The organism is Nostoc sp., assembly GCF_036917395.1.
Taxonomy (GTDB): domain Bacteria; phylum Cyanobacteriota; class Cyanobacteriia; order Cyanobacteriales; family Nostocaceae; genus Nostoc.
The window spans coordinates 1-57,671 of sequence record NZ_JBALDI010000067.1 but is presented as its reverse complement, the minus strand read 5'-3'; the positions used below and the strand labels follow the sequence as shown (position 1 = coordinate 57,671).

Annotated in this window: 53 protein-coding genes and 2 pseudogenes; 34 read left to right on the top strand and 21 right to left on the bottom strand. The window is 41.7% G+C overall.

Translation table 11 applies throughout. From position 1 onward, the window contains the following. The first annotated feature begins 35 nt into the window (after positions 1–35). The 3 genes from V7K46_RS22690 to V7K46_RS22680 all read left to right on the top strand — a co-directional run bounded on the left by V7K46_RS22690 (position 36) and on the right by V7K46_RS22680 (position 1,518). On the top strand, positions 36–371 hold the full coding sequence (locus tag V7K46_RS22690) for a hypothetical protein (RefSeq protein WP_335117043.1): 336 nt from the start codon (positions 36–38) through the stop codon (positions 369–371). 245 nt (positions 372–616) lie between these two features. Continuing rightward, positions 617–967: a YtxH domain-containing protein gene (locus V7K46_RS22685; protein ID WP_273762171.1), complete on the top strand. Its 351-nt coding sequence runs from the start codon at positions 617–619 to the stop codon at positions 965–967. Between the two features lie 11 nt (positions 968–978). Further along, a complete protein-coding gene (locus V7K46_RS22680) occupies positions 979–1,518 on the top strand; it encodes a DUF948 domain-containing protein (RefSeq protein ID WP_335117041.1) in 540 nt (179 codons plus the stop codon). Positions 1,519–1,796: 278 nt separating this feature from the next. Here V7K46_RS22680 and V7K46_RS22675 read toward each other — a convergent pair whose 3' ends face one another. The 3 genes from V7K46_RS22675 to V7K46_RS22665 form a co-directional block, all read right to left on the bottom strand. Continuing rightward, on the bottom strand, positions 1,797–4,817 hold the full coding sequence (locus V7K46_RS22675) for an eCIS core domain-containing protein (RefSeq protein ID WP_335117039.1): 3,021 nt from the start codon (positions 4,815–4,817) through the stop codon (positions 1,797–1,799). Positions 4,818–5,185: 368 nt separating this feature from the next. Continuing rightward, on the bottom strand, positions 5,186–6,211 hold the full coding sequence (locus V7K46_RS22670; protein ID WP_335117037.1) for an ATP-binding protein: 1,026 nt from the start codon (positions 6,209–6,211) through the stop codon (positions 5,186–5,188). Positions 6,212–6,361: 150 nt separating this feature from the next. Beyond that, on the bottom strand, positions 6,362–7,276 hold the full coding sequence (locus V7K46_RS22665) for a hypothetical protein (protein WP_335117035.1): 915 nt from the start codon (positions 7,274–7,276) through the stop codon (positions 6,362–6,364). A gap of 1,115 nt (positions 7,277–8,391) precedes the next feature. Here V7K46_RS22665 and V7K46_RS22660 point away from each other — a divergent pair. The 3 genes from V7K46_RS22660 to V7K46_RS22650 all read left to right on the top strand — a co-directional run bounded on the left by V7K46_RS22660 (position 8,392) and on the right by V7K46_RS22650 (position 11,447). Continuing rightward, positions 8,392–9,201 (top strand): TPM domain-containing protein, encoded by an 810-nt coding sequence (locus V7K46_RS22660; protein ID WP_335117033.1) that lies wholly within the window; start codon positions 8,392–8,394, stop codon positions 9,199–9,201. 103 nt (positions 9,202–9,304) lie between these two features. Further along, positions 9,305–9,934 (top strand): precorrin-8X methylmutase, encoded by a 630-nt coding sequence (locus V7K46_RS22655; protein ID WP_273762167.1) that lies wholly within the window; start codon positions 9,305–9,307, stop codon positions 9,932–9,934. 100 nt (positions 9,935–10,034) lie between these two features. After that, entirely contained in the window at positions 10,035–11,447 is a 1,413-nt protein-coding gene (locus V7K46_RS22650; protein WP_335117031.1) for a right-handed parallel beta-helix repeat-containing protein, read from the top strand. 208 nt (positions 11,448–11,655) lie between these two features. Here the strand turns inward: V7K46_RS22650 and V7K46_RS22645 are convergent, their stop codons facing one another. From V7K46_RS22645 to V7K46_RS32155, 3 genes and pseudogenes are all read right to left on the bottom strand, one after another. Next, entirely contained in the window at positions 11,656–12,342 is a 687-nt protein-coding gene (locus tag V7K46_RS22645; RefSeq protein WP_335117029.1) for a phosphate ABC transporter permease, read from the bottom strand. Positions 12,343–12,381: 39 nt separating this feature from the next. Beyond that, positions 12,382–13,218, bottom strand: a complete 837-nt coding sequence (gene dapB / locus V7K46_RS22640) for a 4-hydroxy-tetrahydrodipicolinate reductase (RefSeq protein ID WP_335117027.1) — start codon at positions 13,216–13,218, stop codon at positions 12,382–12,384. An 808-nt stretch (positions 13,219–14,026) separates the two neighbouring features. Then, a pseudogene (locus V7K46_RS32155) lies at positions 14,027–14,098 on the bottom strand (IS200/IS605 family transposase); the annotation flags it as partial. 346 nt (positions 14,099–14,444) lie between these two features. On the opposite strand from V7K46_RS32155, the gene psbP reads away from it, so the two are divergent. The 7 genes from psbP (at position 14,445) to V7K46_RS22605 (ending at position 21,488) form a co-directional block, all read left to right on the top strand. After that, a complete protein-coding gene (psbP, locus tag V7K46_RS22635) occupies positions 14,445–14,990 on the top strand; it encodes a photosystem II reaction center PsbP (protein WP_334958049.1) in 546 nt (181 codons plus the stop codon). Positions 14,991–15,088: 98 nt separating this feature from the next. Continuing rightward, positions 15,089–15,682, top strand: a complete 594-nt coding sequence (locus V7K46_RS22630) for a Maf family protein (protein WP_335117025.1) — start codon at positions 15,089–15,091, stop codon at positions 15,680–15,682. After that, positions 15,660–15,893: a hypothetical protein gene (locus tag V7K46_RS22625; RefSeq protein WP_335117023.1), complete on the top strand. Its 234-nt coding sequence runs from the start codon at positions 15,660–15,662 to the stop codon at positions 15,891–15,893. The genes V7K46_RS22630 and V7K46_RS22625 overlap by 23 nt, the downstream gene beginning before the upstream one ends. A gap of 3 nt (positions 15,894–15,896) precedes the next feature. Beyond that, positions 15,897–16,634: a phycocyanobilin:ferredoxin oxidoreductase gene (locus tag V7K46_RS22620; protein WP_334793554.1), complete on the top strand. Its 738-nt coding sequence runs from the start codon at positions 15,897–15,899 to the stop codon at positions 16,632–16,634. A gap of 1,015 nt (positions 16,635–17,649) precedes the next feature. After that, entirely contained in the window at positions 17,650–19,089 is a 1,440-nt protein-coding gene (locus tag V7K46_RS22615) for an HlyD family efflux transporter periplasmic adaptor subunit (protein WP_335117021.1), read from the top strand. Positions 19,090–19,500: 411 nt separating this feature from the next. After that, positions 19,501–20,655 carry an ABC transporter permease DevC gene (gene devC / locus V7K46_RS22610; RefSeq protein WP_335117019.1) on the top strand — a complete coding sequence of 385 codons (1,155 nt, stop codon included), beginning with the start codon at positions 19,501–19,503 and terminating at the stop codon, positions 20,653–20,655. Positions 20,656–20,777: 122 nt separating this feature from the next. Then, complete coding sequence (locus V7K46_RS22605) at positions 20,778–21,488, top strand: DevA family ABC transporter ATP-binding protein (RefSeq protein WP_335117017.1); 711 nt, start codon at positions 20,778–20,780, stop codon at positions 21,486–21,488. Positions 21,489–21,628: 140 nt separating this feature from the next. Here the strand turns inward: V7K46_RS22605 and V7K46_RS22600 are convergent, their stop codons facing one another. Continuing rightward, on the bottom strand, positions 21,629–22,450 hold the full coding sequence (locus tag V7K46_RS22600) for a hypothetical protein (protein WP_335117015.1): 822 nt from the start codon (positions 22,448–22,450) through the stop codon (positions 21,629–21,631). Positions 22,451–22,555: 105 nt separating this feature from the next. Between V7K46_RS22600 and V7K46_RS22595 the strand changes: the two genes are divergently transcribed. The 8 genes from V7K46_RS22595 (at position 22,556) to V7K46_RS22560 (ending at position 34,230) form a co-directional block, all read left to right on the top strand. Beyond that, on the top strand, positions 22,556–23,353 hold the full coding sequence (locus tag V7K46_RS22595; RefSeq protein ID WP_335117013.1) for an HAD family hydrolase: 798 nt from the start codon (positions 22,556–22,558) through the stop codon (positions 23,351–23,353). 50 nt (positions 23,354–23,403) lie between these two features. Next, entirely contained in the window at positions 23,404–24,207 is an 804-nt protein-coding gene (locus tag V7K46_RS22590) for a Uma2 family endonuclease (protein ID WP_335117011.1), read from the top strand. Positions 24,208–25,268: 1,061 nt separating this feature from the next. After that, on the top strand, positions 25,269–26,063 hold the full coding sequence (rpsB, locus tag V7K46_RS22585; RefSeq protein WP_298910407.1) for a 30S ribosomal protein S2: 795 nt from the start codon (positions 25,269–25,271) through the stop codon (positions 26,061–26,063). A gap of 223 nt (positions 26,064–26,286) precedes the next feature. Then, positions 26,287–27,231 (top strand): translation elongation factor Ts, encoded by a 945-nt coding sequence (gene tsf / locus V7K46_RS22580; RefSeq protein WP_335117009.1) that lies wholly within the window; start codon positions 26,287–26,289, stop codon positions 27,229–27,231. Positions 27,232–27,509: 278 nt separating this feature from the next. Continuing rightward, positions 27,510–28,367: a hypothetical protein gene (locus V7K46_RS22575; RefSeq protein ID WP_335117006.1), complete on the top strand. Its 858-nt coding sequence runs from the start codon at positions 27,510–27,512 to the stop codon at positions 28,365–28,367. 84 nt (positions 28,368–28,451) lie between these two features. Next, positions 28,452–30,938 (top strand): ATP-dependent DNA helicase RecG, encoded by a 2,487-nt coding sequence (gene recG, locus V7K46_RS22570; protein ID WP_335117004.1) that lies wholly within the window; start codon positions 28,452–28,454, stop codon positions 30,936–30,938. 71 nt (positions 30,939–31,009) lie between these two features. After that, a complete protein-coding gene (locus V7K46_RS22565) occupies positions 31,010–31,447 on the top strand; it encodes a hypothetical protein (protein ID WP_335117002.1) in 438 nt (145 codons plus the stop codon). After that, complete coding sequence (locus tag V7K46_RS22560; protein ID WP_335117001.1) at positions 31,444–34,230, top strand: ParA family protein; 2,787 nt, start codon at positions 31,444–31,446, stop codon at positions 34,228–34,230. The genes V7K46_RS22565 and V7K46_RS22560 overlap by 4 nt, the downstream gene beginning before the upstream one ends. Positions 34,231–34,279: 49 nt before the next feature. On the opposite strand, the gene V7K46_RS22555 is transcribed toward V7K46_RS22560, so the two are convergent. After that, positions 34,280–35,233: a glycosyltransferase family 2 protein gene (locus V7K46_RS22555; RefSeq protein ID WP_442939866.1), complete on the bottom strand. Its 954-nt coding sequence runs from the start codon at positions 35,231–35,233 to the stop codon at positions 34,280–34,282. 527 nt (positions 35,234–35,760) lie between these two features. Here V7K46_RS22555 and V7K46_RS22550 point away from each other — a divergent pair. From V7K46_RS22550 to V7K46_RS22530, 5 genes are all read left to right on the top strand, one after another. After that, the gene (locus V7K46_RS22550; RefSeq protein WP_335116997.1) at positions 35,761–36,741 is read left to right on the top strand and encodes a cation diffusion facilitator family transporter; all 981 of its coding nucleotides are present in this window, start codon (positions 35,761–35,763) and stop codon (positions 36,739–36,741) included. Positions 36,742–36,896: 155 nt separating this feature from the next. Further along, a complete protein-coding gene (locus V7K46_RS22545) occupies positions 36,897–37,133 on the top strand; it encodes a hypothetical protein (RefSeq protein WP_335116995.1) in 237 nt (78 codons plus the stop codon). Positions 37,134–37,440: 307 nt separating this feature from the next. After that, positions 37,441–39,390, top strand: coding sequence for an alkaline phosphatase (locus V7K46_RS22540; RefSeq protein ID WP_335116993.1), 1,950 nt, complete (start codon positions 37,441–37,443; stop codon positions 39,388–39,390). Positions 39,391–39,617: 227 nt separating this feature from the next. Beyond that, a complete protein-coding gene (locus tag V7K46_RS22535; RefSeq protein WP_335116991.1) occupies positions 39,618–40,109 on the top strand; it encodes a PEP-CTERM sorting domain-containing protein in 492 nt (163 codons plus the stop codon). 370 nt (positions 40,110–40,479) lie between these two features. Continuing rightward, positions 40,480–41,682 (top strand): argininosuccinate synthase, encoded by a 1,203-nt coding sequence (locus V7K46_RS22530; protein WP_335116989.1) that lies wholly within the window; start codon positions 40,480–40,482, stop codon positions 41,680–41,682. A 104-nt stretch (positions 41,683–41,786) separates the two neighbouring features. On the opposite strand, the gene V7K46_RS22525 is transcribed toward V7K46_RS22530, so the two are convergent. Continuing rightward, positions 41,787–42,419 carry a DedA family protein gene (locus V7K46_RS22525; RefSeq protein WP_335116988.1) on the bottom strand — a complete coding sequence of 211 codons (633 nt, stop codon included), beginning with the start codon at positions 42,417–42,419 and terminating at the stop codon, positions 41,787–41,789. Between the two features lie 487 nt (positions 42,420–42,906). Here V7K46_RS22525 and V7K46_RS22520 point away from each other — a divergent pair, with 487 nt between their 5' ends. After that, entirely contained in the window at positions 42,907–43,257 is a 351-nt protein-coding gene (locus V7K46_RS22520) for an STAS domain-containing protein (protein WP_334958006.1), read from the top strand. A 709-nt stretch (positions 43,258–43,966) separates the two neighbouring features. Here the strand turns inward: V7K46_RS22520 and V7K46_RS22515 are convergent. After that, the gene (locus tag V7K46_RS22515; RefSeq protein WP_335116987.1) at positions 43,967–44,527 is read right to left on the bottom strand and encodes an Npun_F5560 family protein; all 561 of its coding nucleotides are present in this window, start codon (positions 44,525–44,527) and stop codon (positions 43,967–43,969) included. A 217-nt stretch (positions 44,528–44,744) separates the two neighbouring features. Beyond that, complete coding sequence (rpsF, locus tag V7K46_RS22510; protein WP_335116985.1) at positions 44,745–45,095, bottom strand: 30S ribosomal protein S6; 351 nt, start codon at positions 45,093–45,095, stop codon at positions 44,745–44,747. A gap of 175 nt (positions 45,096–45,270) precedes the next feature. On the opposite strand from rpsF, the gene V7K46_RS22505 reads away from it, so the two are divergent. Together V7K46_RS22505 and V7K46_RS22500 are read left to right on the top strand one after the other, a co-directional pair. Then, positions 45,271–45,441, top strand: a complete 171-nt coding sequence (locus tag V7K46_RS22505; protein WP_335116983.1) for a hypothetical protein — start codon at positions 45,271–45,273, stop codon at positions 45,439–45,441. A gap of 61 nt (positions 45,442–45,502) precedes the next feature. Next, positions 45,503–46,276, top strand: coding sequence for a fumarylacetoacetate hydrolase family protein (locus V7K46_RS22500; RefSeq protein ID WP_335116981.1), 774 nt, complete (start codon positions 45,503–45,505; stop codon positions 46,274–46,276). 3 nt (positions 46,277–46,279) lie between these two features. Here the strand turns inward: V7K46_RS22500 and V7K46_RS22495 are convergent, their stop codons facing one another. Next, positions 46,280–46,759 carry a Tic20 family protein gene (locus V7K46_RS22495; protein WP_335116979.1) on the bottom strand — a complete coding sequence of 160 codons (480 nt, stop codon included), beginning with the start codon at positions 46,757–46,759 and terminating at the stop codon, positions 46,280–46,282. Between the two features lie 81 nt (positions 46,760–46,840). Then, positions 46,841–47,038 (bottom strand): hypothetical protein, encoded by a 198-nt coding sequence (locus V7K46_RS22490; RefSeq protein WP_335116977.1) that lies wholly within the window; start codon positions 47,036–47,038, stop codon positions 46,841–46,843. Between the two features lie 596 nt (positions 47,039–47,634). Between V7K46_RS22490 and V7K46_RS22485 the strand changes: the two genes are divergently transcribed. Both V7K46_RS22485 and psaI read left to right on the top strand, forming a co-directional pair. After that, positions 47,635–50,487, top strand: coding sequence for a hypothetical protein (locus tag V7K46_RS22485; protein WP_335116975.1), 2,853 nt, complete (start codon positions 47,635–47,637; stop codon positions 50,485–50,487). A 192-nt stretch (positions 50,488–50,679) separates the two neighbouring features. Beyond that, positions 50,680–50,826: a photosystem I reaction center subunit VIII gene (psaI, locus tag V7K46_RS22480; protein WP_335116973.1), complete on the top strand. Its 147-nt coding sequence runs from the start codon at positions 50,680–50,682 to the stop codon at positions 50,824–50,826. Positions 50,827–51,146: 320 nt separating this feature from the next. On the opposite strand, the gene V7K46_RS22475 is transcribed toward psaI, so the two are convergent. From V7K46_RS22475 to V7K46_RS22450, 6 genes are all read right to left on the bottom strand, one after another. Continuing rightward, positions 51,147–51,266 (bottom strand): photosystem II reaction center protein J, encoded by a 120-nt coding sequence (locus V7K46_RS22475; protein ID WP_012411803.1) that lies wholly within the window; start codon positions 51,264–51,266, stop codon positions 51,147–51,149. A 70-nt stretch (positions 51,267–51,336) separates the two neighbouring features. Further along, entirely contained in the window at positions 51,337–51,459 is a 123-nt protein-coding gene (locus V7K46_RS22470) for a photosystem II reaction center protein L (protein WP_335045246.1), read from the bottom strand. A gap of 8 nt (positions 51,460–51,467) precedes the next feature. Continuing rightward, complete coding sequence (gene psbF / locus V7K46_RS22465) at positions 51,468–51,605, bottom strand: cytochrome b559 subunit beta (RefSeq protein ID WP_174708531.1); 138 nt, start codon at positions 51,603–51,605, stop codon at positions 51,468–51,470. Between the two features lie 9 nt (positions 51,606–51,614). Continuing rightward, entirely contained in the window at positions 51,615–51,863 is a 249-nt protein-coding gene (psbE, locus tag V7K46_RS22460; protein ID WP_298906511.1) for a cytochrome b559 subunit alpha, read from the bottom strand. A 173-nt stretch (positions 51,864–52,036) separates the two neighbouring features. Continuing rightward, positions 52,037–53,059, bottom strand: a complete 1,023-nt coding sequence (locus V7K46_RS22455) for a photosynthesis system II assembly factor Ycf48 (RefSeq protein WP_335116971.1) — start codon at positions 53,057–53,059, stop codon at positions 52,037–52,039. A gap of 464 nt (positions 53,060–53,523) precedes the next feature. Then, complete coding sequence (locus V7K46_RS22450) at positions 53,524–53,859, bottom strand: rubredoxin (RefSeq protein ID WP_335116969.1); 336 nt, start codon at positions 53,857–53,859, stop codon at positions 53,524–53,526. 330 nt (positions 53,860–54,189) lie between these two features. Here V7K46_RS22450 and ndhC point away from each other — a divergent pair, with 330 nt between their 5' ends. Genes ndhC through V7K46_RS22435 form a run of 3 tightly spaced genes read left to right on the top strand, consistent with a single transcriptional unit; the run spans position 54,190 to position 55,827 of the window. Next, complete coding sequence (gene ndhC, locus V7K46_RS22445; RefSeq protein WP_196526961.1) at positions 54,190–54,552, top strand: photosynthetic/respiratory NAD(P)H-quinone oxidoreductase subunit C; 363 nt, start codon at positions 54,190–54,192, stop codon at positions 54,550–54,552. Next, complete coding sequence (gene ndhK, locus V7K46_RS22440; RefSeq protein WP_273762107.1) at positions 54,543–55,280, top strand: photosynthetic/respiratory NAD(P)H-quinone oxidoreductase subunit K; 738 nt, start codon at positions 54,543–54,545, stop codon at positions 55,278–55,280. Before ndhC ends, ndhK begins: the two co-directional genes overlap by 10 nt. Before the next feature lie 16 nt (positions 55,281–55,296). After that, entirely contained in the window at positions 55,297–55,827 is a 531-nt protein-coding gene (locus V7K46_RS22435; RefSeq protein ID WP_335117178.1) for an NAD(P)H-quinone oxidoreductase subunit J, read from the top strand. 108 nt (positions 55,828–55,935) lie between these two features. Here the strand turns inward: V7K46_RS22435 and V7K46_RS22430 are convergent. Next, positions 55,936–56,796, bottom strand: a pseudogene (locus tag V7K46_RS22430) (Rpn family recombination-promoting nuclease/putative transposase). A gap of 228 nt (positions 56,797–57,024) precedes the next feature. After that, positions 57,025–57,671: HEAT repeat domain-containing protein (locus V7K46_RS22425; protein WP_335116966.1), on the bottom strand; the 647-nt coding region annotated here is incomplete at its 5' end.

Here is a 57,671-nt window from a genome sequence, read left to right as displayed (position 1 = left end):
CATATGCTTGTTACAAATATTGGTGAAGATAAATAATGGTAATTTTAGTTATCCTCGTTAACACCCTGATTTCGCTGATACTATTCTATGTGGCTTGGCGAGTGTGGCAACTCAAGGAGCAGTTAGCATACATAGCAGATAAGTTAACCGTCTATGAAAGTTGTACCCATGCAGCACTGAATAAAGCACCCGAAAATATTTATCTTAGCCAGGAGAATATTTACAACTTACGGCAGAAAAATCAAGCACTACAAATGCAAATTCAACAAGTGCGGCAAATTATCAGTCTACTTTTGCTAGGACAACAAATCTGGCAGCGTTATTTTCGGAGGCTAGAGTTAACACCTGGGAAAAAAACAGTCGCAAAATGAGTTATGTCAAGTTCGGATGAACATTTATAATTAGGGCTGACACGGGGATGCGGTGACACAAGGAGGTGAGGATACGGTGAGACGGTGACACTAGGAGTTTTAAATTATAAGTAATTAACAGTTTCGATATTAAAGCAACATTTTTGGCTGATATTTTGTCACGATAGATTAACTGGATAAAATCGTTTAAATCTTGCAAGGGTAGAAAACCCACCTAAAATGGGTGTAAGGAGAGAAACAACAAGATGTCTAATAACCGTTCTGGAGTATTTATTGGCGGTTTGATGCTGGGAGCTACCATCGGTGCTTTGACCGGTTTGCTCGTAGCTCCACGCACAGGGCGCGAAACGCGTAAAATTTTGAAGAAATCTGCCAATGCTATCCCAGAATTGGCAGAAGATTTATCAACGAGTGTACAAATCCAGGCAGATCGTCTCTCAGCCAGCGCACTGCGAAACTGGGATGAGACTTTAGATAGATTACGGGAAGCGATCGCAGCAGGTGTAGATGCCAGTCAGCAAGAAAGCCAAGTCTTAAAGCGGCAAACATCTGTTGAAGACTCAGATTCTCTTGCCCAGCAATTAGAACGCTCATAAATAACATAACCGTGATTGACCCCCTGTTTTGGTTGGGACTTTCCTTACTCTTAGTCGCCACAAGTTTGACTGCGGTTTTAGTGGTGGCAATACCGGCTTTTCAGGAGTTAGCACGCGCTGCTCGCAGTGCAGAAAAGCTATTTGATACACTTTCACGGGATTTACCACCCACTCTAGAAGCTATCCGCGTGACTGGTTTGGAAATCACTGACTTAACTGATGATGTCGGTGAAGGTGTAAAAAGTGCCAGTCAAGTCATGAAACAAGTTGATCAAAGCCTTGATAGTGCAAGAATTCAGGCTCAAAATCTGCAAGTAGGTACACGCAGCATCTTTGTTGGCGCGAAAGCTGCTTGGAGAAACTTCACACGCCAAAAACCCGCGAGGCGAACAGGCGATCGCACCCTAAGCAATGAACAACCACCACTCACGTTGCGAGAACGAGAAGTGCTCAGGCAAGAAAATCGCCGCCTAAAAACAGAAGTATACCGCGCTAATGACGGTTACAACGACGCTGCTAACTGGGAAACCAATTTCGATGACGAAGATTGACCAAAAAAAGGGCATGGGGCATTGCTTATCTTCTTTGTTACGGTGTCAAAACGTGCTACTTTATCAGCTTAAAAAAAGCGATTTTTGTTTATAGATAAACTTCGGCATTGTATTTAGCAATTTGGAAAAACGGATAAAGCATATTTTAATGAAGCTGTCTTTTTAGGAGAAATGTGCTTGTTTCCAAATTTCTGTCATCAACCAAGTACATACAAAGTTGCTCACAAATTTAGTCTAAGTTTAGTACCACTATTTTTGTTTATTCCTTTCTACCTTCTTCAACGCTTCTTCAAAGCTTTGTCGATCGCTGCTTTCTTCACTAACCTTGAAAAGTCTGCTGGAAAATCGCTATTACTCAACTTATCCCAACTCACTTCTTGCTTCAAATTATTTTTGTTCCCTTTCAACTTTAATATTCGGTTTACTGCGTTTGTGGGCTGCTGTAGTTCTTCTGCCTCCAGATATTCTTTCAGTACATCATTGTAGACTTCTCGAACTGCATTATCTTTTTTATTTCCATTCATGCCCATACTAGAGAATATAGTTTCTTTTTCCTCGTTGCTTGCTCCTTCTAGCATAGTGAGAGTATCTCCGGCAAGTTCCTTCCTAACCTGATTTTTCCTCTCTGTGGTCTTAGTATTATCGAATCCTTTAACTCCCTTGTCCCGCATTTTCTGCTTAAGTTTTCTTGTTCCCCATTGTCCAATTTGGAAGGCTCCAACACCTGCACCCATAGCAGTAGCAGCCACTAATCCTGGTGGGCCAGCACTGAACCCTACAACCCCAGCAGCTAGTGTTACGTTACCAAGAACAGTATTTATGGCTGCACGCTTCATTTTCTTTTTCTGTATTTCTTTAAGTTGATCTAATGTCTCAAGTTGATCTAGTGTCGGTGAGTCCCCTATTTCGGCTAGATTTTTCTTATTCTTGTAAGCCTTCTTAAATTTGTAGCCTCCTTGGATAGCCTCTGCACTACCTACTACCGCAGCAGCAGCAGGAGCGATCGCCCCTCCGGCAATTATTTGCGCTCCTTGTGCCCCTCCTGCTGCACCAGCATTGTTTGCTAAACTAGCAACATCTTTAACTGCACCTGCTGCCGATTTTGTCAAGTCTGCAACGTTTTTAACACCCCTACCGATAGATTTGTGACCGCCAAAGTTCTCTCTTTGAGCAGCTTTCAGACCAGCATCGGTATAAATGATTAGCTTTGGCACAGTTGTCAAAACGCTAGCTGCTGCCTTCCCGACATCAAAGGGGATCGACGTACCTCCTATTGTACCCCCTTGTTTAACAGCGGCTATTGCTCCTGATCCAGACGTAGTAGGCGACACATTCTGATGATGTTCCGCACCTTTTCGTGCTTGAGTTCCTACTATTCCAGTATATGTAACAGCAGAAGTCATGTTACCTAAACCGTCAGATGCATTTGCAATTCTTTCCCTTTTTGGCTTCTTCTTATCCCTAAATGCACTCTTAAATTTCTTTAGAGAATCTGAAAATAGGAGCAAACCACCAACAGCTTTCACATCATCCCTAGTCATGCCAATTACGGCTGCATCATTTCCAAATTTTTCAGTATCGCCAGGGGGAAGGTTTAAGTAACTGTTTGGGTCTTTATCATTGGCGGGAAGATTCTGCCCCAGAACTTGATCGACATTAGACTTGCTCGAATCCTGTCCCAGAATTTTGGTTTGATCTGAATAAGTCTCGTGTTGCTTTATCCCATCTGCAACTTCCTTTCTCGGCTCTTTGGTATCGTCAAAAGGTTTAGCAATTCTTTTTTTTATTCTTGCCATCCGTGTTTCTGATGGCTGTTCTTGCTGTGGACTTTGTGGCGGAGTTCTCCCTTCTAATCGTGTAATTTCACTTTCCTGACGTTCAATTTCAGCTTGCTGCTGATTTAGTTCGTCGAATCGCTCCACTATTGTGTCTATGACATGCTGTTGTACCTCCCACCGCCGCAATTGTGCAATTTGCTGCGCTCTTTCTGTATTATTCATTGCTAGCATCTGTTGCGCTTGCTGTTCCGGTATTACAGGTATTGGTGGTCGCTGCCGTTGTTGCGGTATCGGGGGCAGTGATCTCGTGGGGGCTGGTATCGGGGGTGCTTGCTGCTGTGTCTGTTCCTGCTGTGGTATGGCTGCCAGATTCTCCAGTTCTGACTCTGGAGGCAGATACCTCTCAATCTCCGTTAACAGTTGATCGATACTCGCGAACACTTCCTCAAGAGGTCTATTATCTTCTTCTTGCTGCACATCTTGGGAGTTAGTTTGCCCAGAAGAACCCTCTTGTTTATCTTCATCAAGTAAATCTTTTGGAGTATATTGCCTGTTGCCTGAATTTTGAGATGATCCTTGGGCATCAGTGGACGACCCTGCCTGCTCTTGTCTCTGATATGACATTAGCATTTGTACAGCTACAGGATTGAATAAACTATCTTTTTCCCTGGCGATTTCTGCTAATTCTTTGGGAGTGGCTTGAGATATCTCTTCATCTAACATATCAGTATAATATTCTTCCAGAACTGCATCTATTGCAGCCCTATCCACAAGGTAAGCCGAATCATCCTCTTCCTTACCAGACGGCTGATATGCTCGCTGTTTTCCATCACGCATACACTGCACAACATTACCCTGAGTCTGCATACGCTGCACTCCAGAACTCACAGCCTTTGTTACTTGTGCTGACTCACCCCGCGCTGCCTTTGCACCTAGTACATCTGCTTCGGTTTCTAATTGAGGGTCGGTATTAATAGCAACTCCCTTGCATTGAGGCGCAGTCACTTGTCCGGCTCGTTGTTGTACTACATGGGTCAATTCGTGTCCAAGTAACTCTTGACCTGACTGGGTGGTGGGTTGATACTTACCTGGACGAAAGTGGATATTTTTTTCCTGAGTATAGGCTTGCGCCCCTATCTTCTCTGCTTGTGATCCTTCGTGAATGCGGACATCGGAAAAGTCTGTACCAAAGGAAGTTTCCATCTTCTGCTGCACCAATTTCGGCATGGGTTGACCGCCGCTACTGGGGGCTAGGTTTACTTCAGGCAGATCCTTGAGTGTCTGTTCAGCTTGCTTTGGCTGAAGCATCTCAGGCATTGCTGGTTTCATTCCAGGAAATATGGGAATCTGGGCAAAGTTAAATCCTTGCTGTTTTGTTTTCTCCCGTTTCTGGGTCAAATCCTGACTCTGTGGGGCAGAGTTCGCTACAAAAGGACGCGACTTAATTGGAGACTGTAATGGTATGACAGCATCTGAAATGGATTTTTTTTCAAGAAACTTTTTCGTCTGTAACGCTTTCATTCTAAAGTCTCCTTAAGTGCTGCCTACCAAACTTAATATCTGTGAAGTTTAGGATAAATAATATCAAAACTTATCTAAATATTTACATAGGTAAATTATACTAAAGTCTAATATTTTAAGTTAATAAAACATTAAACCTTGGTAAATAAGGAGTTAAATTTAACTTTCCAAGTTAATAGTCAAAATCCCCAAGTTTTGGTGAATTTCTAGCCTCTGTAACAAGTAACTATCCTCCATGTTTACATAGCGCTTATGGCTGTCTTTTACTTCTGAACGCTTACCAAATAAAGTATCTGCTTCAGATGTTGAGCGAACGCAGCCTATGAGGATTTATCTATGTTCTCAATGTAAAATGTTGAAGTAAATGGCTACACCCAACTATTGATCTCGGTGTCGGTGAGCGATCGCTCTAGTTTGATATATTCATTCCTAGTAGCCTGTAAAATGTGTTTCATCTCCAATGACTCACCAGTATTTGCGGCAATAAAAGCTGCATTCAAAGCGATATTACGGATATTACCCCCTGTGACACTTAGTTGAGCTAACTTGGTGAAGTCTAGCCCTTCGGTCGGTGTTTGACTGGGGAAAACACGCTGCCAAATTTCTGCTCTTTGGTTTGCATCTGGAAATGGGAATTGCACAACAAAGCGAAGACGGCGCAAGAAAGCTTGGTCGATTGAACTTTTCAAGTTAGTAGTTAAAATCGCCAAACCACGATAAGATTCTATTCGTTGCAACAAGTAACTGACCTCCATGTTTGCATAGCGATCGTGACTATCTTTTATCTCTGATCGCTTCCCAAACAGGGCATCTGCTTCATCAAATAATAAAATAACGCCACCAGTTTCTGCTGCATCGAATACTCGTCGCAGATTCTTCTCTGTCTCGCCAATATATTTATTCACAATTGAACTTAAATCGATACGATAAAGGTCTAATCGCAACTCCTTAGCTAACAACTCCGCTGCTGTTGTCTTACCCGTACCGCTAGCCCCTGAAAACAAGGCACTGATCCCCAGTCCCCGCCCACTTTTGCTCCCAAATCCCCAACTCTTATACACTTTTGTCCGTTGTGCTACATGAGCGACAATTTCGTGCAGGATTCGCTCCTCTTTTTCTGGTAATACCAAGTCGTTCCAACTAGCAGATGGCTCAATTCGTTGAGCTAACTCATCTAGACGCGGACGTGCTTGGTTGCGACAAATATCCCAAAGGTGGAGATGGGGAGAAGTCGAAGCTATACTCTCCTCTGTTTCTCTATCCCTCTGTCCCTCTACTTTTTTAACTAGGCTTTTTAGTCTCAAAGAAGCAGTCTGAATGTCTGTGGGACTGAAGCTGAAATGAGATACCAAAGTTTCTATGTGGCCTTGAAAACTGGGTGTGATGTTCTCCAAAGTATTTTGCCAAATCAACTGCTGTTCAGAGGAAGTGGGTTGATGTACATCAAAGGTAATTAAGGGACGTTGCCTTTGACGGCGACGATCGCGACTGGTAATAATTAAAGGACAATTAATGCTTTCGATAAAACGGGCAATCCCACTATCTCAGCTTGCTTCCATTGTTTCTAAGTCATCACAATCTAGCAGAAGCACGCGATCGCTTAACATCCATTCCCGTTCACACAGACACTTGATTAAATTTATTTGGTTAGTGTTTGTAGGAATTGATTCAGCAGAAATAGCGTATAATTTCAAGCCTAAAAAGCCACAAGCTGTGGAGGCGATCGCTGATTTACTCGCTACTTCTGCTCCACATAATTGCAAAACTGGCAAAATTTCTGTCTCATTTAATGCCTGTAACCAAATATGTGCCAACTGCTCTGCTATTTCTTGGTGGGACGACACCAAATAAGCCGTCTCTGGTACTGATAACTCAATCTCCCTCAAGTGCTCATCCAAATGTTGTACTCCCATAAGATGATGCAATATCCGTTCATCAATCCGCAATGGACTGGTAGTGAGAGTATTACCTGCCCCAACTTCAATTAATCGCCATCGACGTAGCGAGGCGTTAGGCATCAGTGCACTCCAATGTGCTTCGCCTAACACCTCTAAAGCTAAACTAAAAGTAGGATAATACTGCTGATGATTGCCCTGAACCTTAACAAATAGTAACGACCAATTCCGATCCAGTTCTGCTCCTGCACACAACAACAGTATGTCCTGCTCAAATGGCGATAAGTCAAAAATGTTAACCAACTGTTCTAATGCCGATAGTGTTTCGTTGGCAATAGCAGTAGCGTAAAAATTATCTTCATCATCTTGAAAGTTATCAGACTTGTAAGCTGGTTCTCTAAATTCTTTCCATCTCTCCAGATTTTCATTATCAAGAGTATCTTCTGCCTGAAAAATATGACTTTGTAAGAATTCTTCCACGCGGGCGATCGCCCTCATCAAATAACGCTGGTTAATCTGAAACCAATTTTCCGTTACTTTGGACGGTGATAAGTTAATAGACATAACTCAAATATCCGATTGATTCTTTGGGGTGCGGATACTCTTTTCATAAGCCTCCGAACCATCACATTAATTGGACTTTATGAGTACAAAACGCTCAAATATTGCACTCAGTATTTACCATATTCTTTGCTACTTTTTAGTTTTAGGAGTTACGCATTGAAAAAAGTATTAAATATGAATCTGGGTTTTCAGGCATTCAAGTTTGATTTTTTGACTATTAGCCAGCGATGGTACTAGTCAATACTTTGAAACGACCAATTTTGGTTAATACACCTGATAGTCATTTTGTACAGTGCGTAAGTCCTAAGTTTGCGATCGCATAACATTATTATCCGGCTATTTGTCACTTTGACAGGGCTAAGGGTTTCCCTTATGGTTGACTGCCTGTCTTTGTAGCGTTAGGGAGGAACGATAGTTATCCCTTTTTTTGCTTTTATCCAATAAATAGTAAAATAAAATTATGTGTTTAAAGTTACAAAATACTTAATTTCTGTTTAAGCTTTTATAAAGATAAGATTAAGCAACGTTCTTTTATTACTGTCATGAGAGTATAATAAAATACTGTCCGCTTAACTTCTCAGGGGGAGCATCCCAATTTGGAAAAAATAAAAGAATCAAGATAATTCGCGATGATTAATCGCGAATTATCTTGGTGTTATTAATTTTGTGGATCTTCTGACTCTTGCTCAGATCCAGAACTATTAATAATTCTTTATTAGTCATCTCTCACCTCTAATCATTCCCTTTTTATTCTATAGGGAACTCCGTTATGGCTTAGTCAATTTTGAGTTGTTAAAAACTTTGCCAATAATGATGATCAAAAGCAGGGGTAGGTGGCAAGCGACGCTTGCCACCTACCCCTCTCCCCAGCCACGATTATCATTTTATTAAAGAGGTTTTGAGTATTTTAACTGATTGACAAAATGCACTTTATATTAATTTATCAGAGATTGCATTCCCAAGTCCCCATTCCACAATGCCCGATTCCCAAAAACCCTTTGCTTTGATCCCTTAGATTAGAGTAAAGTAAACAAGTGTAAAGAAGTATCACTTTTCCAGTACTCTTTTAAAACAACTTGTTCACTTTTACCGTTGATATTTGTATAAAAACGTCCATGCAATCTTGTTTTTGGCGACGAATTCTGTTATCTATCGCAGTATTTTTCCTGGCTGGGACAATTTGGGTCATGCACTCTCCCCCAGCACTGGCTTATGACAATCCTGACTTACTCCCTAACACCTTTACCCCAGTTGTAGACTTAGCAAAATCTCTTCCTGTGCTGCAAGAAGAAAAGCTTGTCAAAGATTTAGAGCAGTTTGAAACCGATACGGGTTGGAAATTGCGAGTATTAACCCAGTATGACCGCACCCCAGGTCGGGCAGTCATAAAATATTGGGGTTTGGATGACAAAAGCATTCTACTAGTTGCCGATTCTCGTGGCGGTAACATCCTCAGTTTTAGCGTTGGCGATGCTGTTTATAAACTTTTACCCCGGACTTTCTGGATAGAACTACAAACCCGCTTTGGTAATTTGTACTTTGTCCGCGAACAAGGCGAAGACCAAGCCATTCTGCAAGCCTTAGAATCGGTTAAAGGCTGTTTACTCAAGGGTGGTTGCAATGTTGTCCCCGGACTGCCACGAGAGCAATGGATTCTCACCTTGATTAGCTCAGTTATTGGTGGGGTGATTTGTGGATTTGCAGCTCAACCCCGCGAGAAAGGACAAGTTTTCGCTTGGCAATGGGCTTTAATTTTCTCACCTTTGTGGGGAATCTTGTTTATTGCCTTTGGTATTGGGCCAGTGGTGACACGCACAAGCGACTGGTTACCTCTAGTTCGCAATATCTCTGGGTTTATTATTGGCGTCTTGGTTGCCTACTTATCTCCTATTTTCAGTCGGTCTTCTTCTAGTAATGAGTTATAAGTGCTGAGTTAAAGTTATGAGTTTTTAATTAACTTATAACTCCTAACTCCTAACTCTCTGAAGCTGATAAGCTGAAAGCTAATATTTGAGAAGCTCAACAAAAATGGAATGGCACGTAACTGATGCTCAAAGTTTAGCAATCATTGATAGTGAAATTGAAAATCATGTTTTTTCACCAGCAGAGTATGAGATTGTGCGTCGGGTAATATACTCTACAGCTGACTTTGAGTATAAGTCTTTGATTCGTTTCTCTGAGCGTGCCTTGCAAGCTGGAGCAGCAGCACTAGCCGCGCGTACCACGATTGTGGTTGATGTGCCAATGGTACAAGTAGGTATTGCCTACGAGATTCAAAACACCTTTGCCAATCCGGTGTATTGCAGTATGGAAGCTCTGACACGCCCTCAAAAAGAAAAAACTCGGGCAGCATGGGGAATAGAAACTTTAGCAAAGCGTTATCCAGAGGGCATTTTTGTGGTGGGTCAAGCACAAACAGCACTAACAGCACTAGTGGATTTAATTGAAGCTGAGGAAATTAGACCTGCTTTGATAATTGCGACTCCAGTGGGATTTGTAAATGTTAATGAAGCAAAGGAGCGCTTACAAGACTCTCTAGTGCCTCACATTACAATTGATAGTCGCAAAGGTAATGCAGTTGTAGCAGCTGCGATCGTTGATGGATTGGTAGACTTGGCTTGGCAAGCCTATGGACAAGATGGAAATCGGGGGAGTTAGGAAAGTCGGCTCTATCGTTCCCTTTATGGCAAATAGTATTTAAAACTACTAAATAACCTGATATTTTTGTTAAATAGTGCCGATAAAGGAGCCTTTTCCTGTGGTATTTCAACGTTTCCGTTTAATCGCATTTCTTGCAATTCCCGTGGTATTAAGTCTTTTGGGTGGGAAAGAAAGGATAAAAGTATCTTTAGTTGAAAACGCCCGTCAGGTACCCACTAACAAGGAAATCATCCTACCCAACCACAAACTAATCAGCATTAAGGCGACTCCGAAAACATATTATGTCAGTGGTGAGGGAAATGACACAAATAATGGACTCTCTACTTCATCCGCCTTTAGGACAATTCAAAAGGCAGCAGATGTAACTAACCCTGGCGATACTGTATTGATTATGAACGGAGTATATACAAATTTAGCCAAAGCTCCGAGCGTAGTAAGTATTAAACGTTCTGGAACCGCAAAAGCATGGATTAAGTATAAAGCATATCCTGGTCATTACCCAAAAATTAAACACAATACATGGAATGGTATTCTGATTTCAAATGGAGCTTCATATATCGAGATCAACAGGCTGGAAGTTATAGGAAACAATGCCAATATTACCCTTGCTTATGCATTAAGTCAAAAGAGTAATAGATCAAATCCGCTTACAAGCGGAAACTGCATAAACATGGACGGACGAGCCAATGGTCATGTTCGTCATATCCGTATTCTGAACAACAAAGTGCATGACTGTGGAGGAGCAGGTATCGGAGCATTACAGGCTGATTATGTGAAGGTAGATAATAACACTGTGTTCAATAATGCCTGGTATAGTGTTTATGGTTGCAGTGGCATTTCGATGGGAAGCAATTGGAATTCTGACACCAACCGGGGATACAAGATGTTCGTGACCAACAACAAGGTATATAACAATCGCATGTACATCCCTTGGATTGCGGTGGGAAAGATCACAGATGGTAATGGCATTATTATCGATACTTCCAGAAATGATCAGAACCCAAATTTGGATGCATATGGAGGACGGACTTTAATTCAAAATAATTTGACATTTAATAATGGTGGTTCAGGGATTCATACATTTTTAAGTGAGCATGTTGATATCGTCAATAACACAGCTGTTTTAAATAATCAAAGTCCAGAAATTAAAGATGGGCAAATATTTGGCAATGTGTCATCTGATGTCAAAATTTTAAGGAACATTCTCTATGCTTATCCTGGCAAGAATATCAACGGTAACAATAAAAATAAAAACGTGATTTATGATTATAATATCTACATCAATAGTTCTAAGGTAAGTGTTAAAGGACCTCACGATATTGTTGCAAACTCAGAGTTTTTAAGTAAGCATCCCACTCTAAAAAAAATATCTGGCAATTGGAAATCGCGGCTAGCTAAACAAAATCCGCCTCGGCGGACTTATGTAGAGCCTAAGTCGGGAGGTTTTGTTTGTGGGTCAATGACCTATCGTTTGAAAGGGAAACTCATCAAAGTCGGATGCTCCCGTTAGCAAGAAGGCAAAAGGCACGGGGGAGGAGATAATTTATGCTGAATCCAAATGCCCGAATCTCATGGGCGACTATCAGGAAGTCTTGCGGTTGAGAGCAAACTACCAAAATCTCTGCAATAGGTGGCTCATAATTAGTGTCGGTCTGTCCTTTGCATGTGTCTGAAAGAGAAGCCTATAGTGATTACATACTTCTGCCTGCTTTACTTCTTTAATCCTCTACTCTTCGACGCCGCCGACGTGGCTTTTGTTGTTGGTCTTCACTCAAGCGACGACCGATTTCGTTAAAGAAATCCCGCCGCAGATAAGGATAATCGCTAACCCACAGGTCACGACTGGGAAAGTATATATCGCTGAATTCTTCAATACTGCTCAAATCTGAGCGATTTGACATCACTACCATTTCTGCAATTTGACCACGAGTAATAACTTTGTGGGCAGGACGTAATGGTGCTACAAACTCAATACTAAATCCTGTGTCATCACCCACCTCTAAGTTAATCTGTTTTTCTCGGTTTTCTACAATCACTAATTCGCCTTTGCTGTTGACTGTTTCGGTTTTACCCATCAACTGGTCTGTAATCCACCAATCTAGCACTCGACCACGGAAAAAGCCGCCATACTTATAACGGCGGCATTGCAAATTCCGCATACTTGCTTGAAACACTGGATACCACAGCCAAAAAAAAGCGCCAAGTATCCCCAGCACAAATACTATTGAAGCAAAAGGAAGCCTAAAAACGACTGTCACAAGCAAAATAACAACTACGGCAACTACAGAAATTAACAGCCGTTGCAAAAAATTTGAGAACTTCCCCCAGTAGTACTTGTACTGCAAACCAGTGGCAATTAGAGGGACAACTTGTTCAAATTTCTGGCGAGTCAGTGGTACTAACATGAGTGCTGAGTGATGAATGCCCAATAGTGAGTTTAAAGTTTAAAGTATCTTTTCTAATCCATATACTAACGACTTTAGCGCTAAGACTTTGCGAATCGCTAGTAGCACTCCTGGCATATAGCAAGCGCGATCGCTCGTATCATGTCGTAAAGTATAAATCTGTCCTGCTGCGCCAAAAATAACTTCCTGATGGGCAATCAATCCTGGCAAGCGGACGCTATGAATTCTAATCCCTTCATCTGCTATACTGCCCCTAGCTCCTGGTAATTTCTCCGTTTCTTTTACAAGAGCAGGGTTAAAAGTTTTACCCAATTCTCCTAATAACTGCGCCGTTTGAATGGCAGTACCACTTGGAGCATCAGCTTTTTGGTTGTGATGCAGTTCGATAATTTCTACATGGTCAAAATATTTTGAGGCTGCGACTGCGGCTTGTTGCAACAGCACCATGCCAATGGAGAAGTTAGGAATAATTAGACAACCAGTGCTAGCTTTGTCGGCAAAGTCTGCCAAGTCTTGGATTTGTTCTGGACTTAACCCAGTGGTGCCGACTACAGGACGAATACCGTAAGCGATCGCACTACGAATATTGTCATAAACTGAATCGGGATGGGTAAAGTCTACAATCACCCCTGGAGGAGAGTGTCTGTCGCCAGCCACATACCCCAACATCGGTTCTAATTGATTGGTAATTGGCACTTCCAGGGGTTCGCTTAAACCCGCCAACTCTCCAGCGTCTTTATCTTGATGTTCCAAACTGTGGTCAATTGCACCCACTAGGTTTAAGTCAGGCGCTTGCGCCACCGCCTTAATCACCTCACGTCCCATTTTACCAGCAGCACCGTTGACAATAACCGGGATAGGAGCTTGATTCGTCATAGGTCGAGAAATACTTTTTGAGTCAACAAGGGAATTGTAAAGACTTTGGTGATCTAGTAGCTAGCTTTTCAAATCTCTGGCTTAATTCCGACTACTTTGATTTATGCACAGGACTTACGCACAGCTAACGGAAAATCGAACCACAGAGGCGCAGAGGTCACAGAGAAATGAGAGTTTGAGAGATATTTTGGGTAAGTCCTAATGCAGCTAATCGCTCAGTTTTTCGACTCCCGAAAGCGGATGGGTTCTCATTTTCATCCCACTATCTTAGCCGGTAAGCCGTTTTATTTTCCCTACTTTACTTACCACACCTCCAAAAATAATCCTATACTGTCCCTAATAAGTCGCTCTTATAAAAGCTATTAGTCTTTTTTTGTCAAGTCCAATTGACTATTTATAATCTTTTTGTTAAATTTATTTACATAACTTAGCAAAGCCCAAACATAACTACCTAACTGGTGTTAGCTAAGAAAATAAGATTTCTGTATCGCTATATCTCATCGACATTTAGACTTCTCCCATCTACCTCGGCTATCAAGTCGGGGTTTTTATATTCTCGATTAACTTTTCTTTAGTAGTTACTACTGATTTAGTCATCTTTGAGATGACTTTCGCTATTAGCCGTAAGTTTCTAACCTATGGCGGGTGATGGTTCAGGCGCGAGATTGGACATTATGATAATTGCGGAATATTGGTTTGACTACAAGTCCGCCTCAGAATGAATTCTGAGGCTCATAGCTCAAGTCAGTTTAAGCTGACTAAGTACAGTTTTGCGTAAAAACGTAGCGTTTTTAATGCAGGGTAACGCATTAACGGTAATTATTGGCTGTCGCTCTTTTGTCGCCCAAATAAGATGATAATAAAGTCGCCACAGAGCCATGTACGTGCTGTTTTTGATGAAATTTACTGCCTCTATTATTCCCGCAATGGTAAAAAATCTTCCAGTCAGCTTGATCTGACTTGAGCTATTAGCCTTGGAATTCATTTCGAGGCGCGTAGGGCTGAAACTGGTAAAATTTTAAGTTAGCGATGTCTACGACGAGCTACGTTGACGCATTTCCCACCGCTTCATCAGTAAGGCGAGACACCAGGGAGTATTTGCCGACATTTGGGCATTAATCCCTCCCCATCTAATGCGTCATCCGAAGCGTCCCGGTTGGTGGGAGAATAAAAACGAGAAATGATGCTTGCTTGGTGTTGTCTCCAGCCCAAAGGAATCTGTAGAAATGTGGAAACGAATTGTATTAATTTTGCTATTGGTGTTGAGCTTCAGCCTGAGTAATTCTGGTGTAGCGGCTGCGGTTGGACTCAAAAGCTTTGTAGACACTAGTGATGGCTATCAGTTTTTATATCCTAACGGCTGGCTGCAAGTTAAAGTTGCCAACGGGCCAGATGTAGTTTTCCACGATTTGATTGAGGTGTCTGAAAATGTTTCGGTTGTGATTAGCCCAGTTCCAGAAGGTAAAACTTTGTCAGAATTGGGAACCCCAACAGAAGTAGGATATAAGTTAGGAAAAGCAGCTCTAGCGCCTCCTGACTCTGGTCGTTCAGCTGAATTAGTTAATGCCGCACAGCGAGAAGTAGACGGTAAAACATACTACCTTTTAGAGTATGAGGTTAAACTCCCCAATCAACAGGAACGACACAACATCGCCAGCGTCGCTGTTAGCCGTGGTAAGCTTTTTACCTTTAATGCCTCAATTCCTGAAAAACGCTGGCAGAGAGTTAAAGGAATGATTGATGAGGTTGTCAATTCTTTTTCTGTCTATTAATTGTGGAGTGGGGAATAGGGAATAGGGGATAGAGAAGAAACTTAATCACCAATCCCCAATGCCAATGCCCCATCCCAAATTACCAAGTTTGTCAGATCATGAAAATTCCACCTTTTGTACTTGCCTCAGCTTCCCCAGCCCGACGCCGCTTGCTGCAAACTGTTGGTATTGAACCGATAGTTCGACCTAGTGACTTTGATGAGTCGCAAATCCAATTAAGTGAACCAGCAGAATTGGTCAAAACTCTTGCCCAATATAAGGCGGAAACTGTAGCCCCGCAGTTTGAATCGGCTTTGATTATGGGTTGTGACTCAGTTTTGTCTATCAATGGTGAAATTCACGGTAAACCAGCAGACTTCTCTGAAGCGATCGCCCGTTGGCAGATAATGCAAGGTAACTTTGGCGACTTGTACACAGGTCACGCTTTAATTGACCTTGACCAAAACCGCACTATAGTCAAGTCTCAAGTTACAAAAGTTTACTTTGGTGAAATGAGCGATCGCGCAATTAAAGCCTATGTTGCCACAGGTGAACCCCTCAAATGTGCTGGAGCCTTTGCCATTGAGGGTTTTGGTAGTTTCTTTGTCGAAAAAATCGTAGGCTGTCACAGCAATGTAATTGGACTCAGTTTACCCTTGCTACGGCACATGCTAGGGGAATTGGGATACGATGTCACTGATTTGTGGCAATAGTCCTTTGGCTTTTGTCATTTGCCCAATGACGCCACTTGCTTCTCCTGTCAAAGACGCTCTTGCTAGCAAGATTCCCGTAGGGGTACAACCGGGGGAACCCCAGCAACGCAGTGGCTCCCCAATGCCCATCAAGTGTTTGCTTATATTGCAGTCCACGACAGGTGTGGCACAACAGGTTGTAGACTGGCTACTAGATCGCATTCCCAACTAGAATATGTCATTTACTTCTATGCCCTCGCTGCGTGAGCAACAACATCCCCTAATTCGTCAGCTAGCTGATTGTATTGAGGCAGCTTGGCATCAGCACCTGGATCTATCGCCCTATCATTTGCCTGATGAGTTGGGGTATGTGGAAGGTAGACTAGAAGGCGAAAAACTGACAATTGAAAATCGCTGCTATCAAACGCCCCAGTTTCGGAAAATGCACTTGGAACTGGCGAAAATCGGAAATATGCTGGATATTTTGCACTGCGTCATGTTTCCCCGTCCAGAATACAACCTGCCGATGTTTGGTTGCGATTTAGTTGGGGGTAGAGGTCAAATTAGTGCAGCGATCGCAGACCTTTCTCCGATTCACTTAGAGCGCACCTTACCAGAATCTTATACTTCTGCACTAACACAGCTAACAGTGCTTAACTTTTCCCAACCCCGTGAATTACCTGAATGGGGAAATATTTTTTCGGATTATTGCATCTTTGTCCGCCCTAGTTCCCCAGAAGAAGAAACAATGTTTCTCTCGCGTGTGCGAGAATTTTTAGACATTCATTGCACCCAAGCGATCGCCTCACATCCTGTTTCAGTTGAACAAGTTACACAAAATATCGCCGGACAACACAACTACTGCACCAAACAGCAACAAAACGATAAAACCCGCCGCGTACTAGAAAAAGCCTTTGGCCCAGCTTGGGCAGAACATTACATGACCACAGTTTTATTCGACCTGCCAAATTAATCATCTCCCTGATCTCCTTCCAGACTCACAGTTGCCCATCTGTAAGCTCTGTTACGTTTTCGCGTAACGGATAAATGTAGAATTCATTCAACGAGAGTTTAATGGAGTCCCAAAACAGCAGCAGGGAAAATAGTCAGGTCTTTGAAGTGAATATTACAAAATGGTTTGTTGTCTTGGTAGGTGCAAGCAATTAGAGACAGCTAACTCATTGACTAGAAAGTTAAGGAAACTCTGATGTTAAGAACGCTCAAGTTAACTCTTCTCTACGAGAGGCTACGCCAACGACTTCTCTGCGAGACGCTACGCGAACGCTCAGGGTGAACAGATATTTTTTAGTTAGTTAATCATTGATTCAATTAAGGAAGACTAACTTTTGTAGCAAGATTGTATCCCACGAAGGCAACAGTCTATTTTTGATATTTCTTTTCAATTTTGTGACTAACTGTAGCCGTAGTGAATGTAGCAGTACAGTACCGCATCATACCAATTTAGGATTTTGTGTAGAGACGCGATATATCACGTTTATACATCTAGATTCATACTGCTTGTGAATTCTGCTAACTCCCATTGCACTCATGTCTCAATAATACTCAGAGTTATTAAATAGCCAGCTACTATAGCGCTTCTAGGTTTCAATACAGACCTAACCTCAGCCCCAACCCTGCAAGGTTGGGGAGTAAGCCTCGAAGCCTCTAACGCCACGTGTTAAAGAGCGGGAACGCTAAGAGCGAACAAGTCGGCACGCAAGGGCGCAGTGGCTCCTCTTTTTAGGAGAGAGGAATGGAAGTGAGGTCACTGTATTGCATACAAACCAGCGATGCCTACGGTGGGCTACGCCTACGCTATAGAAAACACCATTTTGCAAAACCATAGTGTTGAGCGTTCATCACACAATGGATTTTAAGCCATACCCAGCTTTAAACCACTGTTGTTTGTCCTAAACGGCTGGCTGTTAATTAAAAACCCTTTTATTTTTACTTCCATCAGCACAATTCAGGTAAACGGGCAACATACTATGTCAAGGGTGACTGAAAAGCCAAAGCCAAGTGAGCGGCCACTTAATCATGAACAACCTAAGATTTGGTGGGGTATCGCTGTAGCTGTGCCAGTAGTAATAGCTGCTGGGATACTAGGTACAGCTAAAATCGAGCAACTGAAAAAACTAACTACATCTGCACCCGTAATGCCATCTACCAACAGCATTAGTGCTTTAGGGCGTTTGGAACCGCGAGGCGAAGTTGTTAAATTGTCCGCCCCATCCTCAGGATTAGCGCCATCGTCACGAATTCAGCAACTTCTGGTGAGAGAGGGTGAACAGGTAAAGCGAGGCCAAATTGTGGCAATTTTGGATAACCGCGATTCCCAAATAGCCGGACTAGAAGAGGCAAAAGCCAAGGTGCAAGAATCCCGTGCGAATTTAGCGCAAATCAGAGCCGGATCTCCAAGAGATATTCAAGCCCAAAGAGCAGTTATTGCTCGCCTACAAGCGCAGTTTGTTGGGGAAAGGGATGCTCAACAAGCGACGATCGCGCGGGTTGCAGCTCAGTTTAGTGGGGGTAAACTCGTCCAACAAGCAACCGTGAATCGCCTAGAAGCTGAACTCAGTGGGCAAAGAGATGTCCTAAGAGCCACAGTTGGACGTGTCCGAGCCGAACAGCGCAATGCCCAAGTCGATGCCGGACGCTATGATTTTTTATACAGAGAAGGTGCAATTTCTCAGCAAGAGCGGGACAGGAGACGCTTGAGTGCAGTAACTTCTAATCAGCAAGTTGCCGAAAGCCAAGCTACGCTAAAGCAGACATTAGCAACCCTACGACAGCAAGTTGCTGAGGCTAGAGCTAACCAAATACAAAATTCAGCAACTTTGCAACAGCAGCTAATCGAAGCCAAAGTTAACCGTGACAAAACTTTAGCAACTTTGCAAAGACAAATCGATGAAGAAAAGGCCAAACTGAGCAAAATTTTAGATGTTAGTCCTACCGATGTGCAAGTAGCGCAAGCCCAAGTTAGTAATGCGATCGCAAATGTTAGAAAAGCCGAAGCAGAATTGAGGTTGAGCTACGTTCAAGCACCAATAGCTGGAGAGATTTTAAAGGTTTACACCAAGTCAGGCGAAGCCATTGGTGCAAATGGTATTGCTGAAATTGGACAAACCAGCCAAATGTTTGTGATTGCTGAAGTTGCTGAAGACAGTATTGGAAAAGTGCGTATTGGTCAAAACGCCACTATCAGCAGCGATAATGGAGCATTTAGCGACGAATTAAAGGGAACTGTTACTGAAATTGGCAGAAAAATTGGTAAAAAAGATGTGCTGAATACAGATCCAGCAGCAGATGTGGATGCCAGAGTAGTAGAAGTGAAAATTGCTCTACCTCCAGAAGATAGCCAGAAAGTTTCGGGTTTAACTTACGCTAAAGTTCTTGTCGAAATTAATAGCGAATCAAGTTATAGGTGAACAGTAATACAAATTTATGATTTGATATTTTGGATTAAGAATGTTTTTAATTAGGCTATTTAATCAATAAATAATGTCTGATAAATTACAATAAATTGCAATTAAGTGAGGTACAAAACCTATATTTCAAAGCCAATAAGTTCAGTTAATACCATTTCTTTGTGAGGCTGCACTAAACCCTTTTAACTTTTTTCTTTGTGTCCTACCCTGCGGGAAGCCACTTTGCATCTACGTTCAAAAAATAAAGAATTTTAGCCTTAACTAAACCCGATTGAGATATAAAGACTGTTTTACCCCTGAATCTGCCAATTTGAGATTTTAGATTTATCCTTCAATCCAAAATTTAGAATCAAAAATTGAATGACTTTTGAATTCTACTGTAATTGATAACTGTGCTTGGATGCCTATAACATGAATCAAAAAATACCTCTGTCGTGGCTACAACTGACAAGGGAAAAAACTCGCCTAGCTGTGGCTTTGGCAGGAATTGCCTTTGCTGATATTTTGATGTTTATGCAACTCGGTTTCCGGGATGCTTTGTATTATAGTAACGTTCGATTTCATAGCAGCTTGCAGGGCGATATTGTTTTAATCAATAGTCAATCTAGTGCTGTTCTGGCAATGAGGAGCTTTTCTCAACGGCGGTTATATAAAGCTTTAGATTTACCCGTAGTACAATCAGTACATCCTATATATTTGGACTATACAGTCTGGAAAAATCCTGTAACAGGCCGTCCTCGTAGTATCCTTATCTTTGGAATGAACCCAGAGAATAACCTAGTTAACTTACCTGGAGTTCAGGAGAATTTAGATAAACTTAAACTGCCTGATGTAGTTTTATTTGACCGTTCTTCTAGAGTGGAGTATGGCCCAATCGCTGCTAATTATGAGCAAGGAAAGACTGTAATAGCAGAAGTACGAAGGCGGCGAATTAAAGTAGGAGGACTATTTACATTAGGTGCATCATTTGGTGCAGATGGAAATTTAATTACAAGTGATATTAACTTTCTGCGAATATTCAACAATCGTCAACCAGGATTAATTGATATTGGGTTAATTAGATTAAAACCGGGAGCAGATGTTAAAGTTGCCGTCCAACAATTACAAAATTATTTACCTAACGAGGTAAATGTTTTAACTAAGCAAGAATTTATTGATTTTGAGCGGAATTATTGGGCAAATAGTACAGCTATTGGCTTTATTTTCACATTAGGGACTGTCATGGGTTTCATTGTAGGGACTGTAATTGTTTATCAAATCCTTTATACAGAAGTTGCAGACCACTTAGCTGAGTATGCTACTCTCAAGGCAATAGGTTATACACAAAACTATTTATTGACAGTCATTCTTCAAGAGGCTTTGTTATTATCAGTTTTAGGATATTTTCCTGGAATTATTTTTGCTTTATTTATGTATAAAACCGCCAGAGAGGCGACACTTTTACCAGTATCTATGAGTTTTGATCGGGCGGTAATGGTGTTGATTCTGACAATGCTCATGTGTATTATTTCTGGTGCGATCGCAGTCCGAAAATTACGTTCTGCCGATCCAGCAGATATCTTTTAGTTAATTAAATATTAATTAGAAGATATTATTATTAATTATTATTATCTATAATTAATAATAATATTTTTTTGATAATCACTACAGTTTTGTTTCAAAAGTATTAACTTATAGCTAACAAATTTATGAGCCAAAAAGAACCTATTATTGCCATAAGAAACCTCAATCACTACTATGGCAAAGGCGCACTTAGAAAACAGATATTGTTTGACATTAACCTAGAAATTTATTCTGGTGAAATTGTAATTATGACCGGGCCATCCGGTTCAGGTAAAACAACATTACTGAGCTTAATTGGTGGTTTGCGATCTGTACAACAGGGAAGTTTGAAATTTTTAGGTGAAGAACTCGTTGGCGTCAGTCAAAACAAACTGGTGCAGATGCGACGCAGCATTGGTTATATTTTCCAAGCTCACAATTTGCTAGGGTTCTTGACTGCGAAGCAAAATGTGCAAATGGCGGTAGAATTGAATAATAATATTTCTAAAACAGAAGCAGTGGCTAAATCAAAAGCCATGCTGGGGTCTGTTGGTCTAGAAGAACAAGTTGATTACTATCCAGACAACCTTTCTGGTGGACAAAAACAAAGAATTGCGATCGCCCGCGCCTTGGTGAATCGTCCTCCACTGGTACTAGCAGACGAACCAACAGCTGCATTAGACAAACAATCAGGACGCGATGTCGTGGAAATAATGCAGAGTCTAGCTAAAAATCAGGGAACTACTATCTTATTAGTGACACACGACAACCGCATTTTAGACATAGCCGATCGCATCGTAGAAATGGAAGATGGTCTTTTAACCCGTAATTCCCCCAATGCAGCTATTGGGTCATGATTTGGATGTGATAAATCACAACTGATAACTAAGTTGTGACGCAAATAAATATTGCCTATTTACTCGTAAGGGTCATTTTTTGTCATTGGTCATTTGTATCTACAAAGGAAAAAGGACAAATGACTAATGACAGCCATAATTTATTGTCTAACCGAGCCTGATTTTTTCATTCCAAGTGGCTTTGGCGGAGTTGGGGCATTTAGTTGGCGATTAGTCCGAAAAGTCACATTCACGCCTTCATTCGATTGCTCTAGCACCAGTAAAGGCGTAGGTTTAGCCTTTTGATCCCAATGCATGGTAGCAATCCGACCTTGAATTGTTGGTTGCCAGCTATCTTCGTCTTCTATGGGGCTTAGGTAAGTTTCTATACAGTCAATAATTTGACTAATAGTCGCAGAACTTGCTTGCGTCGGTAACTTCATTAACCGGATTTGAATGCGAAACAGAACTCGCTTGGCAGAGTCCCCTGGACTACCAGTCTCATACTCTACATCAAAAATTTCATCTACTTGCCGTCCAGCGCTATTAGCAATTCCGACTGATCCAAGTTGTGCTTGATTTGGACGCAGAGCTTGAGAAACTTTATCTTTAATCTGAATCTTCACTTGATTAAGGATTGCAAAATGAAACACCTCTTCTGACATCCGCATTCGCAAATAATCCAGGTTAAAGTCCCGTGAGTTGACTAAATCGGGATTAGTTTCCATCTTGCGAATTGTTTCTAGTGCCAGCTTAAATTTTTTCTCTAATTCTCGCGTGCGGAATTGTTCAAACTTAAGTTTTTTCTCCAGCTTATTCATCTGGAGCTTACTATACACAATTAAAGCAATCACTGCTAAAGCCAGTCCTCCAAAAGTTACCAACAATAATGGTGGTATTTGAGGATTACTTGCTGGCACTTCCTGGGATGCTTTTTTAGGCTTTGACCCTGGGGATTGGGCAAGAAACATCGAAGTGGGCATGGTTGGGAAACTGAAAAACTTGACTCCTGATGTTTAGGATGCCCAAATCTTCAATGCCATCTTGCTGTATTATTAATATTTTTTACAGCCTTTTACAAACCGCATATGTCCAAACATTTGAGCCTCCCTACCTTGTCTGAGGTTTCATCTACAAGTTTTAGCAATATTCGTCTGATAGCCACAGATATGGATGGCACCCTGACTAGACGAGGAAAATTTACTCCTGCACTCCTGCAAGCTTTAGAGGATTTAGCGGCAGCTGACATTAAGGTGCTGATTGTCACAGGACGTTCTGCTGGGTGGGTGAGTGGATTAAGTGCGATTATGCCAGTGGCAGGTGCTATGGCAGAAAATGGCGGTTTGTACTTTCCACCTGGAAACCAGAAACCACTAGTCTTAACACCTATTCCTGATTTAGCTAAACATCGCCAGCACTTGGCTGCGACTTTTGAGAATTTACAAACTAAATTTCCCCAAATCCAAGAATCTGCTGATAATCGCTTTCGCATCACCGACTGGACTTTTGATGTAGCTGCTTTGCGTCAAGACGAACTACAAACCTTAGACAATCTCTGTCAACAAATGGGTTGGGGATTTACCTATAGCAACGTGCAGTGTCACATTAAACCCCAAGGGCAAGATAAAGCTGTGGGATTGTTGCAGGTGTTGCGCGAATATTTGCCCCAATACTCACCAGAACAAATTGTCACTGTTGGCGATAGCCCCAATGATGAAAGTTTATTTGATCGGCGTTATTTTCCTGTTTCTGTAGGCGTGGCAAACGTGCTGGAATATCTGAATCAGTTGAAATATCACCCTGCTTATATTACTAACGCTGCCGAAGGGGAAGGATTTTGTGAGTTATCTAGTTATATTTTGAAAAGCTTGCACATCCTAAGTTAGGCAGAGGCAGACTTGCTCTACAATAATCTCGTAGCACTGATTTTACAACCATGACGGCTACTCTAAGAGTTGGTATCGAATCAGAAATCTTCTATCCCAGTGCTGATGGTCAACCAGTGGCAGAAACCTACGACCACCTTTATGCCTTGCTAACTACTTTGGAAGTACTGAAACAGTATCTGGCAGAGCGTCAGGCAACAGTATTGGGAAATCAATTTCTTTATTATGCACAGGGTTTTCCTAAGTTGCGCGTAGCCCCAGATGTGATGGTGATTTTTGATGTTGCACCCGGCGGTCGGGACAACTATAAAATCTGGGAAGAGGGTCAAGTACCCACAGTTATTTTTGAAATGACATCTTTTGGTACTAAGGGACAAGACGAAATCTTCAAAAAGACCCTCTATGAACAGCTAGGTGTTAAGGAATACTGGCTATTTGACCCTAAAGGTGAGTGGGTAGAACAACAGCTACGTGGCTATCGCCTGCGGGGAGAAATCTACGAACCTATACAAGATGGACGCAGTGAACCGTTACAACTGCGTTTGGTGGTTGAGGAAAGGCTAATTGGGTTTTACCCTGAGGATACAGGGGAAAAATTACTGATCCCTGATGAACTGGTACAGGCTTTACGGCAGGAAGTTTTAGCAAGGCAGCAAGCAGAAGAACTGGCAGAACAGGAACGCCAACGAGCAGAACAGGAACGCCAACGAGCAGAACAGGAACGCCAACGAGCAGAACAGGAACGCCAACGAGCAGAACAGGAACGCCAACGAGCAGAACAGGCAGAATTGCAGATAGAACAGTTAAAGGCAAGGTTACGTTCGCTCAATGTAGACCCTGATACTATTGAGTAACATGCAGGGTATAATTTCAGAAGTTACTTTAGCTACGCCCGTCGTAGACATTACACCAAAGGCACTAATGAGTGACTGTGAAATTGAAAAATTGTTATAAACTAGACAATTTGTTACCGATGTATTTGCCACATTTATTACCTTAGACAGAATAGAATAGATAGGTGTCTACTGCGTTTTAATTTCGGAAATCTCAACATTAGTGATTTGATTGAGAAAACTGTTTTATAAAATCATTCGCAAGAGGTTAACGTTGCAAGCATCTCAGTTTGGCAAAAATATCTTTTAAAGAATCCGAAAAGCAGCAACTTGAGTTTGGAGATTAAGTATACACATACCAAAACGAGATGCACTCGTTAGCGTTTTATTTCCAGCTTCCACTAAAAAGTCCAAGACCAATGGTAGAGTCAAGAATTTACCTTTAAATACTGTGGTATTAAATTATGCAAGAAATTGAAAGATTCTTTAGCGACTTGTTCAGGAGCGTAATCAACCGCTTTAAGTATTTTGCGATGGACACTGCTGAACAGAAAATGAGAGAAACTATCGACGAGCAGATCAAAGGACGACGACAAAAACCCAAACCCAACGATCAAGAAGACCGCGAGTAGATAGGTCTTTTGGGGTAGTTTAAAACTAGTCAGTTAAACACTAGTACATCACGGCGTAAATGCAGCTACCATCTCAATTAACAAGATTTGGGACAAAATCCCTTCTTTAAAGGTAGGCAAACTGATGCCATGTACTAGGGTGTAGCTCCCCTGGCTTACGCGTAACTTTAGTTTTTTACTGAGTATTTATTACTAAAAAAGGGTAGCGATCGCTGTTGAAGGCATTTAAAACAGCAAGATTTTTCTCACTATCACTACAAGCATAGCGCTTCCCTATTGTTGAGTGGGCAGCGCTATTTTCTCGCCCTCACTCTGTCAACAAACTACAACTCTTCCAAATATGCTAACCTAGTATGGTTAACTAATCTCGCACATCTGAGAATTCGGGTGTTTCCCTGTTGGGAAATACACTTGGATGGAGGTTTAACCCGAATCGGAGTTAGAAAATATATGCCAGTAGTTTCATTGGCTCAGATGATGGAGTCCGGGGTTCACTTTGGGCATCAGACCCGGCGTTGGAACCCAAAAATGTCTCCTTACATTTACACTTCCCGCAATGGCGTGCATATTATCGACTTGGTGCAGACTGCCCAGTTGATGGATAATGCTTACAACTATATGCGATCGCACGCTGAACAAGGGAAGAAATTTCTTTTTGTTGGCACCAAGCGGCAAGCGGCTGGAATTATTGCCCAAGAGGCTAGCCGTTGTGGTTCGCACTACATTAACCAACGCTGGTTGGGCGGAATGTTGACTAATTGGGCAACCATCAAAACACGGGTAGACCGTCTGAAAGATTTAGAACGCCGTGAGGAAACTGGCGCATTAGATTTATTACCGAAAAAAGAAGCATCAATGCTACGTCGGGAAATGACGAAGCTTCAGAAATACTTGGGCGGCATTAAAACAATGCGGAAAGTCCCCGATATCGTTGTAATTGTAGACCAACGGCGGGAATATAACGCAGTTCAAGAATGCCAAAAGCTGAATATTCCGATTGTGTCCATGCTGGATACAAACTGTGACCCAGATGTAGTAGATATCCCCATCCCAGCAAACGACGATGCTATCAGGTCAATTAAGCTGATAGTAGGAAAATTGGCGGATGCCATTTATGAAGGTCGTCATGGTCAGCTGGATGCTGAAGAGGATTACGAAGATTACGAAGGTGGTGAGTATGACGAAGACTACGAAGAAAGCGAATATACTGACGCCGTAATTCCCGACGAGGAAGCAGAGGAATAAGTAAAGCAGGGGTGAAGTAAATGGACAAGGGAGGGCGGTGGATTGCAGAATAGCAGCAAGCCGCCCTAGCCTGCGGCAAATCATAGGCAAAGGTGGAGGCAAAAAACTCATGCCTCATACCTTTGTACTTGATTATTTTTTCTCCCCCAGCCCTGAGTAAGATAGAAATACTCAACACCCGTGAGCGATTACAAATCGAGGTCAAGTTAGGAATTGAGGCAACATGGCGGAAATATCTGCAAAACTCGTCCAAGAGCTACGCCAAAAAACTGGTGCCGGCATGATGGACTGCAAAAAAGCGCTGATAGAGACTAATGGCAACATAGAAGAAGCCGTAGACTGGCTACGGAAAAAGGGCATCTCTAAGGCGGGGGCACAAAGCGATCGCGTTGCGGCAGAAGGTCTAGTAGACACTTACATTCAGCCCGGTGGTCGGGTGGGTGTACTCATAGAAATCAACTGCCAAACTGATTTTGTTGCTCGTAATGAGGCTTTTAAAGCTTTAGTTAAGAACCTAGCAAAGCAAGCAGCGACTGCTGATAGTGTTGAGTCTTTGTTGACTCAACCCTATATTGACAATGAAAGTGCGACTGTAGAAGAATTCATCAAGCAAACCATTGCCACGCTCGGTGAAAACATCCAAGTGCGTCGCTTTAAGAATTTTGCATTAGCAGAAGGCACGCAAGGGATAGTAGACAGCTACATTCACACTGGTGGTCGAGTTGGTGTATTAGTAGAACTGGATTCCAAAACTGAGTCAGCGGCTACTAATCAAGAGTTCCAAACCTTGGCACGGAACACTGCTATGCAAGTTGCGGCTTGTCCAAATGTCGAGTATGTGAGCGTAGACCAAATCCCTAGCGAAATTGCCCAAAAGGAAAAAGACATTGAAATGGGCAAGGATGATTTGGCCAACAAGCCAGATAATATCAAAGAAAAGATTGTTCAGGGACGGATTGAAAAACGCTTAAAAGAATTGGCTTTGCTCGATCAGCCTTACATTCGCGATCAGAGTATTTCCGTGGAAGACCTCTTGAAGCAAGCGAAGGCACAATTAGGCGAAGAAATTCAAGTGACTCGCTTTGTCCGCTATATATTGGGCGAAGGCATTGAGAAGCAAGAGATTAGCTTTGCTGATGAAGTCGCTGCACAAATAGGCAGCAAGTAATAATTAGTTAGGAGAGACGCGATTAATCGCGTCTGTACTTAGGAGAGACGCGATTAATCGCGTCTGTACAGGAGTTAGCTTCATAATTCATCACTCATAATTCTTAACCCCTAGCTTATTTAAGGACAGGTCAAGCAAATTGCCTGACCTGTATTTTATTAGTAGAGACGCGAAATATCGCATTTAATTTAAAATCTAAAATCCTCTGGAAAGTTATCCTCAAATAAATTCGTACATTTGTACTATGTAAGAGTTCACATGGGCAAGAACGAAAAGATATGGCAAGAGCAATCGAGCGAATTGAACGAGATATTGCAGCACTGAAAGAAGCGATTCGGGCGATCGCAACAGAACTACAAAGCGCTTATGCTAGTTATCTAAACACATTAGGGCTAGCTGTACGAAAACAGTTGATTCTGGCGAGTTACCACCTTTGTACCCAAGGCTATCCCGAAAACTTTCTGCATTTGTCATTGAATCAGCGTCAACAATTGCAACAAGCCATCCGCAAGTTGGGTCAAGTGGCATCTGAGCAATTACTCACTTGTATAAAAAGTGAGGCAGTAGGGAATGGAACAGATGGAACAGATGGAACAGATGAGGGAGATGGGCAAGATAGGGGAGTAACATCCTCATCTCCTGTGATACTGGGCACATCTACTCCTGAGCCTCTCACCCTCGACACCTCTAATCCTATAGAACTGGCAAAATGGCAACATAACTTAGAAGAAGTCATGCAAGAGATACTGAAAAAACTTTCGCATGATGCTAATCTTTTATTACAAAAAGCTGCGGTATTACCCAAAAAATTACCAGAACCGATTTTAGCAGCGGCGGCGGCGGCGGCATCAGAAGCGTCTGCCGAGGTTATGCCAGGGCCACCCAACTTATTAAACTTAGTAATTGAAATTGAAAATGAGCAGCAGTCAGAAGATTCTGAACTGACGCAAATCATGGCTATTAACCTGCGGCTAGGGGAAATTGAATTTGCTGATGTGACACTCTCCTCTGAGCGTAGGCAAATCCGTAGTATTTTAGTTCAGATCAACAAGCTAGGACGAGAGTATCAAAAAAAACATCGAGAAAGAGCGATCGCTGAAGCTGAAGCTGCTTGGCGTGCTAGTTGGTTTGAATAAAGTTATGAGTTATGAATTATGAGTTATGAGTTATGAGTAATTTATTCCTAACTCCTGACTCCTCACTCCTCACTCTGCTGACCAATGACTAATGAAAAACCAGACTGGATACGATTGCACAAAGCCTTGGCAATAGAAGCTGAACGTGGCTTTACAGACTTGGTGGGCAAACAGTACCGCTTCAGTGAATTTCTTAGCCTGACTTTGGGCAAATTCCCAACAGGCTTGCCCCAAACTGAACGCCGCCGTTGGCAAGGACTAGCGGTGCAATTTGCTAGTTATCCACATCTAGCACTGGAAGAAAGACAACACTTAGTAGCAGATACTCGCAGGTATCTTTCCCAACTACAGCAGGGGGAGCAGGGGGAGCAGAGGAGCAGAGCAGCAGAGGAACAAGGGAGAATTTATCAATCCAAAATCCAAAATCCAAAATCTAAAATTATCCCTGAGGTGAGTCGGAGGCTTGCCCCAAAAATTGAGCAAAAACTCAGTGATTTACCAGAAATAGGCTTCAAAAAAGCTAATAATTTGGCACGGCTTGGTTTACACACTGTCCGCGACTTGCTTTTCTACTATCCTCGTGACCATATTGATTATGCGCGTCAGGTGAATATCCGCGAGTTACAGGCGGGTGAGACGGTGACAATAGTGGCTACAGTGAAGCGTTGCAACTGCTTTACTAGCCCTAAAAATCAGAAATTATCAATTTTAGAACTGGTCGTAAAAGATAACAGCGGTCAAATCAAAATTGGTCGTTTTTACGCAGGTACACGCTTTAGCAGTCGCGCTTGGCAAGAAAGTTTAAAACGTCGTTATCCAGTAGGTAGTATTCTGGCTGCGTGTGGGTTGGTGAAAGAAAGTAAATACGGCTTGACACTGGATAATCCAGAACTAGAGGTTTTGGCAAATCCAGGAGATTCGATTGAGTCGCTGAATATTGGGCGGGTGGTGCCAATTTACGGACTGACTGAGGGTGTGGTGGCGAATACAGTGCGACAAGCGGTAATTGCTGCTTTACCCGCTGCAACTCACCTGAAAGACCCTCTGCCAAGTGGTTTGCGAGAGAAGTATGGTTTGATGGAATTGAAAGATGCGATCGCTAACATTCATTTTCCCAGTGATAGCGCCGCCCTACAAGTTGCCCGTCGTCGCCTAGTCTTTGATGAATTTTTCTACCTACAACTTGGTTTACTGCAACGTCAGCAGCAAGCAAGGGCGATTCAAACCAGCGCCATCCTTGTCCCACGAGGTCAACTTGTAGAGAAATTCCACGAAATACTGCCTTTTCAACTCACTGGCGCACAGCAACGAGTCCTCAACGACATTCTCAACGATTTGCAAAAACCTGTGCCAATGAATCGTCTGGTGCAAGGCGATGTCGGTTCAGGTAAAACAGTTGTCGCCGTGCTGGCTATCCTCGCAGCAATTCAATCTGGCTACCAAGCGGCGCTGATGGCTCCCACAGAAGTTTTGGCAGAACAACATTATCGCAAGTTAGTTAGCTGGTTTAACTTACTGCATTTACCAGTGGAATTACTGACAGGTTCCACCAAAACTGCTAAACGAAGACAAATACATTCTCAGCTAGGAACTGGTGAATTACCTCTGTTAGTGGGAACCCATGCCTTGATTCAAGACCCGGTAAACTTCCATCAATTGGGGTTAGTGGTGATAGATGAACAGCATCGTTTTGGGGTAGAACAACGGGCGCGTTTACAGCAAAAAGGTGAGCAACCCCACGTGCTAACTATGACAGCTACCCCGATTCCCCGAACCTTAGCACTGACGATACACGGGGATTTGGATGTGAGCCAAATTGATGAGTTACCACCAGGACGACAAAAGATTCAGACAACAGTATTGTCAGGTCAGCAACGCAACCATGCTTATGACCTTATCCGCCGAGAAACTGCCCAAGGTAGACAAGTTTACGTGGTTTTGCCGTTAGTGGAAGAATCAGAAAAACTGGATCTGCGATCGGCTGTGGAGGAGCATCAAAAGTTACAAGAAAGTGTTTTTCCTGACTTTCAAGTGGGGCTGCTGCACGGTCGCATGAGTTCAGGCGATAAGGATGAAGCGATTACTAAATTTCGTGATAACCAAACGCAGATTCTGGTTTCTACTACAGTTGTTGAGGTAGGTGTAGACGTACCTAATGCTACAGTGATGCTTATTGAAAATGCAGAGCGATTTGGCTTATCACAACTGCACCAACTGCGGGGGCGTGTCGGTCGTGGCGCGGCTCAGTCCTACTGTCTGTTGATGAGCAGTTCCAGAAGTCCTGATGCTCAACAACGGTTGAAGGTGTTGGAACAATCCCAGGATGGCTTTTTCATCTCCGAAATGGATATGCGTTTTCGTGGCCCAGGGCAAGTACTGGGAACTCGTCAATCTGGAGTGCCAGATTTTACGTTAGCCAGCTTGGTTGAAGATGAAGAAGTTTTGCTTTTAGCACGACAATCAGCTGAGAAAATTATAGAGATGGATGCAACCCTAGAGCGTTGGTATTTGATGAAAGAAGAGTTGAAGTATCGGTATGAGAAATTGATGGGTGGGGCGATTTTGACTTAATATATCTGAGTAAATTCGTACTTAACCGAAGTAAAAATAGCTTAATGGCAATACCTTTTACAGAGCGGTAAATGGAAAAAGCATGGTCTCAAAATCTGTGTGCTTATAAAAATTCTCAGGAAACATCTCGAACTAATGCTCATCGATTACTCTTATTTTATGCCGTTGAATGTGGTCTTAAGACAATCTTAATGAAGAGGGAGGGGCATAAGCGTAGTGATTCGTGTACAGATATTGCTGAATGTCAACATAATATAAATAAGTTATTAGACTGTTTAGGTGCAGGAGGGTCTTTAAATCTACCTGAAATATTTATTACTGAAGTATTCGATACTAGAAATAATAAAGAAGAGAGAAAATTCAATAGTGGACAGATTAACCAAATGTGGCGGTACGGAGGAAAAGTAATTTCTATAGTTACTCAAAAACAGAAAGCAAGCGATGAAGATATAGAGAATAAGCTATTAGCAATATCAAAATGGATTGCGGGAGAAATTGAAAGACTATGAATGCACCAAAATCGCCAAAATTACTCACATGGCTTGATGTAAGGAGAACTATTGGACATCAAACTAATTCTGGTACTAAATTACCAGAAGGGATAGTAAAAATTCGCTGTTACTCAGATGCTTTAGAAATATATATTCTTAGTGAAGAAAACAGAAAAAATGCTGACGATGCTTTAAAGGAATGGTTCAAAGATTGGTATCAAGAAGAGTCGTCTATTATTTATTTTACTCTTGGTGATGCCACATTATCGGTAGATTTTTTTTCTGGAGAAGAAGTTTACAAAAGTGATGTTGATGTGCGTCCCTTCTGGGAAGAAATTGCTTATTTAGATAGTGAATCAGAAGCAAAAACGGTAACAGTAAAACCAGTTAAACTTCCAGAAGCATATATCGAAAAACCTAGTTTAATAGCCTTCTATTCTTTTAAAGGTGGTGTTGGTAGAACATTAAATTTAGCAGCGCATCTTTTTGCTTTACTAGATAGAGCTAAAGAAATAGATAGGTCTACAACTGTATTAGTTATTGATGCTGATTTAGAAGCTCCCGGTCTTACTTATTGGAACGCTTTTGAAAAACAACAACCAGCAGTTTCTTTTATTGATTTCCTTGAAGTTTACCACTATTCTCCTATTGAAAGAGAACAAGCACTTTCATTATTTGCACGGGAAGTTAAAAAATCTGCTAAGTACGAAGGTAAATCAACAGTTTATTTTCTACCTGCTTGTCTTGAGGATAAAGAACTATTAGATACACCTATTCTGCCTGAACACTTGGTAAGAAGTCCAGATGGAGCTTGGGAATGTGGTAATGCTATTCATAGTTTAGGTAAGGCTGTTGGTGCTGACTATGTATTAATTGATTTGAGAGCAGGTTTAAGTGAAATATCAAGTCCCATAATTTTCGATCCAAGAATTCAGAGGTTTTTAGTCACAACAATTAGCGGACAATCTGTGAGAGGTATGAGTCTTGTTCTGGAACAAATTGCTAGAGTAGCACCGTCAGAGGCAAGTGTAAATCATGAAAGATATTATGATCCGTCTTTGATCATTAGTATGCTAACGCCAGAATTGAGATTATTACCTGCGGTTGAAGATGCATTGGTACGATTGCAAACTGCTTATTTACAGTCAGAAGAAGATAATTTATATGCTACAAGATTGTATTACAGAGAAACATATTTTTCCCAAGAATTACTATACATTAATAATTGGGATGATGCACGTTTAAAACTAAGTTCAACTTCAGTGATGAATGTAGCAAAGGAGTGGGCTGAAGAACAGTTGATTATAACCAATGAGCAGGAATTGCAGTCAAAATCTACGAAAGATCATCAGGGAATTGTTGAAGTTCGTAGCCTCAGAGATTTGTGTCAGCAATATGAGTATGCTGAACAAGGGCGGGGAGAAGATTTATTAGTAACAGAACCATTGAAGAATTTAGCTACTAATTTTCGAGATGAATTACCTCATGTCGTATCAATTGGAGCTAAAGGTGCAGGAAAAACGTTTAACTATATACAGTTGTCACGTTTTAAATACTGGGAAAGTTTTTTGAATCGTATAGATAATACAAATACAATTCAGGAATCACAGCTAAAAACTTATATCTTTCCTTTCCTTGAATCAAGTAACATTAAAGATAATGCAAAAATTGTGATTAACGAAGCTAGAAACGAGGCAAGATCAGCTTTGGGAGACACTGTTCCTGAGTTTCTACCTTCAGAATATGTGGATAGAATTAAAAGAGCAATTGCGGCTGAAAACTGGAGTGAACCAGAATGGACGGAATTCTGGATTGGTCAAATTGCAAAAGCTATAGGTGTGAATCCTGAAACACATAGTCCTAATATTCTTAGCATCATAAATCGTGATTTGAAAGATAGAGGCTTACGTATTATCTTTCTGTTTGATGGATTAGAGGATATATTCCCAAACATTGCATCCAGCAATCAAGAAAAAATTGCCTTAAAAGCTTTGATTGATAATTTGCCAAAGAGGTTATCAGAAATTAGGCAGTCTAACCTTGGGGTAATAATTTTTCTGCGCCGTGATTTCCTGCGTTATACAATTACTCAAAACTTAAAACAGTTTGAAAATCTTTACCTTTCTTATGATCTATCTTGGGATCAAGATTCTTTTCTGCGTTTAGTCTTTTGGATATGTAGCCAGTCTCAAGTGATAGATGCATCTCTAGCAGAGATTAGCAGTTTAAATAAACAGAATATTATAGAGCGATTAGAAAAATTATGGGGTAAAAGGCTAGGTTCAGATAACTCGAAAGAAGCATATACAGCTTCATGGATATTTGCAGCTTTGACAGATTTTAATGGTAGGCTTCAGGCGAGAGATATTGTTCGTTTATTGTACTACGCAGCCGATATTACTGTGGAAAGAACTAAAGAAGTACAATTTGAAAAGTGGTCTATCAGTCGTCTTTTACCTCCTCAAGCTATTCGCCGCGCTCTTAAACCATGTAGTGAACAGAAGGTTGAAGAAGCCAAGGAAGAATATCCATCTTTCAAAACTTGGGTTGAAGAAATCCGGGCTAAATATCCCCCTTCTGAACGAAAAATCCCTTTTGGAGTAGAACAGTTTGAAATGGTTCAGCCGACAGTAAGAATGCTAGAGGAAATGGGGGTTATTTACGAAGATAAGGAAAAGGATAGCGAGGCACGATTTTATATGCCAGAAATCTTCCGCGAAGGTTTAGGTTTTTCAGGTACAGGAGCAAGACCTCGGATACTGGTTTTGAAGCGTAAGGTATTAGGAAAAGGGATTTTGTAATTTTACTTGTATGTTATACCTACCTAACTCTGTACTCATTAATTTTTAATCATGATGCTTGCTGCATTTCGGCATAGGCTTGATAAACACCCTTCACGTTGTACCAGTTAAGAAAAATTCGGGCAATTTCTAAAGCCAATTGTGGTTTACCTAAATTAATTAGCCATTGCAAAAATGGAGCCATTGTTCTTTCATTTAGCGCACCATTGAGCGAAAGAATTCCCCAAAGTAAGCGATGCAGCCAAGTCATTTGAATCATCATTCGCACTTCCCATGTAGGATGCTTTTGATAAAACAAAACTCCCATACGTCCGCGTTGAATTTCTTGGTCAATCAATCGGGGAATTTGCTCTAATTTAAATGGTGGATGCCAGTGATATCCTACGGCTTCTGGACATTTAATTAGTGTCAAACCTAGTTTTTTCAGCCGCACACCTAATTCTAAATCTTCCCAACCATAGAGTTGAAAACTAGTGTCAAAAAGTCCAGCTTTCTCTAGCCAATGTTTGGGAATTGCTACATTTCCGGTAGCAAAAAAAGCAGCGGAAAAATCTGTTACTTTGTAAGGTTCAGCAGTTGGATTATCGAAATTACAAGTATTAATAACTGCACCGTAAGTGAAAAAGCGATCGCTCCTCAATTTCTCCTGTCCCTGCATTAGTGCATCTGCGTGAGCTTGCAAGAAATTATCCAGCACTACTAAATCACTATCAATAAAGATAATTGTATCTCCCAGCGCCTGTTCTACCCCCAAATTCCGAGCCGCAGCTGGCCCAGCATGGTCTTGCTGAAACCATCGTACATGGGGAAATTCCTTTTTATGTTCTGCTAACCACTCCAATGTGCCATCAGTAGAACCATCATCCACCAAGACAATCTCATAACCAGAAACTGCACTTGGCTTACTCAACTCCTGCACCTCCAAGGCGCGGAGGCACTTTTCTAAAATCGGTTGGCGATTATAAGTCGGTATCACAACGCTGAAAAACACACTCTCACCCATAACACTACTCATCTCCAGGATAGGACAGATGGAGCGTTGACACTGTTCCTTACCTGATTCTGGTCACGAAAACAGTAAGGGTTAATTATTGGTTAATTAATACATAAGTGGATGGGTGTAAATAAATATAATATGGACTGTCATTTAACGTAAACATTACCATTCCTTAAATTAACCAGGATAAATTTTATATAGTCTTAAATATATTCTAGTGTTCAGATATTAGTGCATTGAAAATTATGTATCTCTAGAATAAAAAAATAGTGAGTAATTTCCAGAAATATATATAATACTCAGATTTTATTGTGGAAAACATCCTGAGACTGAAAAGCACGTTTTATTAAGGTTTTTTCTGAAATATTGTTCAGAAATCAGAAGTCTTATAGGAAACCAGAATTTTGAATTTCAGTCTAGTTATAGGATAACTTCTGAGGATGCAGCATTCTAAATTAAAAACGAACTCAGCACAAATCTTGAGGTGTATATTTTTCAGGATAATAATGTATAACTAAAGGGTTTTTTTGATAATGCTTTCACTTCGATGGGATGAATGTAGATGCGAAAATACTTTTACGAAAGTGGTTATAAATCAGCAAAAATACAAAATAATATGGATAACATTAGGTTTACTTGTTTGTTTTTTTGTTGCTGAGTGGAGTGTAGGTTTGTGGAGTAAAAGTTTATCTCTACAAGCAGATGCCGGACATATGTTATCCGATATTACAGCCTTGCTAATATCACTATTTGCAAGTTTTTTAGCACGGCAACCAGCTAAGAGTCAGGCAACATTCGGACATCAACGAATCGAAGTTTTAGCAGCTTTGTTGAATGGATTAGGTTTGCTGGCGATCGCTAGTTTTATTACTTGGGAAGCTATTGGACGCTGGCAACATCCAACAACAATTTTGGGCTTACCAATGTTAGGAATTGCAGTATTAGGTTTAATAGTCAATTTACTCAACATTACTTTGCTTCATCCCCATACTCACGACGACTTAAACCTTCGGGGGGCTTTGCTTCATGTCATCGCTGATACTGCTAGTTCTGTTGGCGTTATTATAGCTGCTTTAGCAGTTCATCTTTGGGATTGGTGGTGGGCAGATGTCGTTATTAGTTTAGTAGTTGCAACTTTTACTGCTTTAAGTGCTTTCCCCTTAGTTCAAGAAAGCCTGAAAATTTTTTTGGAGTATGCACCAGAATCAATTGATCCAGATGAAGTAGAAATATCTCTCAAATCTTTTCCTGGTGTTGATCAAGTAGAAAAACTTCATATCTGGGCAATTAGCTTAAATCAGGTAATGCTTTGCGCTGATTTGACAGTTAAATGTACAACAGCCCAAGAACGCGATCGCTTACTCAATAAATTACAAACTCATCTGCAAAAAACTTTTAAGATTACTGAAGTTACTTTGCAGCTAACTAGCTGTAAAGTAACTTCAAAAATATCTATTCATCCTTTATTAAACCAAGATATAGCTTTAATGTTATCGGCAAATAAAACACATTAATCCTAAAGTAATGGCTAAAAATATATCAAATAAATCAGTTTTTATTTTTTATTATAATTCACATTTAAACATGATGCTTATCGACGTTTTTTTAATTGTCAAAGCATAGCCATTGTTTAACAAGCACAACTTATTTACTAGGAGGTTTGCTAATCATGACTTTAATTCAAAAATCAAAAATCGTTTCAGTAATCAAACAGTACAAACGTGCATTAGCTTGGTTCATATCTGGTTTAGTTGTGGCAATCCTGCTGTTTTTGGGAACATTGATTCAACAACCAGCTACTGCCTCTAACCAGAGTCATGTTACAACTTTTACTCAACCAGATATGAGTGCTACCCACTCAAACTTCGAGAATAATCATCTTGAACCCAATTTTTATCAGTATTAGGACTTACGCAAGAACTCTCTGAAACTCTTATTTCTCCGTGTCCTCTGCGTCCTCTGCGGTTCGATTTTCCGTTACCTATGCGTAAGCTTTGAGTATTATAAATTATTCGTAATCTACGAATTATTCTCTAGGAGACGCTCTACGTACCCCTACGGAGAAGCAAGCTACACGTAGTGTTTCCTAGAGTTGGCGGTAGCCTGCGGCAAGCCACTACGTGTCTAGATAAATTAAGCTTTTTGGGAATTTTTGCGTAAATCCTGAGTATTAACAGCTACTAATTGCTAAATCAATCTGAAGGCATACTGCAATGATTTCATTTTTAGGAAAGTACAAACGCTTCCTAGCTTTGACTATGGCTGGCTTTTTCTGTACCGTTCTGCTGATGTTCGGTAATTCTGTTTTTCAGCCGACTATGGCCGCTGGTAATGGAATTAACGTGATTATCATGATTGGCGATGGCATGGGTTGGAACATGGCACGGGCCGCAGCCCTTGCCAAAGGCGCTCCCTTTTACACCAGTGGGAAAGGCTCTGGTCTGAGCTTTCAAAATTTGACTGGATATGGATTAGTGACCACTTATGGCACAACGATTCAAGGCAATACACCAGCTAAACCAGTAAATCAACCCCACCTCACAGGTAACTCTGGCTTGGATGGGTCCAATCCACTTACAGCTGCAAGTCCTGTTCGTCCGAACTTATCATTCCAGCCTACTCCTTTTAATCCTGGCGATCGCGCTGATGGTAATAGCCTTTCACCTGGTAACTTGACAGGTTATGAAGCAAGTAAAGGAGGCCCCGTTCCCTGGATTCCTTTAACTCCTACTACTTCTGATGGATATGACAAAGAGTACATCAAGCATAGTTATCCTGATTCTGCTAACACCGCTACCACTCTTTATACAGGTGTAAAGAGCTATAACAACGCGATGGGAGTAGACATTTACGAGAAGAGGTTGAAAACCATCCTGGAAATTGCCAAAGAAAAAGGTAAGTCTACAGGTCTAGTAACATCTGTACCTGTTAGCCATGCAACGCCTGGTGCTGCTGCCTCTTTCGTCAATCGTCGTAGCAAGTACGATAGTATTTATGACCCCACCAAGACCAACCAAGACAGCATTTTGCAGCAAACATTGCTAAACTTTCAGCCCAATGTTTTGTTGGGTGGTGGTCATCCCTTGGACTTTAGCAATACAACCAATACAGGGCCAGTTTTTAACTACACGTATATCACACAAGACACCTACGAGTATTTGAAGGCTAACCCTACGTCCAATCGTTATGGCTATAACTTTTTGGAACGTGGCCCGAATGCAACTGAGACACTGTTAGACAAGGCAGCCAAAATAGACCCAAATAAAGGAGGTAAATTATTTGGTCTATATGGTGCCCGTGGACAAGATGGCAATATTCCTACCAGTTCCTCTAAAGGTGACTACAGCACCACAGGTCTGGGTAATTTCACACTCTATAGCTCTGTTGTTAAAACTGTAACTCCCTGTCCATCAGGTCAAATCATTCCTGGTACTGCTGGGGACTGTGTTCCTGTCATTGATGCAGCAGGCAACCCGATTGCTCCCAATGCTCCTGCACCTGATACTGTGCGTCCTCTGGCTGCCGGTGAAACCGATGCTAGCTTCATTACCAGAGAGATTAACGAAAATCCAACTTTAGCTGACCTGAGCAAAGCTGCTCTTAAAGTTTTAGGTAAGGACAAAGATGGCTTCTGGCTAATGATTGAGGGAGGTGATATCGACTGGGGTGCTCATGACAACAACATGGATAACCTGATTGGTACTATGAATGATTTTGACAAAGCAGTTCAAGAGGTTATTACCTGGATCAATAATCATGGTGGTTGGAGCAAGAACCTGCTACTCGTTACTGCTGACCATGACCACTATTTAACTCTGAATAATGACTTTGTATCAAAGCTGACTCCTAATCCTGACCCAAATCAGTCTAAGGGCTTGAAGTATAACGCCAAGGACATCACTTTCAACAAGCACAATTCTAAAGATGCTGGTCACTTTTGGGGGTCTGATCCAAATTATAAGTACCTCTGGGGTAGTCACAGCCGAAGGATTGTACCTATTTACTACCAAGGTGCTTATGCATCAGTTCTGACTAAATACCTGGGAAAAGAAGTTAAGTTCAAAGATAGCTCTAATACTACTTACAGTGCGCCTGCTGTCCGAGGAGTAGTTGATCAGAGCCATATCTTTCAGGCAATGAAAACTGCGCTGACGAGTCAGTGAATTTAATCCACTGCTTCACTGAACATTGATTGAAAAGCTTGGTGTTGCAGAGACGTGTGTTATACCATTTCACACAAATCTTGATACATATAGATTTATCGTAAGGGCACAGCATTGCTGTGCCCCTACCAACGTATTTGTATCATTATTAAGGTGAAACGGTATTACACGTCTCTCTCATAAAACTATTTCAGTCTTTTTGTACCTGTTCTTTATCAAGTAAAAAAATGACTGACTCCATTTTCAAGAAATTAGCAGCTGTAACGATGGGAACTGCTTTGATTTTTGCAGGCGGAGAAATTATGCCCGTCCAGGCTGCACAACTCACTTATCATTTCTCTAATACTAATAAAACTCTGACAGGCGCTTTTTCGTTTGACCAGGCAGCTGCTGCTGACCAACAAATAACGACTTCAGAAGGCTTAAAGATTTTTGCTACCTACAATGGCCAGTCCTATACTGAAGCAAATGATCCATTAGCGTTAGTTTTAACTGACTCTTCGGGAAAAATTCCTGAAGGACAGGGATTAGGGTTACAATTTACACCGGGCACTTTTGAAGTTTACAGTGGCAATTTTATTGATCTAAATGACGTTCAGATTATCAGTTACACCAGCGTTCCTGAGCCAAATTTTACCCTTGGGTTATCTGTGTTGGGACTGGGTGTATTATTTGCCAAAAAGCAACTATCTTCTAGGTCATCAAGCACAAAAGCTTGAACCAAGTTATCAAGAATAAAGTGTTAGGCAGTTAATTTGCATCTATTTAAAACAGGGTAGAATTATCCACCCTGTTACTAATTTCTTATATTTATAAAAGATGTAATATATAATACATGAATTATTTAGTATCGTAAAAATTGATATTTTTAAAGTTATATCTAGCTTTCAGGCACAGATGCTGTACTTCATCTAGTTGATCGCTCTATTTGCAAACTTCGATTATAATTAACCACAAATCAACCTATGCAGATTCTTCTGTCTGAGTTTGCTGACAATCTGCCTATAGGTTGTTGCAGAAATAAAATATACATGCATTAGTTTAGATATAATAATGACTCATTGTTTGTTTTCCTAACTGGAGAAATTAATGGGTCGCGCCAAAAAGGTTGTCCTGGCATATTCTGGCGGAGTCGATACCTCAGTTTGCATCCCCTACCTCAAAAAGGAGTGGGGTGTGGAAGAGGTGATTACCCTAGCAGCAGATTTAGGTCAGGGAGATGAATTAGAGCCAATTCGAGAAAAAGCTCTGAAATCCGGTGCAAGTGAATCCCTAGTGGCGGATGTCAAAGACAGCTTCGTTAAAGATTACGCCTTTGGAGCGATTCAAGCCAACGCCCTCTATGAAAATCGTTATCCTCTAGGAACTGCCCTTGCCCGTCCACTGATCGCTAAGGTATTAGTAGAAACCGCTGAAAAATATGGTGCTGATGCGATCGCTCACGGTTGTACCGGCAAGGGTAACGATCAGGTTCGCTTTGATGTCTCTGTTACCGCCCTCAACCCCAATCTGAAGATCCTCGCACCAGCCAGAGAATGGGGAATGAGCCGTGAAGAAACGATCGCCTATGGGGAAAAGTTTGGTATCCCCTCACCAGTCAAAAAATCCTCTCCCTACAGCATTGACAAGAATTTGCTCGGTCGTAGTATTGAAGCTGGTTTACTTGAAGATCCGTCATTTGAGCCACCAGAAGAAATTTATGAGATGACCAAAGCGATCGCTCACACTCCCAATGAGCCAGAGTATATCGAAATTGGTTTTTACGGTGGTATTCCGACAACCTTGAATGGCATAGCTAAAAAGCCAGTTGAGCTAATTGAACAACTCAATCAGGTGGTAGGAAATCACGGTATCGGACGGATCGATATGATTGAAAACCGTTTGGTGGGGATCAAATCGCGGGAAATCTACGAATCACCCGCGATGTTAGTGCTAATTCAGGCACATAGGGATTTAGAAAGCTTGACTTTAACAGCAGATGTCACCCATTACAAACGTGGGATTGAAGAAACTTACAGCCAAATTGTTTATAACGGTCTCTGGTACAGTCCACTCAAACTTGCACTAGATGCCTTTATTCAAAAGACACAAGAACGAGTCTCCGGAACTGTGCGAGTGAAGTTATTCAAGGGCAACTCTACAATAGTTGGGCGTTCGAGCGATAATTCCCTGTATACTCCTGATTTAGCAACCTACGGAGCCGAAGACCAATTTGACCACAAAGCTGCTGAAGGCTTTATCTACGTTTGGGGACTACCAACTCGCATTTGGTCGCAGCAAGTTAGGGGTTAGGAGTTAGGAGAGACGCGATTAATCGCGTCTGTACAGGAGTTAGGAGTTAAGAATGCAAAATACAAGAAGTGAAAGTTAAAAGAAATAACTTTTCACTTTATTTCTCACTCCTCACTCCTCACTTCCTTAACTTGGCGAGACTCTAACCACAGGGGCACAACAATTAAGGCAGCGAGGATCAGTAAGGCTGCGATCGCAAATTGACCCACCCAAGCAACCAATTGTTCTAAAGAGACAATTTTGCCAGCAAAAAAAGCTAATGTCACCATCAAACTAGCCCAAGCAGCTGCTCCTAACAAGTTGTATAAAAAGAATTTTCCAAAGGGCATTTCGGCTACACCAGCTAGTGGTGCAGCAAAAACTCGCAACAACGCCAAAAAACGTCCAAAAAATACTGCTTTAGCAGCATTTTGACTAAATTGATCTTTAATAGTCAGCAGCCGCACTTCCGAAATCCGAAGTATGCTACCAACTTTTACCAGAAAAGGCCAACCGCTAACTCTACCAATCCAATAACCACAAGTGCCACCAATGACAGCACCCATAATCGCGTCACCGAGAACTAGCCAGAAATTTAGTTCATCACTGCCAGCTAGAAATCCGCCCACTATGGTCACGGTTTCACCAGGAAGAGGAATGCCTAAATTTTCTAGCAAAATTCCCAAAAAAATTGCCCAATACCCGTATATGTGGGCGACTTTCTGGATGTTTTCTAGTGAAATCAACTCTAAAGACATCCTGCACCGCCGGCTTTACAAATTTTTACTTTTATTATATCTTTGCTTGTTTTTGAGCGGGGTGTCAATCAAGCCGCTATATAGAGTCATTTAGTCATTAATTTAATTCTGAATTAACCATAGTTTAATAGTCTATGATAACGATGAACTTTTGACTATTAACTATGCAACTTTTATAACTAAGTACCACAACTTCATATTTTTTTTTTAAAAATTAAAAAATTCATAAAAAATTTATAAATATCTAGTTAAATGATAAAAATATTGTAAAAGATGCGGTTGATACCGAAATTGTTAGGCGCTTATGCCTATATTGATGAAAGTTATCACAAATTATACGGCATGAATACTGAATTAATCTCTCTCAACTGCACGACTGCAATTGCCCAAATAGCTGGGTAAAACAGTAATTTTGCGGTTGAAAGAGAAAAGGTATTGATGTCTTTTTTCAATTTTTTGTCAAGTGTTCCAACTACCCTATAAATTCATGACTCTTACACAAGAACTTCAAGTGATTTTGTTTAAACCCCAAGGAAGCATAGATTTGGAAGGCGGTAAGGCTTTAAGTCAACAGATGGCTGGAGTAGTACCCCAAGCTGATCAACTCTGGGTTATCGACCTAGTAGAAGTTAATTTCATGGACAGTTCTGGGCTAGTTCCTTTAGTAAAAGGGTTGAAAGCTGCACGTCAGAGTGGTTGCCGCTTGGTTTTATGCAATGTGCAAGCTCCTGTACGGCTAATTTTTGAACTTACCCATTTAGATTCAGTGTTTGAAATTTTTCACACTTACGAAGACATTTTTACTGCCGAAAATAATAGTCTGGTGCTAGCACGCTAACTAATAAATCTACCTTTAGAAGGATGGTAGAGTCAATCAATATTTGCATTCTTTCACATTTTCCCAAATATCCTTACCGAATTTACGATGTTTAAATTTTGGATTTTGGATTTTGGATTGAAGATTCAAAATCCAAAATTTAAAAAGGTTTGTCCCTTGCGCGTCTGGTAGAGTTGCCCCCGAATTAGAACGCGAGAATAATTCTATTATCCAAAATCTAAAATTAATTAACTTTTCAAGTGACTTGATTGCTGGGGTCTATCTAAATTCTATTATCTAAAATCCAAAATTGATTGACATCCTTAAAGATAACAGTCTGGTGCAAGCAGGCTGATTTTTTATTTTATCTAGATAAGAAATGTTGAGCAAAACTCATGGCTTTAAGCTAGATAGGATCAATGACAGATGAATGAATCTGCTTGTTGTTCGCCAATCTACCTAAGACATGTTTAGTAGGAAATAACCAAAATCGGTTAAAGCAAATGCAATTCTTTGTGATCCTCCCCAGCCTCTGCAAATTACTTTGAGCTAATTAGACTTGTCCGACGCAACTAGTGCAAGGAACCAAGAGGTAAGAAAGGTTAGAATATCAGCCTTTGCGTTATTTCTAACTCTATAGTTATTTTTGCCTTGATGTACTACTTGGATGTCTCCAAGATTCTTTGCCGCGCCAATTTCTTACCTCTTCGATTCCACTATAATCGTAACTTTAGACATTCTGGGGAGTAGAAATGTTAGTTTGTTCGGATGCTGGGCGGGGAAAATTTGGCAAATCAATGCCGCTGTGACTAGCATTGCGAGTTTTGAGTGCTAAACGGTAACTCACACTTTGCAGTTCTGCTTGTAGTTGGCGGTTTTCCCGTTGAAGCATTGCTACTTTTTCTCTGACTGGCGTCATCCGTTCCTCAAACTTGCGACGGTAAATTTGAGGCAACTCTTGTACTACTTGCTCTAACATCCGAGTGCGATCGGTGAGTTCTTGAACTGACTGTCGCAATTGGTAAATTTCGGAGTCACGAGTTGTAATTTGCTCTTGGTAGAACGCCACCTGCTGCTCCACAGCTTGGAGTTGTTCTTGCAAAGCCTGTAACTGGGCCAGATCGCGCTCAACCTCCGGCTGCTGGGGCATAAAACTAGTGTTACCCTTTACTAGCCGGAAGAGTTCTTGAGATAGTTGTTGCACTAATTGATCGCGAAGTTGCAACTCTTGGCGTAGCTGCGATACTTCCGTAGAGAGAACTTGAATATTGGGTGTATCAGATTGGCTCACAGTAGCTTACAGCTCCCATTCAGAATCTTGTCCTCTCTTAGGTATAACTGCGGGAGTACTACCTTTGGCAAGTATTTGTTAATTTAGCATTCCCAGACAAGTCACGAAAAAAGAAAAAGACAAAATTTTACCGAATGGGATTGGGTATGGAGCATTGGGCATTGGTTTCTCCCACTCCCCCTGCTTCTGTACTCTGCTGTTCCCTACTCCCTACTCCTTAGACCGTTGCAGCCACTTTAGCGGGCTTTTCCTTTTCCTCTTTAGGGGGTTTTTCCTCTGCGATATCCTGCTTAATTGTCAGATAGCGAATCACTTCTTCACTCAAACGCATGGCGCGTTCAAAGGGGGCGATCGCAGTTGCAGGTGCAGTGTAGTTTAACTGGATGTAGATGCCATCACGGTGTTTTTTGATTTCATAAGCGAGGCGACGTTTACCACGATTTTGAATTTGGATATCCTCGGCACCTTGGTCGCGAAGCAAATTCTGATATTTAGTAATTGCTTGCTCTATCAGTTCGTCTCCCAGGTCAGGACGAAGGATGTACATTGTTTCGTAGTTTGTAGTCATATTTTTGAGTCTCCTCATGGACAAAAATGGCTGCTGATATTGATTTATACTTGATATAAATTTTACATATCAGTATTAATCAACATCTGAAGCAACAAGGAACTATAATCTTACCAGTTTTCAATTTTGTTTCATTAGCCAAATCGCCAAGGTTTGGATTTTTTGGATGTCCTTAATGAAAACTAAGTTGGGAGACGACCCCGATATTTCTTTAGCAAGTAAGAATCCATTTGCTGGCGATCGCCAGCAAATTGATCAAGCTATCAGCTTCGCCAACGGGTGTGTTTCCCTAAAGGCATCTATAGCGCTTTTAGGTTCAAGGCTGAATCGGTTCGCTAAAAGCTAACTGAGGATTGCTACTTGCTCACAGCAACAAAAAAGCAGATAAAAGGATATTCATCAAGGTTATGGCGCAGCGCTATGTGCGAATTCAAAATCAAGAAGGACAGATTTACTATGGGATACTACAACTATCCCTGAATGTGCAGGTGCTAGATGCTCCGCCCTGGTTAGAAGGACAATCCACTGATTTAATTTTGACACCAGAAGATTACGAAATTCTGGCTCCCTGCGCTCCCTCAAAAATTGTGGCGGTGGGTAAGAATTATGCAGATCATGCAGCCGAAATGGGAACTCCAGTACCTTCTGAGCCACTAATCTTTCTCAAGCCACCTACGTCTATCATTCCATCTGAGAGGGAAATTAAATATCCTCCTCAGTCACAAAGAGTTGACTACGAAGGAGAGTTAGCATTAGTGATTGGCGATTACGCCTATGAATGTACACCAGAGGTAGCCCAAACCAAAATTTGGGGCTACACCATCGCCAATGACGTAACAGCGCGAGATTTACAAAAACAGGATGGTCAATGGACACGAGCCAAAGGTTTTGATACTTTTTGTCCCTTGGGTCCTTGGATTGTGCGGGAATTAAATCCAGGAGCGAGATTGCAGACTTTTGTGAATGACGACGCCAATCCAGTCCAATCTGCCTGTATCAATCAGATGGTCTTTTCCCCGGATGTTCTAGTTTCCTATATCAGTCAGGTTATGACGCTACTACCTGGTGATTTGGTGCTTACAGGTACGCCAGAGGGTGTAAGTCCATTGCATCCAGGCGATCGCGTCCGCGTAGAAATTGAAGGTATTGGTCGCCTGGAAAACATCGTAACGGTTCGTTAACTTCTAACGCACTTGCATATACACTGCATCGGAAATCGCCGGAATTTCCGCATAACGTCCGCTCAACGACTGGATGACTGAATATCCAACTGCTGCCACTATGCCTAGAAAAATGGTGTTGGCTACTGTTTCTATTGCAAAGCCAGTACCAGGAACCTTTCCTAAAGCTCCCACCACTATGGAACACAAAAATATAACTATGTCCAGAAGAATTGCCTGCATTGTGTTGAAACGAATGAAGTGACTGATTTTTTCGTTTCTTACCACCAATAGGAACAACGCAAAAAACACAATTATTTGTCCAAATTGTCCTAAACTACCGTAAATTAGTAACACTGGTTGCAGTGGTAAAAGCAGGACTCTTAGTGCTGGAAACTGATTCAACAAAAAGCTGCCAAAAACTAAACCATCAATTAGGGGCAGCAAATAAGGCAAGGAAGCAAAAATCCGATCTGAAACCGTTATAGACCCGCGCCAAGACATTATGCGTTCTCCTATGATGAAATTTCTATACTTACTTGAGCTTAGGATAACGCAGTTAGTTGGTCTTGCTGGCAAATTCAACTATTCTATATGGGCGATGCGAAAGCCCATCATACACTCGTACTGGTCTGGCTGCTGTTGAGTAAGTTTGCGAATGGCTTGACCACAGCGCAGTTTACCCCCACGCCAACGGGGTTGACCGCTCCCGTCAGCAAGTAAACAAGACTGGCAAACTTGCTCAGGGGCAAAGATTTGCTCGTCCATTAAAATGACTAGCATCGAATCCCTCCTGTAAATCCTCATTGTCACCCACATTTCACTCAGGGGAGGACACGCTTTGTCGCAGTTTGAACCGCTTCAGGTAGGTTGGGCGCGTTTGACAAAGTGGTTTATTGTGATTGGCGATGGCGCTTTGCACCCGGCGTGGGCGATCGCAGAGGACACTTAAAAGGCACATCCTAGCTCTTGATAGCAAAAATGTGGGCAATCACAATTCAAGAAAAATTATCAAGTGAATCTTAATTTATTGTATGTGTCTATTGCAAATTGAATATCCTGGTAAAAAATAATACAGGATTATTCCCACTAAGTTGAACACACACAACTAACGGTATTCATTGCATTCCTGTTTATTTAGCACTGGAGAGCGTCAAAGTTAATATTCAGGAAACAACAAAAGCTTTATGCACAAGCAAGACGACGAACCAGTAAATTTCCCTTGATGCGACTAGTTAAAGTGCGAGAACTCAAGTAAGTAAAACTGAGTTAACTTGATAGCCATTTAAGGGATGCATTTACAAATTACTGAGGTAAACTTGCAAGCAAGGTAATAGACAATATTACTAAGCGACTCGTCGGTCTGAACATCACTTACAATGGAACACTGGCAATTTCTGATACAGAAACAAGGCGCTCGCTCGTGGCATATCCTAGAATCGCCAAATTTGCAGATTTTGGAAGGGCATTATAGAGTTTTAGCTCGTTCTAACCTTCCGAATACAGACGTGGAAGTGCGGGTAACTCACTCTTCAACCCATGAAGTTCAACCAAAGCAGCGAATTTTCAAGCGATCGCGTCGGACTAATTCAGAGGGCTTAATGGCGCTAATTCCCTTTACCTACTTCGCTCCGGGAGTTTGGGAGTTACGCTGTAGCGGCGATTTGATGTCGGATTTGCTGGGTAAATCTTGGCAATACAGTGTCCAACTTCAAGTCTTGTCCCAGGAAGGAGAGGGGAAGCAGGGGGAGAATGTAGAATCAAATTCACCTGATCACCCAGATCCTGTTTCTGAAAACTTGGAATGCACTGCCCCAGTAGAACCCACAGTTACGTTAGATAAAGCGATCGCTATTTCCACAGAACTGGCAATTGCTACACATAACAACTCCGCTACCATTGTTTTGCCAAATGAAAGAAACTTGGAATCTACTGTCCCACTAGAACCGGCAATTACGCTAGATAAAGCGATCGCTGTCTCCACAGAAGTGGCAATTACTACAGACAGTAAGCTTAGTACCACTGTTCTGCTAGATGAAACAGAAGAAGATATAGTTAGCGATGAGCCTGTGAGTCCTGTGTGGCTCAAAGGTGAGACAGTAGAGCAGATTTTACAAAATTTAATAGATTTAGCTTTACCCACCTCTGAACCCCTACCCAAAGATGAAAAGGTTACAGATTCTCCAGCAACACAACCACCGCCACCATTACTGCTAACTTTAGGTGAAGATACTTACATTGCTCGTTGGGGACAAGCTCTTACAATCAATGGACATATAGAACTCAAAGAAAAGATAAATCTAGATCAGGCTGAAACATCATCCCCAAAAAGCCTGCGGGCACTTGAACTAGGAATTGAACTGCGATCGCCCAATAACTCAAAAATCTTAACCCAGGTACGGCAACCCTTACCAGATCAGGAGTTGCCCTTCACTATCAATACCTCAATTGATATTCCTGCTGACTGTGAATCTAAGTTAATTTTGGCAGATATCAGTTTGTATGGTAGATTCGCCGATGTTGCTCAAGTCATCCGGTTAGCCAGCCAGTCGTTCACCATTACAGCAGATGTAACAGAATTACTGGCAATCACAGCCGCAGCAAAATCTAGTACATCGTTAAAAAATGACCCCATAGCACCATCTGACTCGTCTACTGCTTTCACTGAGCCGGAAACCGCTGTGAGGATCGATTTGAAACTATTCAATCTGGTCAAGATTCCAAAAACAGACCAGTCTCAGATCCTTAATCCATCCCCAAATACACCCCTACCACCGCAAATTAACCTGCAAGTTCTGCGAGAAGCCACCCTGCGGACATCTAAATTAAAGAGTTCAGTCACTTCGCCTCAATTGCCGAAATTGCCACCTGTTCAAACTGATGTTAATCTTGCCACAGATGTTGTTGCAGAACCTTCTACACAGGAGGAGCTTTTAGAAAAGGATGCTCCTATAGCTACCATCAACTTGGAGCAGTTGGTCATCAAGCAACGTCGAATGCCAATACTCGACGCTACTTTTCCATACTTGAGACGGCTACAAGCTTTGCCGGGTGATACAGAGGAAGTAAAAAACAATGTCCCCCCAGATGCATTGGAAGTTCAAGCGGCTGAAGACTTCCCGCAGTTGGAGGCAATTATAGTTGAAGATGAAAATACACTTGAATTAGTGCTAGGTGATGCACAATTCCAGGAAGAATCTGTTGCTGCACTAGAAGCCCAGCCAAATGAACAATTCCAGGAAGAATCTGTTGCTGCACTAGAAGCCCAGCCAAATGAACAATTCCAGGAAGAATCTATTGCTGTACTAGAAGCCCAGCCAAATGCACAATTGATTAAAACAGGTAACCTTTACTCATCTCCCCTGCTCAGGAAGTGGATGCAGAGCCAAGGATACTCTTTGCCTGAATCCATCAATGAACTGGAACCTGAAGACTACGATAACTATGTTCCAGCCCAGCAGACCCAACTTACTCTTAATGCTGAAACTCCCAATGTTGATGTCAACTTGCCGTTAAGCCTGGATGCTGATATAAAGACACAGGAAGAAGCCCAAGAGGCGGTTTTTGATCTTGGTAACTTTGGGGAAGATGTAGACACAGCAAAGGAAACTGATCTAGAGACAGTGGAAAATACGCTAGGAGAAAAAGTATCTGAACCAACACTCTCAATGGCTTTAGTAAGACAACTACCGCCCCCTCCTCCTCCGATAAAAATAAATATAGCGTCAGCTTGGTTGGCGCAAGAAATCGTTGTAGATGACATATATAGTGAACTGGAAGCCGAGGCGAAGAAGAATTACTCCTTTGAACAAGAGAAGCAACCACCGTTAGTATCCCCTTCTCTACCCATTACTGCGGCAGCCATTGAGCCTTTGCCAATTCCCCAACTGCATGTACCAGAAGGCGAACTAATCGCCGGCAAGTATATCATAGTGCGCGTAGTACTCCCTGAAGTACCTCCACAAGTGGTTATCAAGTTATGGGTTGAAGATTATCAAACTCGCTGGTTACTAAATGGGCCCCATTTATTGACAAATTTATTACCTAATGCATTGGGAGGGTTGGAAGTGATGACCCTATTAAACATTCCCTTTGGCTGTTTGGAAATTCGCTTAGAAGCGATCGCACTTGATCTGACAACCCAACAGGAAAGTCACAAAGTGACAATAGTGCGAACTGTGATTCCTCCAGACTTGCCAAATTTGCATCTAGATGAACTCCTGGGTATGTGATAGCCAGGAACGAGTAACTTAGGAATCAGCAGGATGAGGGGGACAAGGAGGATAAAGAAAGAGTTTTTCCACTTAAAAGTCCTCATCTGCCAATATTGCCTGTGTTAATAATATGAAAGAATTTCAAAAATCTGGCAGAATTTGCAGTAAGCTCATTTTGAATTGTAGTGTGATTTGATAGGAACCTTTACTATGGCAGCTTATTTTTTGCCTTCTATCTTGGCTAGTACTTCGTACTTGTCTTCTATCCTCATTCCCATAATTGGTTGGGTTTTGCCAGGTGTGGTCTTCGCGTTTCTATTTTTATACATCGAAAGCGACGATATCAGCGATATTTAACTGATGTAGTCATTAGGAGCCACGGCGTTGCTCTGGTTTCCAGAGTTGTACCCCTGCTCAAAAGCCAGCTAGCAAGAGCGTCTCACTGTTACAACTCTTGTCACCACGGCGCAGTGGCTCCCCTTCTCCTTTTGGGAGAAGCAAGTGGCGTTCATTAGTCAAGTTTTCGGACAAGCGAGAGTTATTAATTCTGTCGGATACGTTTATTGACCAAAATTAATACCGCCCATCTCTATGAGACAGGCGGTTTTTTTAACGTTGATTTCTCAACAAATGCTAGAAAATCCTAACTTATAGTGTTCGGTTCAAACTAACTAATGTTAAATCGAAGAACCAAGTCCGGCGTAGGCACCATAAAAGAAAATGCCCAGGACTGTAATTATACCTAAACCTGCGATCGTAGCGACGACCCACAGGGGAATTCTCCCACTTCCAGACACAGCTTCTCTCCTCCCTTAACAACAAATCAACACAGATTCAATAAACAAACATTAACAACAGTAGTTCCAGTTAGTTAAAGAAGTAACTGGAAAACAGAATCCCCAGAACGAAAATGAATAGTAGTCCCAGGTATAGTGAAGTCCGGTTTAGTTCAACCGGCTGATTATTGGGATTGGGCGATCTTTCGGCCATAATTGCTCCTAACGGTGAATAAATTGCATTGCAGCGATCGCGCCTAAAAAGAATACAGTTGGTACACCTAAAGTGTGAACTGCCAGCCATCTAACGGTAAAAATTGGATAGGTAACTGGTTGATTGATGTTATTGCTGCTAGTCATAATCTCAAACTACTTTTCGATAAATTGTTCGACTTGTTTTTTAGCTTCAAAACGGTTCTTCACAATTGGCACTTCTTGGCGTGTTGGTGTGAAATACTCATTGGGACGAGGTGTGCCAAAAGCATCATAAGCCAGCCCAGTTTGCACAAATAGCCAACCTGCAATAAACAATGCCGGGATGGTGATGCTATGAATTACCCAGTAACGAACGCTGGTAATGATGTCCGAAAACGGACGTTCTCCAGTGGTACCTGACATTAGATCCCTACCTTTACATAGAGTGTTATTGAGTTTATTATCCTACAAAGTTAAGAAAGAGTTACAAGTTGCAACGTTCTTCTCAGAAATAAGATATCGGGCATGGGGCATTGCTTATTCTCCACTCTCTAGTCCTTACTTCCCACTCCCCACTCCCTGTGCCTCTTGGGTAACTAAGCAGCCTCTGCTGGGGAAGTTGTTTCAGGGTTTGGTAAATATTTGAGCAAAACGCCGCGATCGCCAATTATAAATCCCCGTTCTGCCTCTAAGAACACAATTTTATACAAATTAGCAGCAACTTCTTCCACTGCACGGTCTTTTTCCCAGGTTTTGCCACCGTCGCCACTCCGTAGCAAATTACCGCTACCGCCACCTATCCAAATTTCATTGGGTGTACGATATGCCAAATCCAGTAAACCCCAACTGGTGGATACCTCTGGATATTTTGCCTTTTCCCACTCTTCAGGTTTAGTTGGGTCACTAAACTGAATTTGGCCTCCCCTAGCTAGTAACCACAATTGCCCATTGTCAGTAAAGCCCATGTTTTCTAGCCGCCGAGAACTATTGCGGTTATGGGGTACCCAAGCATCTTGTCCTGGTTCCCAAGTCGAGTAAAAACTACCCTTAGCAGAAACTGCAATATATTTACCATCAGTAGAACGTTCCAAGTTACGTACTACACCTACTGCTGATTCTACCTGGGCTTTCCAGTTTTTGCCGCCATCTGTGGTCTTATATATTGCTCCGACATCAGTAGCCATTTCAGCTGTCTTGTTTGCCAGTGCCTTAATTGCGATCGGGCTACCTGGTAGCTTTTCGCTCAGGGGAATACGTGACCAAGAACCACCTTCATCGGTAGTGTGCAGCAACAGTCCAGGCTCTCCGGCAATCCAGCCTTCCTTACCTGCAAAACTTACTGAGTCAAAGCGATACTTTTGCTCATCCAGTTGCAATATTATCGGTTTCCAGGTATCACCACCGTCATTGGTTTCTAACAAGGTAGCATTGCTACCTACTAAGTAGCCATGTTCAGGATTTTTAGTAAAAGCAATATCCAGGAGATTCGAGTCTGTTGGCACAGAAATGACTTTCCAGGGGTTGTAGCTAACAGATGGGATTGTGCTACAACCTATACACATGAGGACTACTATCAACAAGGCAGCTATTCGTTGCCAACCTTTCACGATTGAATGCATTAGTATTTCTTAAGTTGTTTCTAAATTTCTGTAGCTGTTCTCTAAAAGGTTTACTGATACTTTTCTGCTAACATTTGCTTGCAAACATTTACATAAGTTGAGCAGATCAATCTCAACCAAGGCGTATCAACCGATGCATAAAAACAAGTTTTATACACTCTTACTTTTTTGCTTCTAGCGTGATTTTTGCTTTGAGAAGCAACATGTTTGCGATTACTTGCTGTAACACCTCAGAGGCAACTTATTAGTATAGAGGTTGCTTGACGTTACGGATTCTCACCTGATTCTCTGATATTTTATCAGAGAATACACTGTTAATCAATGTAAAAAAGTGATCATTTGTTAGCTTAATTAACCGCTCTGTGGAATAGATAAAACAACATATTTGTGTGATTATAATCACACAACCAATAATGAAAATCTCTTTCCCTACTTACTACTCCCTCTTTCTGAAATAACGGCTGTCATTGTAAACCGTAGAGACTGATAAAAAACAAGAAGCCAAGAGCCAAAGCACCAAAAATTAGGATATTCTTTTGGGTTGGCGTTAGGTTATTGACACCCAAACCGTAACCAAGATTTTCTTTGAAGCCGGATGCAGTACCCACAGGGCCGACGTTGGCGAAAGCGGTCTTCTTCGCGGCACAAACTGGACAGCGCCAATCTATGGGCAGTTCTGCAAAGGTTGTCCCTGAAGGAATATCATCCTTGTCGTCTCCCTTTTCCGGTTCGTAAACATAACCGCAGGCTCGACACTCGTAGCGGTCTAACACCGAAGTCTCAACAGCTGGTTCGCTCATGGCTAAGGCCTCGCAGAGGAGAAATCTTAAATATACGTTAAAAATTATGACATAATTGTTAGACTTTTCTATCGCTAGCAAAAACGAATTAAATAAGCTGTTGTGCGTCTGTTTCCCAGATTTCAGAAAAACCAAACAGATATAATGTAAAAGAAAGTAATGTAATTCAAGGGATTGGGCATAGGGCATGGGGCATAGGGCATAGGGCATTGGGTATTGGGTATTGTCAAAAATCAATAGTTATTCTCCCCTGCTCCTTCATCTCCCCACTCCCCACTCCCCACTCCCCAGTCACTACTTAAAATACTCCATAAGCGGTAGATACTCATTGTGTTTGTCCTCAGTGGTTACGAGTACCTTCTAGGCTTTTTCATCATCTGTAGCCTAGTGCCTGCCTTAGCGCTCTCAGCATCCAAGCTCCTACGACCCAGTGGTTACAGCCCAGAACGGCACACTACCTATGAATCTGGTATGGAACCCATCGGGGGAGCCTGGATTCAGTTCAACATCCGTTACTACATGTTTGCTCTGGTCTTCGTCGTCTTTGATGTGGAGACTGTATTCTTGTATCCTTGGGCGGTAGCTTTCCACCGTTTGGGGCTATTAGCATTTATTGAAGCGCTAGTCTTTATTGCAATTCTTGTAGTCGCCTTAGTTTACGCATGGCGTAAAGGAGCTTTGGAATGGTCTTGAATTCTAACTTAACAACCCAGGATAAAGAGCGAATCATCAACCCCATTGAGCGGACTAATGTCACTCAAGACCTTTCAGAAAACGTCATTTTGACGACGGTTGATGATCTCTACGACTGGGCGCGGCTTTCTAGTCTGTGGCCGTTGCTGTTTGGTACTGCTTGCTGCTTTATTGAGTTTGCAGCTTTAATTGGTTCCCGATTTGACTTTGACCGTTTTGGACTAATTCCCCGTTCTAGTCCCCGCCAAGCCGATTTAATTATTACGGCAGGGACTATTACGATGAAGATGGCTCCCCAACTGGTGCGTCTTTATGAACAAATGCCAGAGCCGAAGTATGTAATTGCGATGGGAGCTTGCACAATTACTGGTGGGATGTTCAGCGTTGATTCCCCCACGGCAGTGCGTGGAGTCGATAAACTGATTCCTGTGGATGTGTATTTGCCTGGTTGTCCTCCCCGTCCTGAAGCAATTATCGACGCAATCATTAAGCTGCGGAAGAAAATCGCCAATGAATCGATGCAAGAGCGGTATAAAATTAAGCAAACCCACCGCTACTACAGCACGACTCATAATTTGAAGCCAGTAGAGGAAATCTTAACTGGTAAGTATTTGCAGTCAGATACTCGCTCTGCACCACCGAAGGAATTGACGGAAGCGATTGGTATGCCAATACCACCTGCACTGCTGACAGCAAAGGCGCAAAAGGAGGAACAAACCCGTGGCTGAAGAAGAATCTAAACCCGTGGCTGAAGAAGAATCTGAACCGGTAGCAGCGGCCAAAGAAGAGTCATTGGTACAAGCTGGTAAAGTTTCCCAGTGGTTGACGGAAAATGGCTTTGACCATGAGTTTTTAGCACCAGACAAGAATGGTGTAGAGATAATTAAAGTGGGGGCAGATTTCTTGCTTCCTACTGCTACAGCCCTTTATGCCTACGGGTTTAATTATCTCCAGTTTCAAGGTGGTGTTGACCTTGGGCCAGGACAGGAATTGGCAAGTGTGTATCACTTGATTAAAGTGGGTGATAATAGCGATCGCCCCGAAGAAGTACGCTTAAAGGTGTTCTTACCACGGGAAAACCCTGTAGTGCCTTCTGTGTACTGGATTTGGAAGACCGCAGATTGGCAAGAGCGCGAGTCTTACGATATGTTCGGCATTATCTACGAAGGACACCCAAATCTCAAGCGGCTTTTGATGCCGGAAGATTGGGTAGGTTGGCCTTTGCGGAAGGATTACATCTCGCCTGATTTTTATGAGTTGCAGGATGCTTATTAAGTAGTGCTGAATGGAGACGCGATGAATCGCGTCTGTACAATGTAGTGCTGAGTTTCGGCAGTGATTAACCCCTTTCCGGTGGCGGAGAGGGGTTATGTTTTTGGTGTTTTATGTAAAGTTGGTTGACAAAATTTGCTGTAATTCATTGACTGTATTTACAGTTTTAATTGCCTGCTGAATTGTTTTTAATTTCTGCAAATCTGTAATTTGAGAGATTATCGGCATCAATTCTGAAGCTTGATTGCCAAACTTAATTTCTAATGCTAATTCAATCCCGGAATATAACTCTTCCTTTCTTCCTCGTTCTTCCCCTTTGCTAAAAATTTCCTGATACCAAGGCGACTGCTCTAAAAGTGCCATATCCCACCTCAGAATTTGTTGAACTATTGCACTATCTAATACAAAGGTAGCAAAAAATCCTAATACTGTTTCTAGTTGATTCAATTGTTCATCTGCACGTAATATTCGCAATGCGTCCCGAATCGTAGACTCGTTATCACCTCCTTTAAGGATGGGTACAAATGGAAGTAGTGATGGTAATGGTTGTGCAAAGGCAATGTTTACATCGACTTCTCACAGGTTAATGACACGGTAATCTTGAATAGCACGTAAACCAGCAATATTTAATGTATAACTTGTCGGTATTTCAGCGTCACTTGCCTTGAGGATATTAATTAGTACTGGATACGTGGGCAAATTATATTTTTCTTCTGCAAGTGCTGCGTATGCACGCATCCTGCGGGGCATTTCTGGTTTATAGCGTAGTTGTAATTCGTTAAGAACGAGAAATTTTCCATACTGGGGACTTTCGACACGGATTAGAACATCACTTTCTCGACTTATCCACTGAAATTCTGAGTTGAGAATTTCACCAGCAACAAGATCAGGAATTTGTGTTACCCATTTTACCCAGTTATCAGGTGCAAGGCTGATTAAGCGTTTGGTGCTGACATCGGCGGGTTTGATCATGGGGTTGTAAACGCACTGCAAAGATATAAAATAATTATACTTATGTGTGTATTACAGATATTCAGATTTTTGATTGGAATACTTCTGGAAAATGACCGCACCCGCTCTAAGATAATTTGAGAAGGTATCATCGCTTTTTAAATTACTTACCTAATCTCATTAATCCAGCTTTAAATAGCACTCAATAAAAAAAATGAAATTAATATCAGTAAGTTGGGTTTTTTAATTTTAAAGTGGGAATGAGTCACTATGCCAAGCTTGATAAAAGGCTGGATAAGTCATAGTTTTGGTGCAGTGCCAGATAATTTTATAAGCCTCATCTGATAAGTAATTTTTTAAAGCTGTGACAACTGCCGTCATCTTGTCAGATTCTGTTAAAATTTTCCCTAAACTTGATGCCGCTAACCTACGGGTTTCTTCCGATTGAGAATCACGAATTAACTCCACTAATGCAGTGATCACAGTGGGATTATCTGGAGCTATTTCCTCTAAAATTGATACCGCTTGCCTACGGGTTTCTTCCGATTGAGAATCACGAATTAACTCCACTAATGCAGTGATCACAGTGGGATTATTTTGAGTTATTTTCCCTAAATTTGATGCTGCTAGCCTACGGGTTTTTTCCGATTGAGAATTACGAATTAACTCTTCTAATGCAGTGATAACAGTGGGATTAATTGGAGCTATTTCCCTTAAACTTGATGCCGCTTCCCAACGGGTTTGTTCAGATTGAGAATTACGAATTAACTCTTCTAATGCAGTGATAACAGTGGGATTATTTGGAGCTATTTCCCTTAAACTTGATGCCGCTTCCCTACGGGTTTCTTCCGATTGAGAATCACGAATTAACTCCACTAATGCAGTGATAGCAGTGG

Coding starts and splice junctions, on each gene's coding strand:
- V7K46_RS22690 (WP_335117043.1), top strand. CDS start 36: ATGGTAATTTTAGTTATCCTCGTTAACACCCTGATTTCGCTGATACTA.
- V7K46_RS22685 (WP_273762171.1), top strand. CDS start 617: ATGTCTAATAACCGTTCTGGAGTATTTATTGGCGGTTTGATGCTGGGA.
- V7K46_RS22675 (WP_335117039.1), bottom strand. CDS start 4,817: ATGAAAGCGTTACAGACGAAAAAGTTTCTTGAAAAAAAATCCATTTCA.
- V7K46_RS22665 (WP_335117035.1), bottom strand. CDS start 7,276: ATGTCTATTAACTTATCACCGTCCAAAGTAACGGAAAATTGGTTTCAG.
- V7K46_RS22660 (WP_335117033.1), top strand. CDS start 8,392: ATGCAATCTTGTTTTTGGCGACGAATTCTGTTATCTATCGCAGTATTT.
- V7K46_RS22655 (WP_273762167.1), top strand. CDS start 9,305: ATGGAATGGCACGTAACTGATGCTCAAAGTTTAGCAATCATTGATAGT.
- V7K46_RS22645 (WP_335117029.1), bottom strand. CDS start 12,342: ATGTTAGTACCACTGACTCGCCAGAAATTTGAACAAGTTGTCCCTCTA.
- dapB (WP_335117027.1), bottom strand. CDS start 13,218: ATGACGAATCAAGCTCCTATCCCGGTTATTGTCAACGGTGCTGCTGGT.
- psbP (WP_334958049.1), top strand. CDS start 14,445: ATGTGGAAACGAATTGTATTAATTTTGCTATTGGTGTTGAGCTTCAGC.
- V7K46_RS22630 (WP_335117025.1), top strand. CDS start 15,089: ATGAAAATTCCACCTTTTGTACTTGCCTCAGCTTCCCCAGCCCGACGC.
- V7K46_RS22625 (WP_335117023.1), top strand. CDS start 15,660: ATGTCACTGATTTGTGGCAATAGTCCTTTGGCTTTTGTCATTTGCCCA.
- V7K46_RS22620 (WP_334793554.1), top strand. CDS start 15,897: ATGTCATTTACTTCTATGCCCTCGCTGCGTGAGCAACAACATCCCCTA.
- V7K46_RS22615 (WP_335117021.1), top strand. CDS start 17,650: ATGTCAAGGGTGACTGAAAAGCCAAAGCCAAGTGAGCGGCCACTTAAT.
- devC (WP_335117019.1), top strand. CDS start 19,501: ATGAATCAAAAAATACCTCTGTCGTGGCTACAACTGACAAGGGAAAAA.
- V7K46_RS22605 (WP_335117017.1), top strand. CDS start 20,778: ATGAGCCAAAAAGAACCTATTATTGCCATAAGAAACCTCAATCACTAC.
- V7K46_RS22600 (WP_335117015.1), bottom strand. CDS start 22,450: ATGCCCACTTCGATGTTTCTTGCCCAATCCCCAGGGTCAAAGCCTAAA.
- V7K46_RS22595 (WP_335117013.1), top strand. CDS start 22,556: ATGTCCAAACATTTGAGCCTCCCTACCTTGTCTGAGGTTTCATCTACA.
- V7K46_RS22590 (WP_335117011.1), top strand. CDS start 23,404: ATGACGGCTACTCTAAGAGTTGGTATCGAATCAGAAATCTTCTATCCC.
- rpsB (WP_298910407.1), top strand. CDS start 25,269: ATGCCAGTAGTTTCATTGGCTCAGATGATGGAGTCCGGGGTTCACTTT.
- tsf (WP_335117009.1), top strand. CDS start 26,287: ATGGCGGAAATATCTGCAAAACTCGTCCAAGAGCTACGCCAAAAAACT.
- V7K46_RS22575 (WP_335117006.1), top strand. CDS start 27,510: ATGGCAAGAGCAATCGAGCGAATTGAACGAGATATTGCAGCACTGAAA.
- recG (WP_335117004.1), top strand. CDS start 28,452: ATGACTAATGAAAAACCAGACTGGATACGATTGCACAAAGCCTTGGCA.
- V7K46_RS22565 (WP_335117002.1), top strand. CDS start 31,010: ATGGAAAAAGCATGGTCTCAAAATCTGTGTGCTTATAAAAATTCTCAG.
- V7K46_RS22560 (WP_335117001.1), top strand. CDS start 31,444: ATGAATGCACCAAAATCGCCAAAATTACTCACATGGCTTGATGTAAGG.
- V7K46_RS22555 (WP_442939866.1), bottom strand. CDS start 35,233: ATGGGTGAGAGTGTGTTTTTCAGCGTTGTGATACCGACTTATAATCGC.
- V7K46_RS22550 (WP_335116997.1), top strand. CDS start 35,761: ATGCTTTCACTTCGATGGGATGAATGTAGATGCGAAAATACTTTTACG.
- V7K46_RS22545 (WP_335116995.1), top strand. CDS start 36,897: ATGACTTTAATTCAAAAATCAAAAATCGTTTCAGTAATCAAACAGTAC.
- V7K46_RS22540 (WP_335116993.1), top strand. CDS start 37,441: ATGATTTCATTTTTAGGAAAGTACAAACGCTTCCTAGCTTTGACTATG.
- V7K46_RS22535 (WP_335116991.1), top strand. CDS start 39,618: ATGACTGACTCCATTTTCAAGAAATTAGCAGCTGTAACGATGGGAACT.
- V7K46_RS22530 (WP_335116989.1), top strand. CDS start 40,480: ATGGGTCGCGCCAAAAAGGTTGTCCTGGCATATTCTGGCGGAGTCGAT.
- V7K46_RS22525 (WP_335116988.1), bottom strand. CDS start 42,419: ATGTCTTTAGAGTTGATTTCACTAGAAAACATCCAGAAAGTCGCCCAC.
- V7K46_RS22520 (WP_334958006.1), top strand. CDS start 42,907: ATGACTCTTACACAAGAACTTCAAGTGATTTTGTTTAAACCCCAAGGA.
- rpsF (WP_335116985.1), bottom strand. CDS start 45,095: ATGACTACAAACTACGAAACAATGTACATCCTTCGTCCTGACCTGGGA.
- V7K46_RS22505 (WP_335116983.1), top strand. CDS start 45,271: ATGAAAACTAAGTTGGGAGACGACCCCGATATTTCTTTAGCAAGTAAG.
- V7K46_RS22500 (WP_335116981.1), top strand. CDS start 45,503: ATGGCGCAGCGCTATGTGCGAATTCAAAATCAAGAAGGACAGATTTAC.
- V7K46_RS22495 (WP_335116979.1), bottom strand. CDS start 46,759: ATGTCTTGGCGCGGGTCTATAACGGTTTCAGATCGGATTTTTGCTTCC.
- V7K46_RS22490 (WP_335116977.1), bottom strand. CDS start 47,038: ATGCTAGTCATTTTAATGGACGAGCAAATCTTTGCCCCTGAGCAAGTT.
- V7K46_RS22485 (WP_335116975.1), top strand. CDS start 47,635: ATGGAACACTGGCAATTTCTGATACAGAAACAAGGCGCTCGCTCGTGG.
- psaI (WP_335116973.1), top strand. CDS start 50,680: ATGGCAGCTTATTTTTTGCCTTCTATCTTGGCTAGTACTTCGTACTTG.
- V7K46_RS22470 (WP_335045246.1), bottom strand. CDS start 51,459: ATGGCCGAAAGATCGCCCAATCCCAATAATCAGCCGGTTGAACTAAAC.
- psbF (WP_174708531.1), bottom strand. CDS start 51,605: ATGACTAGCAGCAATAACATCAATCAACCAGTTACCTATCCAATTTTT.
- psbE (WP_298906511.1), bottom strand. CDS start 51,863: ATGTCAGGTACCACTGGAGAACGTCCGTTTTCGGACATCATTACCAGC.
- V7K46_RS22455 (WP_335116971.1), bottom strand. CDS start 53,059: ATGCATTCAATCGTGAAAGGTTGGCAACGAATAGCTGCCTTGTTGATA.
- V7K46_RS22450 (WP_335116969.1), bottom strand. CDS start 53,859: ATGAGCGAACCAGCTGTTGAGACTTCGGTGTTAGACCGCTACGAGTGT.
- ndhK (WP_273762107.1), top strand. CDS start 54,543: ATGGTCTTGAATTCTAACTTAACAACCCAGGATAAAGAGCGAATCATC.